Raw genomic sequence first — 55,461 nt, 5'->3', positions numbered from 1 at the left:
ATGAATGCAGAGACCGATTCATATCCGAGATCGCTCGAAACCTGCTGCACCGTAGCGCCGGCGGCAAGGCTGCGGAGCGCGAAAATCAATTGTAGCTGCTGTCGCCAGCGGCCGAACGTCAGGCCGGTTTCTTTTTGAACGAGCCGGGCGAGCGAATTCTCGCTTAATGCCATGCGTTTCGCCCATTGACCCATCGTGGCTCGATCGGACGGGTCGTCAACCAGCGCGGATGCGATCCGTCCGAGACGCGGCTCATCGGTCAAAGGTAGATGCAGGTCCTGCACCGGCATGCGCGACAAGGCCGATAACAGCAGCGTGGTGATCAATTCGGTGTCGGCGGCTGCGCCAGCAGTCTGATCCGCCATCTCGATGATGAGTTCCCTCACCAGCGGAGAGAGGGAAAGGGTGCAGCATCGGTCGGGCAGATCGGCAGCTCCCGGCTCGACGAAGAGAAAGAAAAGCCGGGCATTGGCAGTTGCAACATTGCTGTGCGTCATGCCTCCGGGAACCCAGACGCCGCAATGTGGCGGAACCATCCACAAGCCGCTGGGGACTCGGCATGTGACGCCTCCTCGCAAAGCCATGACGAGTTGGCCCTTGCGGTGGCGATGCTCAGGCGCCTCTCGCCCGTTCTGCGACACGTCGATCCGCGCTGCAATCGCGGCTGCCGTGGACTTGTCGAGGTCATTGTCGACCAGAGCCCAGGAAAGGGACTTTGGCATTTGGTGGGATTTCGTCATCATATGGCAGAATATCTAAATTCATCCGGTTGTTTTGTCGATAGGCTTCGAACGAAATACGACGTTCGGAGACGACAATGGAAATTCACGAGGACGATTCTCGGCGCGCCGCGGTCTCGCGGGCTATGGGCTCGATGCATGTTGGAGAGGGTGGCGCGCCGCATCGAGATTATCTTTCCTTCGCGCTGAGGCGCGTGGGCGTGTTCGTTCGCAGGCTGCGGCGCGCGTTCACCTCTCCGGCAACCAGCATTCCGGCTGTTTCATGCGCTGATCCGGAAGAAGCTTACATGTATGCGTGCCTGGCCTCCCCCTTCTTCTGCTATGTCTCACCGGCAATCTACGGTCTCACAAGCACCAGGGAGCCGCGCTCAAGCCGGAATTCCCATCCGGGAGAAGAGGCTTGAGCAATCGCCCAATCGTCACAACGCAAGTCGTTGTGTTTTCATTGAAGACTTTTCTGTCCGCGATGCTCGCTTACTTCGTTGCCATCAGCTTCGATCTTCCGCGGCCATTTTGGGCGGTGGCCACCGTGTACATCGTTGCCAATCCTCTCTCGGGCGCCATTGCATCGAAGTCGGCCTATCGGCTCCTCGGGACAATCATTGGCGCGGCTGCGGCGGTTGTCCTCATTCCGAACCTGGTAAATGAGCCGATATTGCTCTCCGCCGCGATCATTGTGTGGGTCTCGACGTGCACTTTCGTCAGTCTTCTCGACCGCACACCTCGAAGCTACGTTTGCCTGCTTGCCGGTTACACCGTACTTCTCGCGGGGTTGCCACTGGTGACCGCGCCTTCGAATACGTTTGACACGGTCGTGTCGCGCGTCGAGGAGATCGGCCTTGCAATCATCTGCGCCTCGCTCGTCAGCCATATCGTCCTTCCCGTCCACGTCGGCACGGTGATCCTGCGCCGCATCGATGGATGGATGGCGAGAGCAGGCACGCTCTTCGCGTCAGCCGCGTCCGGGCCGCTGGACGACGTTCGGGGGCGCAACGAAAGGCACGGCCTGGCTGCGGATGCGACGGATCTGAGGTCGATGACGATGCATCTTCAATATGACGGCTCCCGCCACCGAAGCGCGGTCTCCCTGGTGCGACGTCTGCAGCGCCGCATGCTGTCGCTGCTCCCGCTAGAGGCGGAATTCGAGGATTTGCGGCAGTCGCTGCTGAGGCTGGGCACTCCACGCTCGGAAGGCGTCTTCGTGCTGATGGCGAACGTCGGATCGGCGGTCGGCCCTAGCTCGATGAATGACGCAGGAGACATGAAGGCGAAGATCGATGCGCTTGGCCCTTTGAAAACGCTTCCGTCCTGGGAAGACCTTCTTATTGCGAATGCCGCCCGGAATCTGCGGGATATTCTTTGCGTCCGGGACGATTGCATCGCCCTTCGCGCATCCATCGAAGGGGGACGTTCTGCTCGGGCCGCTCCGCGGAGCGCTGCTGTCGACAGGACGCCAGCAGCGCATCGTGACTTTGGCATGGCGCTGCTCTCGGCGCTGGCTGTAGCGGTCTGCCTGTCGTCATCGACGTTTTTCTGGATCGCTGCCGGGTGGTCAGACGGGATGACATTCGCTCAGGTCTCCGGTGTCCTATGCTGCCTGCTCGCAACGATGGACGATCCTGTGCCGGCGATGCGCAAATTTGTCGGCGTGACCTTCGTTACGGTGGTCGTCGCGTTCGTCTACGCCTTTGCGGTGCTGCCGATGATAGACGATTTCGTGCCGCTCGTTGCGGCACTCGCGCTGTTCTTTGTTCCGGCGGGCATTTGCCTCGCCATACCCTCCCTTGCGCTTGTCGGCATGGGTCTCTGCATCAATTTTCCTCTGCTTCTGACGCTCCAGGCCCAGCAAGGCAGCGACTTTGCGGCATTTGCGAATGGAGGCGTGGCAACCATTTTTGCGATGATCTGGACGATTGTCGTCTGCGGCCTTTTCCGCTCCGTCGGAGCGGAAACGAATGCCAGGAGGCTTATTTCGGTAACGAGGAAGCAGGTGGCGACTATCGCGGCCGACAAACATTCCGACGCCGATGCCATGCGCCATCGTCTGATCGATATCGCCGGTCTGTTCGCGCCCAGAGCGGCGAAGCTTTCCCCAGGCTCCGAGATGGTGGACGCGGACTTGATAAGGAATTTGCGGATCGGACTTCACCTTGCGGCGATGCGTGACCTTATTGATGGCGCATCCGAACCGGTTCGTCTCAAGTCGGCGGCAATTTTCGAAGCCCTGCAGGGATTTTCCGATCCGGCGGCTGATGGGCGCCGGGCGTCTTCGATGGCCGCTATCGTGTTTCTGGACGATCTCATTGGATTCCCACAGGGGAATGCCTTGTCCCGCGCCGAGCACGAGTTGCTGGTGAGTGCGGCCGCGCTTCGCCTGTGCCTCGCACCTGACGCTGATCCGCCGGTTTCGTCGATGCTGTTGCCAACAGGAAGGACGGCAGCATGAGCGGGCAGTTCGATCTCTACGGCATTTTCCTGCCGTCGTTCTCTGCATTGGCATTATTGGCTTATGTCGTGTTCTGCTTTTTTGCGTCAGTTCTCGCCAAGGTCGGCTTCTATCGGTTGGTTTGGCATCGCTCCCTGTTCAACGTCGCACTCTACGTCATCGCACTGGGTGGACTATCCCTCGCAATTCAATGGTATCAAAGATGACGAATGCATTCATGCTCTCCGGACGCGTTCTGGTGACACTTTCGATGGTGGGCTGCGCGGCACTGTTAGGTTGGCACCTCTGGTCCTTCTACATGGACGCGCCATGGACGTGGGATGCGCACATCCGTGCGGATGTCGTAAGGCTGGCGCCCGATGTTTCAGGACCCGTTGCCGAAGTCTTCGTATCCGACAACCAGGAGGTGGAGAAGGGGGCACCGCTGTTTCGTGTTGAAACGGACCGCTTCGAGCTTGCGCTTCGCGAAGCGGAGGCCAAGGTAGAAAGCACAAAGGCTGCGGCGGAATTGGCAAGAACCGACTTCGACAGATATCAACGGCTGGCGTCCAAAGATGCGGTCAGCCTGCAGCAACGCCAACAGGCGGAAAGCCAAATGCATCAGGCAGATGCAGCCTACCAATCGGCACTTGCCGCCAGAGATCTTGCCCAGTTGAACCTCGATCGGACAGACGTAAAGGCGCCGGCATCAGGCATGGTCACCAATTTCGCGCTCCGAAGGGGGAATTATGTGTCGGCCGGCAGCGCGATTGGCGTGCTCGTCGAGAAGGAATCCCTCTATGTCGCGGGATATTTCGAAGAAACAAAACTGCCCAGGATCCACCTCAACGACCCGGTGAGGATCGACATCATGGGCGAGTCGAAGTCGGTCAGAGGCCACGTCGCGAGTGTTGCGGCAGGTGTTGAAGACAGAGAACGAAGCGATTCCGCCGGCTCCCTCGCAAGCGTGACGCCGACCTTTGCCTGGATTCGCCTTGCGCAGAGAATTCCTGTGCGGATCGCGATAGACGATGCTCCGGACGCGGTTCAACTGATCGCGGGCCGAACAGCTACCGTCTCGGTGACGAGCGCACCGGCTAATACACGTCCGATCCAAGAAAGTTACCTGGGGCCTGAACGAAACCGCCCATGATCGGCGCGATCCGAGCGAGATGAGATAAATCATCGCTTTTTCGAGCGTGATGGGACTATTCCTCCGGACTTGATTTGTGTTTGGGAACTGCGCGATAGTCTTGATGGGAGGCCGGGAGATTGACGCATGAAAAACGCCGCCATGGGAGCGCTCGTGTACGAGTTGCTGTTCGAGGTTTATCGAAAGATGGAGTACGACCGAAAGGGCGGCTTTATCCAATCTTTCCCCGATGAAAATGATGTTCTCCGAGAAGCATTTTATCATGAGTTCACGGGTCGCTGGGAGTGGTCGGCCGGAACGCTTGAGGAGGTTGGTGTTCTCAAACCCTTCAAATCAAATTCGCGCATGTGGGGACCGTATTTCTACCCAGTCATGACCTTGGACGAATGCGCAGAGGCCGATTTTTCCGAATACGAGACATTCGACAACTACTGCGTTGCAATGTTCTCCTTTCAACATCTGCTCTATGGTTTTGCACTTCATGGGCGCGTTGACCTCAGCTTCCGATCATCACGCTTTCCGGATGCTGTTGCATCCAAGGATGATATTTTTGTGGATGCTGATCCGGGCATCATCTTTGACGACGCGCGATTCGAAGAGAAAGTCCTGCAACGTTGGAGGACGTTAGAGGTCCGGTGTATCTATCGCAAAGGTGATGCTGCAAGCGCCAGCTAGGTTTGCCGCGAAAAGCTGGTCGATTGACGGCTGCAAATGACCGCATCTGGCGCGTTTGGTCATGGCAGCCTTCAGCCACGAGAGCTACTTTTGGCGGGGCTTAATCAACCATATCTCGCAATCGGTATCGCGCCGCGTCAGGCTGATATCCTGCATGACGTAGCGAGAAACCCTGCGATAAAATCGATCGCGTCGTCACCATCTCTTAGGCCGAGATGGATGCTTTTGCGGATGCCGTTCTGACCGATGCGGATGGGACGGACACCCAGCGCTGCCGCCTCCCGACGCACAAGCCAGTCGGGAATAGCGCTGACTCCGCGCCCCGCCGCCACGAGCTGAAGCATCATTTCCGTCGTCTCGACATTGCGGTGATGGCGCGGCCGGCAGTTGGCGGGCACCAGAAATTGCGTGAACACATCCAATCGCTCCGGCGGCACCGGATAGGTGAACAGTGTCTCATTCAGTAGATCCACAGGTTCTGCATGGCTTTTCGGCGCCAACGGATGATCGACCGGCACGGCAAGCACCAGCTCATAATCGAACACCGGAACATAGTGGATACCGGGCGCCTCGATCGGGTCCGGTGTTATCAGGATATCGATTTCGTACCCCGTAAGAGCCGCCACCCCGCCGAAGGCAAATGATGTCGTCAGTTCCAGCCCCACATCCGGCCATTCCACGAGATATGGCTTTGTGACACCCATCAGCCACTGGTGGCATGGATGGCATTCCATGCCAATCTTGAGCGAGCCCCTTTGGCCGTGGCGATAATCCGACAGGACGTCCTCAGCCCTCTCGATTTGGGGCAGAACACGCTGCGCCACCGTTACAATGTAGCGACCGGCCTCAGTGAGACGAAGGTTGCGACCGTCCTTCTCCCACATCGGTACGCCATAGCGTTCTTCAAGCTTCCGGATCGTGTGGCTGAGAGCGGATTGAGAAACGTTCAGTCGCTCAGCCGCAGCCGTCAGGCTGCCCAACCGGTCGACTTCATGCAGGATCGATAGATGTTGCCTGTCCAGCATGTCTATGCCCGCCCATGATTTCGGTGCGCCACCTCTATAGGCGAGCTATCGCGGACGGGAACCGGCCGGTGGTCCATGTCGACGGCGACCATGGTGAAGTGACCTGTCGCCGTAATATGTCGCTCGCCCGTCAGCAGGTTCTCGGACCAAAGTTTCGTCTCGATGGACATCGAGCTGTTGCCGACCCGCTCGACGCGCGCCTCTGCCTCAACGATTTCGCCAATCTCTATCGCTCTAGCGAAGTCGATGCGCTCAGACGAAGCCAGAACCACAAGCTTGCCCGAGTAGCGCGTCGCCGCAACGAATGCCGCTTTGGTCATGTAGGCGATCGCCTCACCCCCGAACATCCGTCCGACACTGTTTGCCTGATCCGGAAACACGATGTCGACCATCGCGACGGTGTCCGTGGTTTCCGGGATTTCCGCTGGAACGAGTGCTGGCAAAGCATAGCTCGCGGCGTTCGCGCCCTCAGGCGTGGCGACCATATGGAAGATGCCGCGGGTACAGATGTGCCGCTGACGACCGACAATGGTTTCCGCCACCATTTCGACCTCTACCTTCAGGGAGCGGCGGCCGGCCTTGACGGGCCTGGCCGTGAACTCGACAATATGGCCGATGCGAGCCGGCTGCCGGAAATCAATGCGCTCACATGAGGCGGTAACGAAAGGCGCCCGCCCGAAGCGGGTCGCTGCGATGAAGGCAACGCGATCCATGAGCGCAAGGCCGGTGCCCCCGAAGAGGGTGCCGTGGTGGTTTGTATCTCCGGGAAAGACGATATCGATAAGACTGGTTACAGGCTTTTCCATTGTCGCGGTCTCTGCCATCGGCACTGCCTTCAGGTTGCGGAAGGGCAATGGCATGACGCAGAGACGACGGCACGGGACTGCCGATCGCAAAAGCGGCACTCCGGGACACCCCGCCCGTGGACGTTATCTATCGCGGCAGGTCTCCTGGCTTGCGGGTCGTTGCTTCCGTCCGTCTTCCCGAGGCGCGCCTCAGTGACATGAATGGACTTGCGCTCGCCGCTTACAGTTGCGGGGGCAGCTCCGGCTTCAGGCTGTGATCATCGCCCTCACCGAATTCCCTCTTAGCTCCGGCGCATTCACGCACCGTAGAACCACGATGACGAACCAATGTCGCATGTCGCCGAATGGGTCAAGACGTCCGACGCGGGAATGTAACCGATCATGTCCAATCATGAACGTCACTCATGCTTCAATGAGATAATACCATTTTTAGCCGATCGCTGCTTCAGCTACTTAGCAAGCACCTCCGTTACCTGCAGACAGTATGCAGGTTTCCGACTGAGGAAACCGAAAAATACAATCAGGCAAGTGAGCAAGACATGCAGGTTTCAGCTCGGAAATTAGCGCCCCGGATCACCATGAATAACGAATTTACGTTTTCCATTAAGAGCCTTTCCTTCGACGAGGATTATCACCCGTCAGACAATACGCGTATCACCACCAACTTTGCCAATTTGGCCAGAGGTGAGAGCCGTCAGGAGAATCTGCGCAACGCTCTGCGGATGATCGACAATCGCTTCAATGCTTTGGCGCATTGGGACAACCCGAAAGGGGATCGCTATTCCGTCGAGCTCGATATTATCTCCGTCGAGATGAACATTGATGCCAAAGGCAACAATGATGCTTTCCCTCTGATTGAAATATTGAAGACGAACATCGTTGACCGAAAAACCAACGAGCGCATTGAAGGAATTGTTGGGAACAATTTCTCCTCATACGTCAGAGATTACGACTTCAGCGTCGTGCTGCCGGAGTACAACAAGGACCGCCTCGCATTTGGAACGCCGGCAAATTTCGGCGAGCTGCATGGAAACCTGTTCAAATGTTTCCTGAACTCGGATGCCTACAGGGCAAATTTCCATAAGGCGCCCGTCATATGCCTGAGTGCCTCCAGCAGCAAAACATATCGTCGAACCGGAAATCAGCATCCTGTCCTGGGCATTGAATACGAACAGGACGAATTGTCCTCGACGGATCATTATTTCCAGAAAATGGGCCTGCAGGTTCGCTTTTTCATGCCGCCGAATAGCGTTGCGCCTTTCGCCTTCTATTTTCTCGGCGACCTCCTCGATGATTATACCAATCTGGAGCTCATCAGCACCATCAGCACGATGGAGACTTTCCAGAAAATCTATCGGCCCGAGATCTACAACGCCAATTCCGCTGCAGGCGCCTGCTACCAGCCAAGCCTGAAGCATCAGGATTATTCCCTGACCCGAATTGTCTACGATCGCGAAGAGCGTAGCCGGCTGGCGGTTGAGCAGGGACGGTTTGCCGAGGAGCACTTCATCAAACCGTACAAGACCATTCTCGAGCAATGGTCTTCCAATCACGTTCGCTGACGAACCAGAAATACAAGGTTGCCTATCATGAAAACACTGTTGCCCACGTCAACCGCCGGCAGCTTGCCAAAACCCTCGTGGCTTGCAGAGCCTGAGAAACTCTGGTCGCCCTGGAAATTGCAGGATGAGGAACTGATCCAGGGCAAACAGGACGCCTTGCGTTTGTCCTTGGACGATCAGCGGCAGGCCGGTATCGATATTGTCAGCGATGGCGAGCAGACGCGCCAACATTTCGTTACGACGTTCATCGAGCACCTCGACGGGGTTGATTTTGAGAAACGCGAGACCGTCAGAATCCGCGATCGCTATGATGCGAGCGTTCCAACGGTCGTCGGCGCCGTGTCTCGCAAAAAGGCGGTTTTTGTCGAAGACGCCAAATTCCTGCGTCAGCAGACCAGGCAGCCCATCAAATGGGCTCTGCCGGGTCCGATGACGATGATCGATACGCTCTTTGACAGCCACTATAAGAGCCGTGAAAAGCTGGCCTGGGAATTTGCCAAGATCCTCAATGAGGAAGCGAGGGAACTGGAGGCTGCCGGTGTCGATATCATTCAGTTCGACGAACCCGCTTTCAACGTCTTCTTTGATGACGTGAATGACTGGGGAGTTGCGACCCTCGAAAAAGCAATCGAGGGCCTCAAATGCGAGACAGCCGTCCATATCTGCTATGGTTACGGCATCAAGGCCAATACGGATTGGAAAAAGACCCTGGGGTCGGAATGGCGTCAATACGAGGAAACGCTGCCCAAGCTGCAGAAATCCAGCATCGGCATGATCTCGCTTGAATGCCACAACTCGCACGTCCCGATGGATCTCATCGAACTCGTGAGGGGCAAGAAAGTGATGGTCGGAGCCATCGACGTGGCAAGCGATACCATCGAGACGCCAGAGGAAGTGGCCGCTACTCTCAGAAAGGCACTTCAATTTGTCGATGCCGACAAACTTTGCCCCTGCACCAATTGCGGCATGGCACCTCTTTCTCGCCGAGTAGCGAGAGGGAAGCTGAACGCTTTGGCTGCAGGCGCGGAGATCGTGCGAAAAGAACTCACGGCCTAAAGCTGGCCAAATAGCAGGAGGCCGACATGACTATGGTAGATCACCGCTTCGACATTGTGGACAAAGCCACGTTTCGCAACGGCATGTCGCGCCTCGGCTCTGCGGTCAGCGTCGTCACGACCAGGTACGGCGGCACGCGTTATGGCTTCACGGCATCGGCGGTCTGCAGCGTTAGCGACACGCCGGCAACGCTTCTCGTCTCGATCAATCGTGCGAGTTCGTGTTTTCATGCTTTTGAGAACGCCCGGCACTTCTGCGTCAACACGCTGATGCCGGGCCATGAAGACATCTCGAACATCTTCGGTGGAAAGACGCCGGCGGAGGACCGATTTACATTTGGCGATTGGAGTGAAGGCCTTACAGGCGCGCCAGTCCTCACCGATGCCTCGGTCAGCTTCGAATGCGAGCTCACCAATGCCGTTGACGAGGCGACGCACCGCATCTTCTTCGGACGTGTGATCGACATTCGTGAAAACAAGGAACAGGCGACGCTACTCTATTGCATGCGTCGCTACCTCAACGGCTAGTCTGATAGGAAGAATAACTCCATCGTCAGAACTGCGCCCTGCTTGCCCAAAAATCTGCTGTTGTCCGTCCGCTCACCGATTGGCCCAGCACAAAGCACGAAGACTTCTCTGTGCCGCATCGCTTGCTTGTCGTGAATGGACAAGTCTTCGAACGCCTCACCGTTTGCGAGGAGCGTATGACCGCTTGTGGCGCGCAGCTGCCACTTGGAGTTATCGATCCGTCTCCGGCTTCATCGGCATGTGCTTGTGACGTTTGACCGCCGCCTGAGGACCTTCTCGGCCACAAGAAAAAGCGGATCCGTCTGCTAATCGAGATTTCACCTTGATCTTCGCCATTCGTTGCTTGATCATTTGGGATACTTGACTGAACGGGACTTGCAAATTTCGGCGACTTGCAATGACGCGCCATGAGAAAAGACTGATTAGAAGCGCTACCGTGCGCGGTTACGCGGAGGCTGCATCGTCGGTGGGGCTCGATCCGTTGGAGATGTTGTCGAGGGTTGGCCTGAGCCACAACGTGCTTGACGAACCGGACAAGATGATTTCGTTCGACACGTGGCTCGAGCTTCTCGCTCAGTCTGCTGCCGTCAGCGGATACCAGGATTTCGGGATGCGAGCGGCAATTGCAAGGGGCGTCCCGGACTACGGGCAGGTTACTCTGTTAATGCGAGAGGCGGAAACTGTCGAAGCTGCGATCCAGCTCTATAGCTCGCATCTGAGCCTTCATGCCGACGGAACCTTTATCCAGCTCGACAAGCGCTTCGAGAGCCCGTTTATCGTGATGGAGGTGGTTGGCCGGACGCGGGAGCAATCGATCCAAGGCACACAATATTGCGTCGTCGGCGTCACGATACAGATCCGCTGGTTGACAGGCGAAGACTTTCATCCCGAACTGGTGTCCTTCTCGCATTCGAAGGCCTCTAGCGGAACGAGCATTGCGCCGCGCTTTTTCGGCTGCCCGGTCAGTTACAATCAGGTGCTCTCCGGGATGGTCATTCCTCGATCCATTCTGGCAAAGCCGCTCGTCACATCGCAGCCGTTCTTGCGAAAACTCGCCTTGCAGCACCTTGAACCGATCTTGAGATCGCCCGCCAATAGCTTTGCGACGCGCGTCAGATTTGTCGTCAAGCAGATGCTGGAAGACGGACGCTGTTCCGCCGAGGCGATTGCGACACATTTTGGCATAGACCGGCGCACGCTCAATCGCCGGCTCGCCAACGAAGGAGAGAACTTCTCGTCCGTTGTCCAGGCGGTCCGGCTGGAAATAACACGGGCTGCGATCGACCGCCCGAATTACTCGCTTGCCGAACTGGCGGACGCGCTCGGTTTTCAGAGCCTGAGCGCATTCAGCCGCTGGTTTCAGGAAACTTACGGATGTTCTGCGAGCCAATGGCGCAAGCAGTCGGGCTCCGGCTGATGGAGGTTGTCCCGACCGAGATAATGCATAAATGCTGACGGCAAATCGCAGGGTTCCGCGCTGTTGCACGGAAAACCATCTCCTCGATAAGGCGATCAATGTGATTGAACCCCTGCTATCGACTGGTTGGGTTAGTAGTCATAGCCCCAGCCGGGCCAGACGCCGGGAGCGGCGCGATCGTAAGGCTTCGGATATTCGATCTTTTGGCCCATTTGCTGCGCCGCTTGCCAAACCCAGCGCGGGTTGACGAGCGCAGCGCGAGCGATTGCGATCTGGTCGGCCTTTTCGCTTACGATGATGTCGTTAGCCTGGGTCGGTGATGTTATCAGGCCGACGGCTCTTACCGGGATACCGGCCCCATGTTTTACGGCCTCCGCAAACCCGACCTGATAATCGCGACCAACCGAAATCTTTTGTCGTTGCGGGTCGAGCGCACCGCTGCTGACATCGACGTAGTGACACCCGAGGTCTTTCAGCCTTGCTGCGAAGATAATCGCCTCTTCGGTCGTTATGCCGCCATCGATCCAATCGGAACCGGTAAGCCGTACGCCCAAGGTGACGCTCGCAGGGCAGCTTTTGGAAACCGCGTCGAAAACCTCCAGCGCAAATCGCATCCGATTTTCCAAAGGGCCGCCATATCGATCCGTGCGCTTGTTTGATATTGGCGAAAGGAATTGATGCAGCAGGTAACCATGCGCAGCCTGCAGCTCGATAACGTCAAAGCCGACACGGCTGGATCTTAGCGCAGCGTCCACAAACGCCTTTTTCACCCGTTCGATATCGGCGATGTCCATCTCGCGGGGCACTTGCCAGCCATCTCGGTAGGGGATCGCGGAAGGCGCCATCGTTTGCCAGCCGCCTTCACTGGGCAAGAGTTCGCCGCCTCCGTCCCAGTGGACACGGGTGGAGCCCTTTCGCCCTCCGTGAATGAGTTGAATTCCGAGCTTCGCTGCGCCGAAACCTCGAACTGCAGAAATGACCTGCCGCAACGCGCTTTCGGTCATGTCGTTGTAGATTCCGACGTCGCCGAGCGTCGGACGGCCGTTAGCCTCGACGCCCGTTGCTTCGATCACGACCAGACCGGCGCCGCCGGTCACCAAACTGCCCCAATGCATGAGATGCCAATCGCCGGCAGCGCCATCGACGGCGCTATACTGGGCCATTGGCGCAATGGCGATCCGGTTGCTGAAGGTATTGGGGCCGAGTGTCAACGGCGAGAAGAGTGTGTTTGGCATAGGGCGAACCCTTTCGAAATCATTCGGCTGTGTGATGGTCCGGGCAAGCGACCCTGCGGACAGACGGGCCGTCCCGCGCTGTGGCAGCGCCCGGGAGGGGGGTGCTGAAGCGGCTCAGTTTTTCACCAAAGCTCCGAACTGCTCCATCTCTCTGTTTTCTGGCAGTTGCGGTCGGAAGGCTGCGACACGCTTTCCTGGAATTAACCTAGCCGTCGACAAATTGCAGCATGATGTCCGCCAGCTCATCGGCAGCGTCGATCATCAAATCATGCCCGCCATCCAGAGAATGGACCTCGCATCCATCAGCGGTGCGGAGCGCTTCATACTGGGCTGGTATGGCGCTTGGCAGGCCGATATCTTTTGCGCTGTAGACCATGAGGCGGCGGGCCACGTCTCGATAGCGGCCACTGAGGTTGATCTTTTGGGTAAAGCAGGCGATCGGGTGCGGCGTGAGTTTCGAATCGACCCAGTCCCGATATTCCAGAACGACGCCGAAAACTGCAGCCGGCGGTGGGGCAACGAGAAGGCCGCCAAGACTAGCGCTCAATTGTAGAAACGGTGCCACAAGATTTGGAAGCAATCCGAAGAGTGTGTCGCCGTCTTGCGGAATAATGGCGTCGATATAGACCAGAGAAGCGATGCGCTCCGGAATGTTGTCGGCAACGCCGGTAGAGACGAAAGCGCCATAAGAATGAGCGCAGAGCACGACGTCCGAGAGATCGTTCCAGGTGATGAAATTCACGATGTCGAGAATGTGCGTATCGAGATTGATGCTGGCTTGCGCCGCAAGATGGGCTTTTTCGCCAACTCCCGACAATGTCGGCGTCAGCACCATATGACCGCTTTCTTCCAGTTTCGGGCGAATGAGATCAAAACACCATCCACCATGAAAAGCGCCCGGTACAAACAGGAAAGTCGTCATAATACGCACCATGATTTACGTTTCGGAAGCCAGAATAAAGCAGAGCAAAATCGCAGGACTTTGCAGAATGGGGCGCGCACTTAACCAAACAGGGCGGTTGAGGCTCAACAAGCGGGTAAGTTTGGGACCATGGTCGCCGCAAGCTGAACGGGCGTTGCAGCAAATGGGTCTATACGACCGTAGCCAGACCAACGGACGCCATTATCGCAGGATCGGGGGGCTTGGAAGATCACGGGGTGCCTGGTCCTTCAGGGGTTTTGTGTGTTGAGACGGCTCTGATAAGCGGAGCGAACATGGGCTGCTGCGGCCGCGTGCTCTGCTTGCGATGGTGCTCGTCTTAATCTCACTTCCAGAAGCGGCAAGGGCTGCAATTGCTCTCGGAGGCGTATGATCGGCTTGCGATGAGGAAAGGACGCATTCTCGTTTGTCGACGTCAAAATCGCGACAGCCAAATCAACCACCCATTGGTAATGAGGGTCAGTCGCTCGGGCGGCAAGTACGGGAGCAAGGTAGGAGCTATCGCCTGATAACGCCCCCAGAAAAGCAGCCCAGAAAATTCCGTGTCCTGCATGATACTGGAGCAGGTCGGCCATCAAATCGTTTGTGAGCACGGAAAGGCTTTGTTGACAGACGTAGTGAAAATCGAGGGGTTCGCATCGCAGCCGCGGATATTCAGCCAGGAAGTGGCTGAGTTCATCACCGGCCTCCACTCGGCTCATCAGAAAGTGCAGGGCTGATTTCGGTTTTGCCAACACCGTGAAGGGAACACCGGACATCAGGCGATGGATGTCTGCAAACAAGTAGTGCATGTTCACCTTCAGAAGCAATTTCGTTTGCTTTCACAAATCGCGCAGCCTGCTGGCGGCGATCATGGAAGCAAGGCCATGACTTAGGTCAGGGTTTGTCGGTCGTCGAAGCCCCGGCGGTATCGAAATTCGCCGCCATTTCCTTCGGGATCGAACCCGAGATGAGCCCATAGTTTCCGTTCACCGAACGCCACACAGCATGGGTCTCCTCGGTCCGATCCCATGCGGTCTGGCGATAGGTCATCCGGAGTTCATCGGGCGACGGCTGATCCTTGTCGATCATGCCAATGATAAAGATCTGCTGCTTGTCGTCATCCGTCGCTTGCACATTATCCCAGTTGGTTGGCACTGTGCCGAGCGAGACAATGCCACGGTTGTTGACATCATAAAGTGATAGAGAACTGAAGGTAAGCTCCTGATTTTCCATGCCACCGCTGACGGTCAATACATCGCGGTTACCGATGCGCTCTGCGTCTATGACGACCGTGCCACCTGGGGCCGGTTTACTGGCGCCGAAGTCACGATAAACGGCATTGCGCTCGTAGGCTGTCCCTGCTTTGCGCAGTACATAGGCTGAAAGGGATTCTGTTGCGCCAATGGCAGCAGCGCCCGCTTTGTAATGGGTGGTCACTAAGACATCGCTATGATCCAAATGAACAAATCCGGAGAAGGCTTCACACAACGGTGAATTCTCGATTGCGCCGGTTTGCGGCAGGAATTGCGGTGATTTGCCGAAGGCGGCAAGTTCGGCGGCTTTCAGATCGGCATCCTTCATCGCCATCTCATTGAGATCGGCACAAAGCGGCAGCCCGGTTGCCGTATCGCCAGCAAAGGCAGTCGGACCAACGGCCACGACAACGATTCCGAAAAGGGATGTGAATATCGTTCGCTTGTGCATGAGGGCCGACCCGATCGAACAACGTGCGATGGTCATCAAATGACGCGTTCCTCTCAGCCGTAGCTTTCCGCTGGCGCGGTCATGACGGATTCCGTTCCGCCTCGTTGGTCAGGAAATTCCAGACGCCGGTCATTATATGGATCTGCCGTGTCAGGTTCCAAGGCTGAGGATGGCCATGCGGCATTTCGCGTGATACCCATTCGCCGAAAGAGGGAATCCGATGAGACTGAAGCTCGTGGCGGTCGCTGTTGCAGCGCTCGCCCCTGTCGTTGCCATGCTTGGGTATAATGAGTATGCGATGCGTCAGCAGCGTGGCGATGAGGTGCGCGCCGAAGCAGCGCAGGCCGCGCGGCAGGCCTCTTCCGAGGTCGAGCGCATCGTCGAAGGGTTGCGTTCGCTCCTTATCGCCGTCACTTCGATGCCTTCGGTCCGCCATCTCGATATCCCCGTCTGCAATGAAGCGTTGAAATCGCTCGCCGCCAATGTCCCGAACATCAAGACGATTTTCATCCTGTCGCCGGATGGCAGGCCGATTTGCGGCAGCGTGGCCATTCCCGCCAGCACAAGCTTCGCCGATAGGCCCTATTTCCGCAAAGCAATCGAAACGAGAGGCTTCGTCGTCGGCGAGCACACGAAGAGCCGGGTTTCCGATAGCGCCGTTCTTCCGCTTGCAATGCCGGCTCTCGAAGACGGGAAAGTCAGCGTCGTCGTCGTCAGCGGCATCCGTCTTGACTGGCTTCAGAACCGCATCGTCGAGCGCGGTGTCGCTCCGGGAAACACTGTCACGCTTGCCGATGGTGATGGCACCATCGTTGCGCGCGTGCCCTCGCCGGATCGATTTGTCGGCACCGTGATCCCGGATGAATTTCAGCCACTGGTCCATGCGGACGCGCCAGGAATCATCGAAGTCAAAAGTCAGGACGGTACGGACCGCATTCTCGGTTACAGGCCGATCGCCCTGCCTGTCAGCCCGCTCTATGTGAGTGCAGGCTTGTCGACCTCCGACGCCTTCGCTCCGATCAACCGAACGACGTGGACCAACACGATTGCGATTGCCGTCGGCGCGCTCATATCCCTCGCCCTTTCGATATTCATCGGTGACCGCTTTCTGCTTGCGCCCATCTCGCGCATTGCGGAGGTTATGGAGAGATGGCGAGCTGGTGACACCGACATCCGGACCAAATTGACGGGCGATGGCGAGCTTCACGCGGTCGGTGCGACGCTTGACAGCCTTCTCGACGAACTGGAGCGTCGGCGGTTCGAAAGCGAGCGTGCGGAAGAGGAACGCTCTCTTTTGGTCCATGAGCTTGCCCATCGTGTGAAGAACGGATTCGCCCTTGTGCAGGCCATGGCCCAGCGCACGTTCATGCGATCCGATCCGGAGCGCTACAAATCCTTTTCAGAGAGGCTTGCAAGCCTTTCACGCACCTATGATCTCATCCTCTCGGGCGAGGGGGTCGCATCGCCTCTCGACGAGACTGTTGCAGTGGCGATGCGGGCGCATTCTTCCGGTGACGATCGTGTCAAACTCACCGGCCCCGAGGTCATGCTGACGCCCGATCTCACCCTTCCATTGTCTCTGGTAATCCATGAACTCGCGACAAACGCCATCAAATATGGCAGCCTCTCGAGCGAGCACGGCACGGTTGCCATCGAATGGAGGTTCGAGAGCAACCGCGTATTCCTGAGCTGGAAGGAAGGCGGTGGCCCTCCCGTCTCGGCGCCTTCGCGCAAAGGCTTTGGAAGTGTCCTGATCGAACGCGCGTTTCCGGGTGTCGCGCAAGCGCGAAGCCGCACTGCTTTTGAGCCGGACGGCATTCTGTTCGAACTGGAGTTCGCTCTACCGGCGCATTCGGCATAATTGTCAGTGCTGGGTCAAACCACCGATTATCGCCGGTCGTCCAGGAGCCGTAAAAGCAGGTTGTGTTTTTTCTTGTGATGAACGAGGTCGATGTCGCTCACGAGCTTCGCTCCCCCTTCGTGCCGCTCCAGGGTAATCTTGCGGCTATGGAAGGCTTCCAGTTCGGCCCGGTGTGCAACGCTGATGATCGTGACTTTCGGCAGTTCCTGGATCACCATCTCCATCATCTTGTCCTGGCTTTTCTCGTCGAGAGCCGACGTCGCTTCGTCCAGGACGATGATGTCGGGATCGTGCAGAAGAAGACGCGCAAAGGCGAGCCGTTGTTTTTCGCCGCCGGAAAGCGTCTGGTCCCATGGCGCCTCTTCTTCGATCTTTTCGTTCAGATAGCCAAGCCCAACCTTGTCGACTGCCGCCTTGATCTCATCCAGCGACCAGTCGTCGGCCGCGCGGGGATAGGCGACGGCGCGGCGCAGGGTGCCGGCTGGAATGTAAGGTCTCTGCGGCAACATGAACAATCGGCTATCGGGTCGCAAGTCGACGCTGCCGTGACCCCATGGCCAAAGACCGGAAATCGCTCGAATGAGCGTGCTTTTTCCTGAACCGGATTCGCCGGCAACGAGAACTCGTTCGCCCGGCTCGATCTTGACTTCCGTTTCCTTGACCACCGACTTGCCATCATTGAGCGTAACGGACAGATCGTTCAGACACAGCATCGCATCACCGTCTGTTTCGCCATGCTTGATGCGGCCGAGGGAGTCGCTCTTCTCGGCGCGCTCAAGTCCGTCGAGAGAGACCATGAGCGAGGCGACGCGGTGTGCGAAGGCATTCCAGTCGGCAAGACGTGGGTAATTGTCGACCAGCCATCCGAAAGCAGTTTGAACAATGGCAAAAGCGGAGGCGGCCTGCATCACCTCGCCGAGCGTCATGCTGCCCTCGAGAAATTTCGGTGCGCAAAGCAAGACAGGCACGACGGGGGCAATCAACATGGAGCCCTGGGAGATCAATGTCGTGCGCATATATTGATGCGCAAGCAAGGCCCATTGCTTCAAGACATTGCCGAAGGTCCTCTGAAGATCGCTTCTTTCTTCCTCCTCCCCGCCCAGCAGCGCGATGCTTTCGCCGTTTTCGCGAATATGAGTCAGCGTGTAGCGAAATTCGGCTTCCACCTGGTTCTTGACCTCGGAGACCTCGACGAAATGGCGGCCGATGATCGTCATCGACGTGGAGGTGATGACGGCGTAAAGGACCGCCGTTACGACGAGAAAGCCGGGAATCGTGATGGTCGAACCGGCAATCTGGAACGTCAGCGCGCCGCCGATCGTCCATAGAACGACAATAAAGGTCGAAGCCGACAGGAATGCGGAGATCACGCCGGCCAGGAAATCGACCGGAGATTCGGTCGCGATCCGCATGTCTTCGGATAGGCGTGCCTCAGGATTTTTGTGATCGTCGCCGCCGATCAGGTTCAGCTGATAGTATCGGCCGTTTGCCAGCCAGCGGGCGATGAGCGCGTTGGTGAGCCAGGATCGCCACCGTCTCTGGATCATCATGCGCACATAAACCTGTCCGGTCACGAGAGCGACGCTGGCGAGTACGAGCGGCAGGAATACGGCGCTCAGGATGTAAACGGTGTGGGCTTCCCGTTGCTCGATGGCGTCGAAGATCCAGCGATTCCAGAGATTGATACCGTATTGGACGCAGACGTTGAGGCCTATCAAGGCAAGCAATCCGATGGTGCATGGCCAGGCAAAGCCATCGCCGCGGCGGCTCCAGTATCCGCGCGCGCTGATCCAGAACCGCGTCAGCAAGTACCTCTTGCGCACTTTTGCCGCTTCTTCCGGCGTCAATTCCGGTCCAGGTTCGACGATATCGGGTGGGGGCTCAGCCTCGGGGGGCGATGCTTTTTGGGCGCGCGATGTCTTGGCATCGTCTGGTGCGGTGCCGTCGACCGATTTCGGGTGAGCTTTAGCGTCGGCCATATCAGCAAAAACGGCCTTGGGGCAAAAAAGTTTCACGACATTTTCCTGCGTGATAAACTCATGCGCATTGACGTTGCGGGCGCTTAGAAGCCACGAAATGGCATTGCGAAATTTCACCGCTGATAACCACCTCTCAATCAGTCTTGGCTAGGCTTCGATGATAAAGAGACCAGGACGAGCTCGGTGACGACGCGTATCAATCAATTCAAGCTGCTGGGGCCAGCCATGTTCCTGACCGCGATACTGATCGCGGGGCTGGCTGCTATCCCCTATTACGGCGTGGCCCGTCTGGATGCCGAAAGCCGTTCCCGGCAGGAAACACTGGTCGAACGCAACATTTCTATCTGGATTTCCGACGTTGAGTTTGCCTTGACGGCATGGACGATCTGGGATGAGTCCATCGCCAAGATCGACAATGCCTTCGATGCGGAGTGGGCAGATCGTAACATCGGCAGCTCGCTGATCGGCACTTCCCGGACGCGCTTTGCGGCGATACTCGACCGTGATGATCACTTGATCTATTCGAAAATGGCCGATGAAGTGCGCGAACGCCCGTTCTTTCATCGCAGCACCGAGGTCATCGTCGCGGACGCGCGCGGATTGGTCGACCAGGTCCGATCGAAGGAGGCGTTGCCGAAGCCGGCCGGCATTCCAAGCCCGATTGCGTTCAGCAAGATCGAGGTTTTCGGCAGCGACGCCGTTCTGTTGACGGCGAGCCTTTTCCAGCCGGACTTCAAAACCGTCACACCGCGCGGCAACCACGCTCCGGTGCTCGTTTCCGCCGTTCCGATTGCCGGTAGCCTGCAGGAGTTTCTGGGAAACAGGTTCCTTCTGGATGATGCGACCTTCGGGCCGCTAGCGACGGTTTCGTCCGATCGTGCACGGGTGGAAATCGCCACGGGTGCCGCTGGCGAAAAGCAGGTTCTGTCCTGGCGCCCCCCGACACCCGCCAAAGACCTTCTTCATCAATCGCTGCCGTTGATCGCAGCAGTCACCTTTGTCCTGATTGCCGGCGGCCTTTTCTCGGTTCGGCTGTCGAGACAGGCAATGGCATCCTTGATGTCGTCCGAACAACAGATGCGTCATGCTGCCACGCATGATTTCCTGACCGGACTTGCAAACAGATCGCTGATCGCCTCGGAATTCCTCAGGCTTTCGGCTGCCGGAGACATGGCCGTGGCCTGTCTCGACCTCGATGGCTTCAAGGGTGTCAATGACAAGCATGGTCATGCCGCCGGGGATGAGTTGCTGAGGCAAGTGGCTGCCCGCCTTCAAAAATGGTGCCGTCACAATGATGTGGTCTTCCGCTTGGGCGGTGACGAGTTTGCCGTCTTGATGCCTCTGATGCCTGCCGGGGAAGCCGAATGGCGTTGCCGCCAGCTTTCTTCCGCCTTGTCGAAACCCTATCTGCTAGATGGGTCGGAAGCGGTCGTCGGCGCATCCTGCGGGCTGATCCAGGTTGCGGCCGGCGCTTGCGATAGCTGCGACGCGGCACTTCGCCGGGCGGATGAGGCTCTTTACGAGGCAAAGGCAAGAGGCCGTGGCCAAGTGGTGAGCTACGAGCAAGAACCGGTTCGCGTGGTGGGTTAGATCACTGCCGGGCTTCATGCTCGCGTCGAGCCTCGTTCAGCTGAAAGTCGGTGGCCTCACATTCGATAATGCAGCCGCACGCAACCCTTATCCATCGCCTTGGCGCTGATTAGGGTCGGGCTCGCGCGATGTCCAGTCAAGGGAAAGAGCGGTTGGCCCGCCCCGAGGATTTCCGGGATGACATAGATCTCGATCTCATCCAGAGCATTTCGCTCGATGAAGGCCATTTGCAGCTGGCCCCCGCCTAGCATCCAAACGTCGCCATCGTCGAGAGAGCGCAGTTCCGCGATGAGATCGTCGAGATTGCTGCGAACTTCCAACGGCCCCTTGGGGGTGTCGAGCGGCCGCGACGTGACGACGATGACGCGTTGATGTTCATAGGACCAAGGCGATGGATCCGCGGCAATGAAATCATAGGTCGCGCGTCCCATGACGATGGTTCGAATGCCTTTGGTGAAGGTGCGATAGTCGTGTTCTCCAAGATCCATGTCATCATATTTGAACAGCCAGTCCAACGTATCGTCTCCATCGACGATAAGTCCGTCCAGGCTTGCTGCAATGTATCCGACGATTTTCGCCATGTCTGTCCTCTTGCAATATAAATAAACGTACGTTTATATTCAGTCATGCCGAGACACAAGACGATTTCCGACGAGCAGGTGCTCGACACGCTTTTGGGCGTGATAATGAAAACCGGTCCCGAAGGGCTGACTTTTGCCCTGAGCGCGAAAGCCTGTGGGCTGTCGTCAGCGACGCTGGTGCAGCGCTATGGCAATCGCGAAGCTCTTGTCGAGGCGATCCTGCTGCGCGCATGGGATCAATTGCAGGCCGAGACGGATGCCGCCGATGCGGAGGAAACCGTCACGCCGGCGGGTGCGATAGAGCTATTGATGCGACTGATGCCGCCGGACGCCGCCGAACTTCATGCAACGGACGGCCTCCTGCTTCTAAGAGAGGATATTCGCAATCCAAAACTGCGTTCTCGCGGTGCTGCCTGGGGTCGGAGCCTGGCAGCAGCGCTGGGGCGTCGCCTTTCGCAAGATCCCCGGCAAGCCCATCAGCTTGGCTGGCAGATGGCTGCCCTTTGGCAGGGAGCGCACACTTGGTGGGCGTTTACGCGTGATGCTCCCGCCGAAGAGGCAATTCGGCAAAGTTTGCAAGAGTGGGTCGATCGTCTGTGATCTTGGGGGAGAGTTGATGCCGGCGTTTCCATCGATCCATATGCGCATTGCCACCGGCCGTATCGAGTTAACGATACTCGGCGGGGGCGGTCGGCGGGCTTTGCAGCAACGCTGCGGCATCTTGGGAAAGCCAGCGGTGCGCGGCAATCGATGCACGCAGCTCGGGTAACGTGCGATTGCCTTCTCGAAACAGGGTGACGATCGTGGCTGCGGCGAGCTCGTATTCGGGAGTGTTTCGGCTCGCGCCCAAGGATGCCCGCCATTCTTCCAGAGCCTGGCTGATAATCTCGAGTTCGACCGAGCCGAATGTAGCATTTACGAAGTCGCGCATAAGATCTCCCATATCAACGGCACGAATATGGGGTGGGCCGGCGTATTTCAAAGAGGCCACAAAGGTGGCTTCGGTGAGATATTTTGGCGCGGCCTTGGCTGAAGCTTACTGCTTCGATCCACTCGGCGCGGGGAAAGACTTGTCCTTCAGGCAAGCATTCATCCAATCCGCATCCTCGATGGATATCGAAGATTCCGGATCAAGTTTCAGCTTTTCCGCGCCGGCGGTCGAGTTCTTGGCTTGATCTGCGCTGGCGGTCATATCCCAGCCGCCGTCGGTAGCTTTGGGGTCGATCGCGTTGTCGGGGCAAGCCTTGATACCATCATAGCCGATGCCGCAGGTCGCGCGCAGATGTTGAGCGCCTCCGCTGATGTCGATCACGGTTCGCGTCGTCTCGGCCGAATAGGAGGCGAAATCGTTGGTCTCGGTGCACACACGGTCATCCTGCTGCCGGCTCATGCTGCCGAAGCAATTATAGGTATAGCTGTTTGGATCTTGTCGGTCTGGGATAAACATGCATTCCGTAGAGTAGCCTGCAAAGGGGCCTTTTCCGCTCGGCCCGAGCGCCTTGCGCTGGTTCAGAGCGCTGTTGACAAACGCCGAGCCGCCGGCGGTCTGCTTGCGCAAGTAATTTGTCCGATCCTGCGTGACCTTGGTCAGAACATCGGCCCAACTTGCCTTGGCGCCATCGTCGTCTGCGGTATCGGCTGACGCGGGGTCGTTGATCCCTTCCTCGCGCGCCTTGATCCAGCGGCGCTGGCTTTCTATGAGGGCTGCGTGGATTTCGGGATCACTGATGCTGCGCAGCAGTTTGGAATAGGTCGTGCTCATCTCCTGATCCGCTTTCAGCAAGGTCTTGCTGCTACAGATCTGATGTTCGACCTGTGTGGATGCGCGGGTGCAATCCATGGAATAGGCCTGAGCAGCAAGGATGCAAAGCGAAGCACCGGCGAAGGCAAGCAATTTCATGGAAGGTCCTGTCGTCAAATAAGGGGCAGTCGATATCTCGTGCATCAACGAGAAATTGCAAGCGCCTGGCGGAATTTTTGTGCGATGTTTTCAGATCCTGACACTGCGGTGACGCGCTGCCGTCATTCTAATGCCCTCGAATAATTTGCATTTTATTAAGTTTGTTCGCAAACACTTCTCTTCGGACGCGAACCTCCAGCTCGAAGGCACGTTCTCTGATCACTGAATGCAGGAGACGAGAGATGGCTTTAGACATGCCCGCGGTACTTGTCGCCGAAGACGAAGCTCTGATCCGGATGATGCTTTGCGACGCGCTTGAAGAAGAAGGCTATCGGGTTTTCGAGGCGTCCTGTGTGCTCGAAGCGGTGGCGATCCTCGGAAAACATGCGATTGACGCTCTGATCACCGACATCGATATGCCGGGTGGTCTTTCCGGTATCGATCTGGCGTGGCTGGTGGAGAGAACGTGCAAGAACACCGCAATCATCGTGGTGTCCGGTGGCGACGCCCACGCGAGCGAAAAACTTCCCGCGCGTGCCCGCTTTCTGCCGAAGCCCTATAACCTCGAGGACATTACGTCCATCCTGGCAAATACGGCGCGGCGTACTGATGCCTCGACGCTCGGCATCGCCGTTTGACGGAACTCAGCCGACTAAAGGGCCATAACCGGGTAGATTCTGCCTGGATCCTTCGCTTCCACCGCGTTTAGACGTCGCTTACGTCGAACGAACTTTATTCCCAGGCGTTCTTCCAAAAGTGCTGTCGCGGAAGGATCGTCATCATGAGCACGAACGACACCAATGCCACTCCGGAGCAACGCCGACCCAGGGATGTTGCTCCTGTACCGGAGAAAGCCGAGCCCGCCGATAGAGAGTCCAAGGCTCCGCCGGCGGTACAGCCGGCGGGCGAGAAGGACGAAAGCGAACGGCCCATCGTCAATCCGGTTACAGGTGCGCCTCTCTAAAATCGCGGCCTGCGGTGTGAGAGCCATTGGTGAGCTGCTCAGGCGTTCAATTTGCGCAACGCCAAGGGAAGACATCTTGTCGTTGCGTCTTGCCGACACCATCTCAGCTCTACCCCCAAGGAGCCACAGATGAAAGACCGGCCGAACGACGCACTTTCCAATCAATTGATAGAGATCTTGCCACCCGAACGCGATGAGTGTCACGGAGCAGGAGTAAGAACCTGTATCTGCTGTGAACGATCACGACCTGCATCCACAATGGACGAAGATGGCTGCGGTATCTGCGAGGAATGTTTGCGACCATGAGAATGGATCTCACGCTTGTAGATCGCATGAGATAAAGCGCTGGAAATTTATAGCAAAGTCATTTGTGCTAAAATAAACTAAATGACCACCGAAGATATCAGATAGGATGTATCGGCACTTCATATACGTTGTAGATATGAACGGCCACCTCAACTATCTCGTATAAAAGATACAAACAGACCGAAGTTAAGCAAGCCGGCGGCACTTCATTTGCCAGCGCTATCAAACATCTCACGGATATCGCGAATCTGGTAGCTCATCCCAGCAATATCAATTCATTCGAGACAGCCAACACTCGTCTTGAGCGGAAAGCCGGCTTCCGAAAACCTTATGCGTAACGGATGACGCGGCACGTGCATCTCCCTCAAATGGGCGATGAAAAAATATCCCGCAGGCTCAAGATTGCGACGTGGTTCGGCAGAAGCCGCAGTGGCACCGGCATATGCGGTGAAACATCGGCCGAATGCATGCGCCCAGCCCATCATATTTTCTCCGTGCTCCATTCGGCAGGTCTCGTCCAGCGGGGCCGATTTATCAGAAGCGGTTACTCCTCATGGATATTATTGAACAACGAGCCGCCAGCCTGTTGCTGAGCGCTATCGATACTCTTGGACCTGATCCGGCAGAATATTCCGCCATATCGGATGCATTGGATCATCTGCATAGAAGCGCATTTGCCGTAGAAGGCGGCATCTCGCGGCGGATCGCGCCGATGGAGGCCTTTGATCGGGCGCTCGACACAAACCGCGAAATCTTTCGCGAGCCGGTGACCATGCAAGGCTTCGCCTATAGCAGACCCCACGGATATTCGGGAGATTTCGAAATCATCGAGCGAATTTATTCGACGCATATTTCGCGAGATCCGAAATTGTCGAAATGGGATCAGTTTTTCCATGCGAGCCATGCGACCCAGGCGGTTCGCAACCGCGGCAGGATCCTCGCGGATCTGCTTGAGCGCAATCGTCCTGAATCACTTCTTTCTGTTGGCGCAGGACCGGCACTCGACATCGCAAGGAGTCTCCACTCTGACAGCTATCCGGCGCGCATCGAGCTGCTGGATAATGATCTCAAGGCGCTTCGAAGAGCCGAGGAAAATCTGCAGGCATTTTCTGCAGACAGGCAGATTGCCTACCACCACAAGAATGCCTTGCGGTTTCGAACGGAGAAGAAATTCGATCTGATATGGTCGTCCGGCCTGTTCGATTATCTCAACGACAAGACGGCGAAACTATTGATCCGGCGCCTCTTTCCCATGCTGACCGAGAGAGGAATGCTTGTTATCGGCAATTTCGGTGCGGACAATCCGTCGCGGCCATACATGGAAATCATTGGCCAGTGGTTTCTCATACACAGGGACGCGGAGAATCTTAGATCCCTATGCGCGGACATTCATCCCGACGCGGGTACAGTCTCTGTGTTCTCTGACGAAACCGGAGTGAATCTGTTTCTCTGCCTGTCGAAGTCAAAGGACGCATCAAACGCGTTTTCTAACCTTTGATGATGTCTGTGAGAATTCCGCGAGACTCCAGCACCCGAGTCGACTTGGGTATTGCGTGGTGCCATGGCGATTGTCCCTCTCGCCCTGGCGCTTCTCTGTTGCTCCGGCGATACAAATCGTCCCTTTCGATGCATCTTTCGGCTTTTAATCGAATTGCTCGTTGAAAAACTTTGATGCTAGCGCGAAAGTCGCAATCGGGTTGTCGTGGCTGAGACTTAAGGAGGAAACGATGCGTCTCTTGGTCGTTGAGGACGATCCGTATTGGCAGCAGGCTATCGAGGCCATCATTCGACACCAGCCCGAATATGAAGTCGTCGCCATGTGCGCAAACCTGCGTCAGGCACTCGGTAGCATCCAGACCGAGGCGTTCGATCTGATGATCGTCGATCTTGGCCTTCCGGACGGATCCGGCATCGATGCCATTCGCACCGCCCGTCAATATCAGCCCGACGCCGATATTCTGGTTGCAACGGTGTTTGCGGATGAGGGCAACGTCGTTGCCGCAATTTTTGCCGGCGCCACCGGCTACCTTCTGAAGGAAAGCACGCCCAACCAATGGAGTGTTGCGATCGAGGATCTTCGAGCCGGCAATTCGCCGATCGATCCGAAAATCGCGCGCCACATACTCGGGGCGGTTCAACAGCATGGTTGGACGACGCAGTCGGCTCCGAAAGGCGATACGCCGTCATCGCGTTCGAGCGCCGAAGCAAGCGCATCTCAGGATCCGAAACTCTCCCCACGCGAAATGGAGGTGCTTCAACTCGTTGCCAAGGGATTTACCCTTGTGGAGGTTGCGCGTTTTCTGAAGCTTTCGCCTCACACGACGCGCTCGCATGCCAAGGCCATCTATCGAAAGCTGGAAGTCAACACGCGCGGTGAAGCGGTGTTCGAAGCTTCTCTTCTCGGGCTCATCTGAACAGGCTGGAGATGGAATTGGTAGCGAACGGACGTCTTGGGAAGCTCGCCAGTCGGCATATAGCCCTGGTGGTGGGCATCATTCTTGTCGTCGCCATGATTCCGTTGGTGGTCATTCGGATCATCCCCTCCGATGCTCTGGACAAATGGCAGCTGAAAGAAGCGAGCCTCGCCTTGCTGTCCAATGATGCCGGCGTCGACCATCCGTCCAACGTCACAATCGTCTCGCTTCCAGACGCCTGGAACAAGACGCATCCCGGCTTCGGTGGCGTGGGGGAGTACCGTTTCAACATATCCCTGACGTCGGACACGCTGGCAGACAGGGTGCTTTACATTCCGCGCGTCAGCAATCGCTGCACGATCATGGTCAATGGTGTGCCGCTTGCGGATGTCGCAAGCGGTGACAGCGCATCATGGCGCTGGAACCGCCCGCTTTATCTAAGGATCCCTCCGGAGAAGCTGCATCCCGGCGATAACGAGATCACGATATCGGTCACCGGCGTCGCAAACAGCAGGGCCGGGCTTTCAGAGACGTTCTTCGGGCCACAGGACTCGCTTTACCACGCCTATCGCTTCCGCTGGTTTCTCCAGGTCGATTTGCTTTGGATTGCCAATCTCACCGTCATTGTTCTTGCGATTCCGCTGCTATTCAGCTGGTTGCGCGATCCCGCCGGCTCGGTGCATTACGGCTTGTTCGGCGCGGGATCGATCTTGTTCGGTCTGCGCAATTTCCATGGATTCTTCGATTTTCTGCCACTGCCGGTGGAGTATTGGTGGCCGCTCGTCAGTGCCAGTCTCGGCTGGTCCCTCGGCTTTATCTACGTCTTTCTCCTACGGTTTTCCGATTGCCGCTGGCATAGGTTCGAGGCTGCGCTCGCGATATTCAACATTGTCGGATCGATCGCGCTATTTGTCGTTCCGACGCGCCAGTTCATGGCCTTTTCACCCTGGGTCTGGTATGTGCCGCAGCTGTTGATCGGTCTCTTTTGCGTTGGTGTCTTTACGCATCGCACCATCTCGAAGCCGACGCTTCACCGCGTCATCCTTCTCATCGGGGTGCTGGGGCAGCTCGGACCGGCCGTGCACGACGTGCTCTGGATTGGCGGCGTTGGATCATTCTCGAGTGTTCTGTGGATGGCTCTGAGCTTTCCGGTCACTCTTATCCTGACGAGCGTCCTGCTCGCCGACGATATGGCAAGAACGAGGGCTGCCTTGAGCAGCATGAACAAGGTTCTGGAAGCGCGGGTTGCCGCTGCGCGGCAGGATCTTGAAATGGTCTATGAAAGCCGGCGGGTCGCGGAGCGTGAAGCGATTGGTGTCGAGGAGCGGCTCCAGCTGATGCGGGACATGCATGACGGCGTCGGCACGCGGCTATCCTTGCTCTTGAGCGGTCTGACGCGCGGCGAGATTTCGGCCAATGAGGTCGAGCATGCGGTGCGCGCGTCGCTGGAAGAACTACATCTGCTTCTCGATGCGCGCGGCCCAAGCACCACGACGCTCATCGATGCCTTGGCCAATTTCCGCTATCGGCTGGGTCCGCGCCTGACTGCGGTCGGCGTGGAAACGCGTTGGGACATTGGTTCCGGCGCGGAATATCTGACGCTTTCGGCCGAGGCAACGCTGCATGTTCTGCGCATCATCCAGGAGTGTATCACCAACGCCGTGCGGCATGGACAGGCAAGGGTGGTGACGCTGAAGCTCGTGTGCCCCGACAAAACCAAACAGGATGACAAGCAGGAGACCAGCAAGTCCTCCTGCGTCATCATGGTTGTTGATGATGGGGTCGGTCTCGAGAATGCAACGGCAGCGACAAAGGGCAGCGGTCGCGGCCTGCAGAATATCAAGGCGCGCGCCGATGCGCTTGGGGGCACCTTCTCGCTCTACTCGAATGCAGCCGGGACCGTCGCCCGCCTAACCCTCTAGCGCGCAATGCCACGATCGCGAAGCACGCGCGTTTTTCTTCGCTGATCGATTTCTAAGGGACTATGTCACTCTTGGAAAAGCGCCGGGATCCCGTCATTTCCCTGCTGGCGTTCAGATCGTTTTCGTCGAACGCATGCCGCCGCAACAACGCCAGAACGGCTTCGCTCATATGAGCACCGTCCAGCAGCTCCGGCTTATCACAGAGCACATCGATGGTCCGTTGCACGATACGGTTGGCCGTGACATCGGATTGCACCATTTTCCTCGCCAATCCCTGAAGGATGGAGCGAAAGTGTGGGTCTAGCTGCACTTCTGCGGATTTGTGAAGGCGCATGATGCTCCTCCTTTGTCCTGGCAGGCGGGAGCACGTATAAACCCTCAGTCGCCACCGCCTACGGGTTCTGATGGTAGCAATAAGGTAGACTACGCCGTTAGGGATCAGAGTCCACCCCGATTCGTTGTCCGCCAGCGTACGAAAGCCTCGCAATTCCGAGAGGCTTCCATGAATGTACGATGACGTACAGAAGGCCAAAAAGCCGGAGACAGGCCTTTAAGTCGCATCTGAATGCCTTAGATTATCAATGTCGATTCCCACAACCCCGGCCATGGCTGGGGTTCTTTTTGACGGCATTATCCCCCTTTAGCCCCCGGATTCGGGGGCTTCTTTTCAAGAACCGCCCAAGTCGTCGCTGACCTCGCAAGTGTGAGAGTGCAAGAATGAGATATCCAAGAGATATCGCGGATTTGGTCTTTATCATTGTAATCGCGTTTATACCGGTTATCGTCGCAGTGGCTGCGCTCCTGCGATATCTCGGATGGATCAGTTAATGCGGGCAAAGGAGATCAGCATGCGATCTTCACGACATAAGCTGCCGCAACTCCGGGCAGGATGCATGGCATGAGCTCGGTCAACGATTTTATTGCGGAGCTTGTGCGGGCGGCGAACGAGGTCCATCGGAGCAATCGCTTTGAAACGATGCGCATGCTTGATCGCGCGGTAATCAGGATCTGGGAGTTGCGAGAGGCCGCTGGCATCCCCCTGAGCAGATCAGGGACTGACTCGGTTGTCGATCTCCAGACCGTTGCATCCCTGATCGAGGCCGGGCAGGCAAGTGAAGCTTCCATCAAGGCGGCGTTGCTGGAAGCAGCAGCCATGCTTCGGGATCTGCACATCGTCATCGACACGCATACCGAAATCCAGTTCGGGGATCGAAACTAGGTTATTCAGGCCTTGATGGCTAAAGCGGTAAAATCCGAAGAATGAACATGGGCGCCATATTCACAAAACTGTCACACAATGTTAGGTTGCTCTGCGCGAGAGTAAATGGGCTTCAATCCACCCCGGCTCGCACTCAAGACAGATCATCTGTCTCGCCCTGCCTGGCCCCACCTGGCAGGGCTTTTCAATTTGGCTCCCGGTCTGCCGAGAACTTTGGCGGTTATCTGCACGAGATCGAATGCCGCCGCAGTGCTGCGAAGCCGGGAACCTTTTCAAGGCAGGCTCGTTAATGCCGCGGGAGACAGTATTCCCTCCCGGTAGCTCGTTCCCACAGCTTGGCCCGGTCGTCAGATCTGGGCCTTTCTTTTTTAAGCGATGAGGCCTATCCGGCTAATTAAGAGGTTGAACGATGAATATTGCGACGTCTGCCAGGACAATTGTGCGATATGCAGCCTATACGACGGTTCTATGCGGCTTGATGGCGAGTGCCGCAGAGGCAGCCGGAACCATCTATTACGGTTCGCGCGCCGGGATGGAGGTGACCATTGTCGGCATGTCCGGCCTGGATACCACCCATGCCAAAATCCGGACGAAGCACACAAGGGCGAACGCCGTCGCATTTTGCCGCGAGTATGTTCAGAAGGTCACGCCCGACTGTATTAAGGAGGAACTCGCGACGCCGCTCAAGGATGTGATCACGGCAGACTGCAAATCAGGGATCTTCTCGGATTTTAACGGTAACAAATATCAGTTTCATGGGCGTAATCCTGCCGCGGACAGCATGGCTAAATATCGCGTCGTGGACATGAAAACCGGTGAGGATGCCGACGGTTCCTCTGCATCCGGCTATCCGACGAATATGGGTATATTTCGCGCCCTATGCCCGGGAACGGCGCCAAGCGACTATTGAGAAGCGACATTCAGCGGGACTGATCCAGTCTAATTAAAAGATGTCTGGACCTGCCAAGTTATGTCGCCTCCGCCGATGGCATCATCGCCATTGGCAGTCATTGGTTGGCAATATGCTGCGCGCGCGTCAGCTCGTAACAGACTTCGCCGTGTTCCGTGCCGGGAAAGTATCGTCAGGCGTCACCGCAAGTTCGCGAAGCGCATCCAATTTCCTATTCGACAAGTCGCCTGGAAGTCGGGTGCGCTTCGAAGATACCATTATCCGGATCACAGCTCCACGATGGCAGGCTCTCCGGCTTCGCCCGCCAGCGTTACCGCCGTGATGGCAGCAAATCTGTCCTGCGAGCCGACGGGAACCATGGCGGCATGGGCGAGCAGCGCCGGATAAACTTGCCTGAACGGGCCGTCTTTCTGCTCCGAGACAGAAATCTTGAATGAGACAGCCGAAGACGGTGCCGACCATCGCAGCAATCTCTCGGTGCCCCCCGCCGGCGTCGTATACGTCTCGCTGGACCGTACGATCGGAGCATCCGGCGTTTTCTCCTTTCGTCTTTCAATCAGCACAAGCTGCGCGGAAGGAAGAGAAATCGAAAGATCGAGCGTCAGGTCGCCGTTCAGCATTCCCGACCGGATGGGAGCGGGTTCGGCGGCCGCCCGCATTTGTGCCAGCTGCTCATCGGTCGGTATCGCCGGCGCGCCCAGACCCTCCCAGATAGCGAAGGCCGCATCGCCTGCGAGCTGGTAGACGGCGTAGTCGTGCTGACTATCCGCCTTTCCGAGGCTTAACGTGACGGGCGTTTCACCGGAGCGCCTGATTGCGTCGACGCTGTTGTAGATCAGCACAGCCAGTCGCCCGTCGTCATGACGCGTCGCGATGACGCCCAGGCCATTCTCGTCGGGCTGAAGTGCCGGTTCTGCGTCGACTGCAAGTCGCTCGTGCCCGAGGAGGCCCAACAGTTCCATGATCGCCAGCGAAGGCTTCTTGACGAAGGCCAGCGGCGCGTTCTGAGCCGCATCGACGCCGGACAGGTCGGTGACCCATTCGGACTGGGCCTTGGTGTAGGCTTTTGGGCCGAAATAGGTAAGCTGCGTACGGTGTCCCCACGTGCCGAGAAAGCCGTTGTCGTTGGCCAGAAGATCGTAGGACACCTGCTCCTTGTCGATCAGCAGGCGTTGGTGCTGGTCGATGATCTTGGCCATCAAAGCCGGCGTGTAGGAGGTTGCATTCCAGCTGTGCGTGTCATGCCAGCCCACCTGTGGGTCGCATTCATTGTTGACGATCGGCACATTACGTAGCCTCGGATGATGCTGGCGAATATAGTCGACAGCCATCATTTCCCGTCGGCAAATGCCGACGCTGTCGGGCGTCAGATCTTCCAGATGCATCCGCACGCCCTTCTCGTGAATCGAGATGAAGTCGACGCGCGGCGGTCCGTCTTTTGTCAGGCAGCTGGTTCCAGTATCGCAATGCGCGACGAACACCTTGAACATTTTCGACAATGTTCTGGCCGTTCCGGGGCCGCCGATGCGAAGCGTCCGATCGACCGCGTCGACGCCGGCGACGCAAGCGTCGTAATAATTCGTAAAGCCGTCCTCGCCATGCTTCCACCAGGCGAGATCGGGCTCATTCCAGGTCTCGAAGTACCATTTATGCACCTCGTCGCTGCCGTACCGCTCGACGAAGCGCCGAACGAGATCGCTGACGAAATCGCGCCAGAGGAGGATGTCGTTGCGATCGGTAAAGCCTGCAAAGACGCCGGACGGATTACCCATCAATTCGAAGAAGGGACGAAAACCGAACTCCACCATGGTATCGACTGCGCGATCGAGCAAAGACCAGTCATAGGAAAGATTGTGGCCCGAGCGCGTAGCGCGAACGAGATCGAGCATATAATGCGGACGCAGGAATTCGACGCCATGGCCGGGTGTGGCGCCGACCAGGGCCAGCGTCACGCGCATTTCCGGCTCCAGGAGAAGCTGAGCCGGCGAAAAGCCGCTGGCTCGCCAAAAATGGTTGAAACGTCCGATGGAGCGGTTCGGATCGATCGAGATCTTGGTCATGACGATATCCTCAGAGTGAGGCCAGGATGCCGCCATCGACGTACAGCACCTGACCATTGACAAAGTTCGAAGCGGGGGATGACAGAAAGACGGCGGTGCCGGCCAGTTCGTCCGGCTGAGCCCAGCGGGCTGCGGGCGTCCGGTTGCGTACGAAAGCATCGAATTCGGCGTCGTTCAGCAAGGCGCCGTTCATCTCGGTGGCGAAATAGCCGGGGCCGATGGCGTTGACCTGAATGTTGTGACGGCCAAGCTCGGTTGCGAGGCCGCGCGTCAGCATCTTCAAGGCGCCTTTCATCGTCGTATAGGGTACGATGGTCTTGCGACCGACCTCGCTCATCAGCGAGCAGATATTGATGATCTTCCCGCCGCCGCGAGCAATCATGCCGGGCACAACGACACGGGTCGGCAATACCGCGCCCATCACATGCGTTTCGAACATCAGCCGCCAAGTTTCAGCGCTATGCTCGACGAAGGGCGCGCGGATCTGGATGCCGGCATTGTTGACGAGAATGTCGATCGGATCGAGTGCGTTGAAGCTGCGTTCGACATCGTCGGCTCGTGTGACGTCGCAGACGACGCCGTCGGCTTCGAAGCCTTCGGCGCGCAGGGCGTCGACAGCCTTTGCGAGAGCCTCTTCGTTTCGCCCGTTCAGGCTCACGCGTGCGCCGGCGCTTGCCAGTCCCCTTGCCATTGCGAAGCCGAGGCCGCGGCTGGCGCCGGTCAGCAGGGCATGTTTGCCGCTCAGATCGAAAAGAGGGTGCATGGCGATCACCGGAACTTGTCGCGCATGGCCTGGATGCCCGGAAAGGCATCCATCAAATAATCGTGGCGTGGATCGAAACTCTGAATGAGTCCGCGCCGGTGCCGACCGACAAGGATCGTGAAGATATAGCCGCGATGGCCCGGCGATGTGGAAGTTGGATGATAACCCTTGTCGAGCAGGAACGTGTCGCCGCTGCGGGTCATCAGGCTCTGGGGCGTTTCGCCGGCATTATAGATGCCTTGTCCGCCAAAGCCTGCATCCGGCAAGAAACGGTAGTGATAGAGCTCTTCGTGATCGGTTTCCCGATCACCGTCCTCGGTATCGTGCTTGTGGGGCGGATAGCCCGACCAGCAACCGGGATCTGCATAAAGCTCGCTGACCAGCAGCCGTCCGACCTGATCCGTCTGGCGCTGGCCGAGAATGTGGAAGATCTGTCGATGCGTGTGCGTCTCCACCGAACCGACATCGACCATGTCGACTTCTTCGGGTGTAACGCGGAAGGCGCTCAAACGTTGATCCGTGCGGCCGCCGGCGATCGCGAGTTGGGTCTTCGTGCGGGCCGTGACGGTCGCAGTCGCGCCGAGAGGGACATAGACGGAATCGGCATTGCCGGACCATATGTCCTTGCGCCTGCCGACGCCTTCGAAGCGGAGCCCCTCCGTTTCGACATCGACCGTTCCCTGCATGACAACCACGAGAGATTCATGGGCGGGCAGGGTATAGGTATGGCGTTCGCCAGCCTCGATGGAGACAAGGTTGAAATAGATGAGGTCGAGCGTATCGCTCTCCTCGCTCACGATGGGAGCATTTGCGTTATCGTAGCTGCGGATCAGTTTGGCCATATGAGTGACGATTCTTATTGGAGGTCGAAGGCACCGCGCAGCTCAAGGCTGTCGGCGTAGTGACAAGCGGATTGATGGTCGGGGCTGGCGGTTGGGTTCAGCGTCGGCACCTCCGTCCGGCAGCGATCCGTCGCGAAACGGCAGCGCGGATGAAATGCACAGCCTGTCGGCACATTGGCGGGATCGGCAACGTCGCCGGGCAGGCGAATGCGGCGCGAGCGGCCTTTGACTGCCGGATCGGCGATCGGCACCGCCGAAAGCAGGGCCTCGGTATAGGGATGACGCGGCCGCTCGAAGAGACTGTCGACCGGTGCGGTCTCGACGATCCGGCCGACATACATGACGGCAACACGATCGCAGATATGGCGTACGACGCTGAGATCGTGGGAGACGAAAAGGTAGGTCAGCCCCAGTTCGCTCTGCAGATCCTGCAGCAGATTGATGATCTGAGCCCGGACGCTGACGTCGAGAGCGGAAACAGCCTCGTCGGCGATGACGAAGCGTGGATTGGGTGCGAGTGCCCGCGCGATGCTGACGCGCTGGCGTTCACCGCCGGAAAAGGCATGCGGAAAGCGCCACATCGCCTCCGGCCTCAGGCCGACTTTCTGCAGCAGTTCGGCAACGCGCTCCTCGAGAGCCGCACCCGACGTCATGATATGGTTGACGCGCAGGACTTCGCCGATGATGTCGATGACCCGCATGCGCGGGTTCAGCGATGCCTGCGGGTCCTGGAAGACGACGCGCATGTCCCGGTAGATCGGGATCATGTCATCATCGCTTGCCTTGATCAGATCTATGATTGCACCGTTCGGCTGGCGATAATTGATGGTGCCGCCACTCGGCTCGCTCACCCGCAAGAGGGCGCGCGTCGTGGTGGATTTGCCGCAGCCGCTTTCGCCGACAAGGCCAAGGGTCTCGCCGGCATTGATATGGAAGCTGACGCCGTCGACGGCCTTGACGTGGCCGACTGTCCGGTTGAGCAGCCCGGCTCGAATGGGGAAATGCACCTTGAGATCATCGACCTCGAGCAGGCGTACCTTGGTTTGACTGGATGGCTGCAGCATCAGGCACGACCTCCCAGAGCGCGATCGATCTCGGCGCGATCGGCATGCAGGTGACAGCGCACGACGCGACCTGGCTGCGGTTCGACAGGCCAGGGCACCAGCCGATCGCAAATGCCCGGCATGAAAGCGTCGCAGCGTGGGTGAAAGGTGCAGCCCGAAGGGCGCTGAAAGGGGGAGGGCACCATGCCCTTGATGGTCTGCAACCGGCCACCGCGCTCGCGGGTAAAGGTTGGGATCGAGCGTAGCAGTGCCTTGGTGTAGGGGTGCTTGGGGTCCCGGAATATGGACAGGCTGTCGCCCTGCTCGACGATCTTGCCGAGATACATCACGGCGATTTCGTCGGCGATTTCCGCCACGACCCCGAGATCGTGGGTGATGAACATGATGGAAATACCGAGCTCTTCCTGAAGGCCGAGCAGCAGGTCGACGATATTGGCCTGTGTGGTCACATCGAGGGCGGTCGTTGGCTCGTCGGCAATCAGCAGGCGTGGCGAGGCCGAGAGGGCAAGCGCGATGCAGATGCGCTGCCGCATGCCGCCGGAGAATTCGAAGGAATAGTTGTTGAGCCGTTCGGCGGGACGGGGAATGCCGACCTTCGCCAGCATTTCGATGGCATGTGCATCGGCTGCCTTCTTGCCGAGCCTGGTGTGCAGCCGGATTGCCTCGCGCATCTGGTTGCCGATCGTATGGACCGGCGAAAGCGCGGCCATCGGCTCTTGCGAGATCAGTCCGATTTCTCCGCCGCGAATGGCCCGCATCTGTGCTCCGCGGGGGTCGAGGCCGGTAATGTCGACCGGCTTGGCACCGGCCGTGCGGTAATAGCGGATGCTGCCATCAGTAATTTTGCCGGGACGCGGCACCTGGTTGAGGATCGCCCGTCCGGTGATCGACTTGCCGGAGCCGCTTTCCCCGACGATGCAGAGCGTCTTGCCTTGAGGGATCGTCAGCGACACACCTTCCAGGGCATCGATGCTGCCGTCGTGGGTGAAAAAACGCACCTTGAGGTCGTCGATCTCGATCAAGGGCGGCGCGGCAGGCGCCGGCGCGGCGGCTTTTGAACCGATATCAGCGGGAGTAAGGGTCGACTGCATCACGCAAACCATCTCCAAGAAAGTTCAGGGCGAGCACGGCGATCACGACCGCCAGGCCGGGCAGGAAAAGCCAGGGCGCGCTCGATACGGCGAGAATGTTCTGGGCATCCTTCAGGAGAACGCCCCAGCTGACGACCGGCGGGCGAAGGCCGATGCCGAGATAGGACAGCGAGGTTTCCGCCAGGATCATGCCGGGAATGGCAAGGGTCGCGGAAGCGATGATGTGACTCATGAAGCTCGGCACCATATGGCGCCAGATGATGCGCCGGCGCCGACAGCCATCGAGCCTTGCGGCGATGACGAAGTCCTCCGTGCGCAGCGACAGGAAGCGGCCTCGGACCACGCGGGCGATGTCGGTCCAGCCGAGCAGCGACAGGATGACGGTGATCCAGAGATAGACCAGTAGCGGATCGATGTTCGGCGGTATGGCAGCCGCAAGCCCCATCCACAACGGAATGGTGGGGATCGATTTCAAGAACTCGATGACACGCTGGATGACGTCATCGATCCAACCGCCATAATAGCCGGAGATGCCGCCAAGCGAGATCCCGAGCAAAAGCGATATGGTGACGCCGACGAGTCCGATCGACATCGAGACGCGCGCTCCATAGACCGTGCGGCTGAAGACATCCTGGCCGAGGCGATCGGCGCCGAAGAGATAGAAGGCTTTCCCCTTTTGCACCGGGCCGATCAGATGCGTCGACATCGGGATGAGCCCCCACAGGCGGTAGGGCTCGCCCTGGACGAAGAGGCCAATAGGGATGACCTTGTTGGGGTCGGTCGTGAATTTACGTGACAGCGAGATCGGATCGACCTTGACCGTATAGTCGTTGACATAGAGCAGGTGGGTCTCGCCGTCGGGACCTTTGCCCCAGAGCTTGATCATCTGCGGTGGCGCGTAGGTGTAGGAGGCTGAATAGGTGAGTGGCGAAACGGGCGCCACGAATTCGGCAAACAGCGCGACGAGATAGATCATGACGACGATAATGCCGCTGACGAGGGCGGCCTTATGCGCCTTGAAGCGCCGCCAGGTCAGCGTCCAGGGGCCGGCAGAGCCGGGACCTTTCGACGACTTGATCTCCAAAGCGGCGGTGAGGGCGGTTTCGGCCACGAGCTGTCTCCTAGCGATAACGGATGCGTGGGTCGAGAACGGCAAGCAGGATGTCGGAAAGCAACGTTCCGACAAGCGTCAGGCCGGAAAGCAGCAGGATGAGGCCCCCGGCGAGATACATATCCTGCGCGAAAAGCGCCTTCAGCAGCAGCGGCCCGGCCGTGGGCAGATTAAGAACGATCGAGGTGATCGTCTCTCCCGATATCAGCGCCGGCAGGACCCAGCCGATCGTCGAAACGAACGGATTGAGTGCGACACGGACAGGATATTTCATCAGCAGCTTCATCTCATGCACACCGCGAGAGCGGGCCATTTCGACATAAGGCTTGTTGAGTTCGTCGAGCAGATTGGCGCGCATGATGCGGATGAGGGCTGCCATGCCGGAGGAACCGAGCACGATGACCGGCAGCCATAAATGCTTGACGAGATCGAGGACCCGCCCCCAGCTCCACTCGGCATTGGAATAGGCGGGTGAAAACAGGCCGCCGACGCCCGCTCCGAAATAGCGTGAGGCGATGTACATCAAGATCAGCGCCAGCAGGAAGTTGGGGATCGCAAGGCCGAGAAAGCCGAAGAAGGTGGCGACGAGGTCGCCGACGGAATGCTGCCGCGCAGCGGAGTAAACGCCGATCGGGAAGGAGAGCAGCCAGACGAAAATCAGGGTCGTCACCGAGACGATCAAGGTCAGGCCGAGACGAGCCCAGATGAGCCCGGAGACCGGCATGTTCCATTGGAAGGACTGACCGAAATCGCCGCGCAGGACAATGCCGCTGATCCAGTACCAATATTGCATGTACCATGGCTGATCGAGACCGTACTGGGCACGCAGCGCCAGCACCACGGAGTTGTCCAGCACCTCGTTCTGGGCCGCTTTCTCAGCCGTCAACGCTGTCAGGAAGTCGCCTGGCGGCAGCTGGATGACGATGAATGCCACCAGGGAGATGACGATCATGGTCGGGATCATGAACAGGATTCGTCTGATGATGAAAGACAGCATTGCTCGCGCTCCGCATTGTTGCAGCCGCAGGTTTTCGATTGAGCGTAGGGCCAGCCGTTCAAACCGGCTGGCGGATCTCCCGGATCAGTTCTGGGAGAAGTAGTATTGTTCCGGATTGGTCGGCCCGGGGGTCATGTAAAAGAACGTGTTCGGCATCGACCCCGGCACATTGTGCATGTTGTTTCTGACCACGCCGACCTTGTCGGGATCCATGTTGGTTCCGATGATGTAGAACTGGTCCTTGGTGATGGCCAGAACCTGTTTCATCAGTTCCATCTGCTCCTTGAGCGTGCTGGCAGTCTGGACCTGGCGATAGAGATCCTGCTGCTTCTTGATGATCGGCGGCGGTTCCTCGCCGTGCGGATCGGAGGGGTCTTGGTAGTAAAGTCCCCAGGCGGTGGCGTAGCTCGATTCCTTGCTGAAGGGCACATACCATTTCGGGTCGAGAAGCCCGAGGAGGTCGTATCCGCCGCCGCCGATCCAGACCAGCGCGTCCTCGTCGTTCGACTGTAGGCGCGCGAAGGCGAGCGATTGCTCGACCGGCCGCACCTGCATGTCGATGCCGACGGCGGCCCAGTAGACCTTGATGCGTTCCAGCGCATCGATCTGCAGCGGCATGGTGGTCAGCACGTCGATCGGGAAAGAGATGCGATGACCATCAGCGTCGAGACGGAAACCTTGCGCGTCTTTTTTCGTGAGGCCTGCGGCATCGAGATGCTCGTTGGCTTTCTCGACGCTGTATTCGGTATATTGATGCGCCATGCCGTCGTCATAGAGCTGTGTATCGGGTCGTGGGGCGCCCTGATACGGCTCGGCGACGCCGGCATAGATCAGCTGATTGAGCTCGTCGCGATTGATGGCATAGGAGAGGCCGATGCGAAAATCCTTGCTGCCGAAAGCCCGGCGCAGCGTCGGGTTCTTGTCCGTCTGATTGAGATTGATCAGCATGGCGTTCGACCAGGCCGGCTGCGAGATGAACAGCTTGTAGTCGCCCTGCTGCTGGTTCTGGACGATGACGGGGCGCACGTCGACCGAATCGAGATATTGCGTCTGCATGTCGATCTGGCCGTTGATGGCTTTCAGAACGACCGCCTGCGGATCCTGGACGACGTCCAGCGTCACCTTGTCGATATAGGGCAGCTGGTGGCCGGCCGGATCGACCTTGTAATAATAGGGATTGCGCTCGGCCACGACCTGTGACGTCCCGGAATAGGGGGTCACGAGCTTCCAGGGGTCGAGCACCGGACGGCTCGCGTCGCGCCAGCGATTAGGCTGAATGATCTTGTTGGTGATCATCTGCACCCAATCCGCCGCACCCTGCGCCTTGGCAAGGGCTGCTACGCCATCGGGATTATATTTCTTGTGAAACTGCTTGAGATACTGTTCGGCCGACCCGGCGATGATATCGGAGCCGGCGACGGTCGCCATCGATGGCAGGAACAGGCCGTTCGGGGCTGCGAAAACGAAGGCAACTTCCGTGTCCGATCGCTTCTCGACTTTGACCGGTTTGCCTCCGGCAACGAGCCAGCTGGGCACGGCCGGGGTGATATCCTTGTTCATCAGGATATCGTTGTACCAGAAGAGGATATTGTCGGCCGTAAACGGCGTGCCGTCGGACCATTTCGTGCCTTCGCGAAGCTTGAAGACGAATTCCGTGGCGTTGTCGTTTTCCGAGACGCTTTCGGCAAGATCCGGAACGATCTTCGTCCAAGCCGGGTCCCAGCGGACCAGCCTTGTATATCCGATGGTCCGATCAAGCAGGGTGTCGGAGCTGCCGATCATAGCCATGCGCCAGTTTCCGCCATACTGACCGACGGATTCTGTCGGCTGCACAACGAGCGGCGTCTTCGGCAGCCGGTCCTGAAGGGCGGGCAGCGATCCGGCCTTGACCTGAGCGTCAAGGGCCGGCGCTTCGGAAAACTGTTGGGCTGCTGTGCCTGTGGGCGTCAGTACGCTGCACGCCAACATCAGCGCAAGCCCGCCCACATAGGGACCGAGCCGTCTAGCTCTCACCATGATGTCCTCCCAAGTACCACTCCCATAGTACGTTAACGATAACGTAGAAGAGCAAAATTTGTTTGTCAATCAACCGAGCGAAAATATCGCGATAATCGGCGTATCCCCCAGTAAATCATTGGATCTCCGCAGGACGATAGCACCATGGATTGCATTTCTCCTGCGATAACGTTAACTGAAGAAAATGGCTCCGGGTGGATATGATGGGCAAAACGAAGCTATCAGATGTTGCTCGCGCGGCGGGCGTTTCGCCGATGACGGTGTCGCGAGTTTTAAACGGGCGCGGCGGGGCAAGCCCGGACACGTGCGAGCGCATTCGCCAAATCGCCGACGAGCTGAACTATCGTCCGAACGCCTTGGCACGGGGACTGAAGTCGGACAAATCCCGGATTGTTGGGGTGCTGGTGCCGGATATATCCAATCCGTTTTTTCCCGAGATCATCAGGGGCATCGAGAGCGTCGCGATGCAGAATGGCTACAATCTTTTGCTCTGCAACGTCGATGAGAGCGCAAAGCGTGAAATCGATCTGATGCAAATTCTGGAAAGTCAGCGTGTCGATGGCATCGTCTGGTGTAGCGCAAGACTGCCGGAACAACCTCTCATTAAAGCGTTGCAGGCCTATAAAGCGGCAGTCCTTGTCAACCGCAGCGTTGCCCCGGCAATTGCAGGCAGCATCATGATCGATTATCGGACCGGTGCTGCCGATGCGGCACGACATCTATGGCAAACGGATCGGCGCCGCATTGCCATACTGGCCGGTCCTACCACGTCGCGCGGGGCTGCCGAGCGGCTTGAAGGCGTAAAGACAGCGTTTGAAGCCTTGGGGGCCGAGCCTGTGGCCGTCGTTCATTGCAATCCCGATGTGGCGGGCGGGGCGGCCGCCAGCAAGGGCATTCTGACCAGTTCTCCCGATATCGACGGCATCATCTGCTACAACGATCTGAATGCGGTCGGTGCTCTGCAAACATGCGAAGAGCTTGGGCTGTCGGTGCCCCACGATGTCAGCATCATCGGCTTTGACGGCATCTCGCTCGGCGAATTGGTGCGGCCCAAGCTTTCGACGCTGCATGTCGACAAATACAGCATAGGTCAGCTCAGCATGCGGATGCTGCTGGACCGCATCGATGGCAAGTTCATACAGCATAGCATCGTCATCAGGCCCGAATTGACCTTGCGGGGATCCACCGCCTAAAGCGCGGTGGATCTGCTTGGCGCAGAGAGGCTGCGCTCGCGAGCGCCTCACCTCAAACCGTGGGAATTGTGCCGCCATCGATGACGAATTCAGTTCCGGTTATCGCGCCGGCGCGCGGTGACACGATAAAGCCGATCAGGTCGGCCACTTCGGATGGCTTGGCCGGTCGTCCAAGGGGGATCCCGCCCAGGGCATCCATGATGATCTTCTTTCCACCGTCGTAATCTGTTCGTGCCTGCTCCGCCAAACGTTCTGCAAGCGCGACCGCAGCGTCGGTCTCGATCCAGCCGGGCGCGACCCGGACCACCCGAATTCCCTTCGGTGAGACTTCCTTCGACAGGCTCTTGCTGTAGGTCGAAAGAGCAGCCTTTGCCGCCGCATAGGCCGTGGTGGCCTCCGGGAGGGGTAGGGCACGTTGGATGGATGTGACGTGAACGATCACGCCTGAACCTTGCGCAATCATGCCAGGCAAAAGCGCGCGGTCGAGACGAACGGCCGGCATCAAGTTGAGATTGAGTTCCCTGAGCCAGATTTCGTCGTTCAGTGCGGCGAAACCTCCCCCTGGTGCAGAGGAGCCGCCAACGACGTGTACAATGATATCGACGCCGCCGAAGGCGGCAAGCACACCGTCGGCGACGGCAGCGCAACCTTCCGATGTCGCCACGTCGGCGGCAATAAAATGAACGCCTTTCCTTGCATCAGCGGGAATTGAGCGCGCTGTTGCGATCACCTGTGCACCGGCGTTTGCCAGAGCATCGACGATTGCAGCGCCGGTTCCTTTCGTGCCTCCTGTCACCAGAGCACGGGTGTTCTGCAGTCCAAGATCGAAACTCATGGGGTCATCTCCATTGGGAATTTGAGGGTGTTCAAGGGGAGGAGCGTCTTGCTGAGGATTGTGCACTCGGCAAACGCCAACTCGCTCCCGGCTCGCATCGTTTGACGGGATCAGCGCTTGCCGCAGACAAGCTTATTGACATCGAAGGCTCCTGCTCTTGTTGTGTCGAGGAGGAGATCGTGACAGCGAGGCCAGATGACAAGAACTGACAAAAATGTAAGGGACTTACCTGAAAGTAAGCCCTCTCACGATTATACACGCGATACGGCTGCCGAAGGTGTTCAACGGGCAATTCAACTGATCGAGGGTCGGTGGAAACTGACGATCCTGTTTCACCTCTTCGGTGGAAACACGTTGCGATTTTCGGATCTCGAGCGGGCAATCCCCGCAGTCTCGCAGAAAATGTTGATCCAGCAGCTCCGCCAGATGGAGGCGGATGGAATGGTTCACCGTACCGTTTATCCGGAAGTGCCGCCCAAGGTCGAATATTCGCTGACCGAATGGGGGCAATCCCTGTGCCCGGCGCTCGACGCGCTGCTGTCATGGCAGTCAAGCCGTGTCGGGGTTGCTCCGGACGCTTCCTAGAGGACCTCAATTGGCTGGCGCTTGATGCCCGCTGACGGCACTCGATGTTTCGCCATACACGAAGATTTGTAGCAACCGTTCATTGTTCCGTGCGCCCGAATTGGTAGAAGCCATTCGTTTCGAACCATGGGGAGATTTCTGGTGAAATTGTACTACAAGGCTGGCGCGTGCTCGCTTGCGCCGCACATCATGTTGAGTGAAGCCGGGCTGACCTATCAGCTCGAGGCGGTCGATCTGAAGACGAAAAAGACCGAACATGATACGGACTATCTGGCTATCAATCCGCGTGGTGCCGTTCCGGCCCTCGAAGTTGCGCCGGGCGTCGTCATCACCCAGAACGCTGCGATCCTGCAATATATCGGCGACCACTGCGATGTCGCGGCTTTCAAGCCGGCCTATGGCTCGGTTGAGCGCGCTCGACTGCAGGAAGCACTTGGCTTTTGCAACGACCTGCATGTTGCGTTCAGCGGCCTGTTTGCGCCGAGCCTGACCGAAGAGGCGAAGGCCGGCGTCATTGCCAACATCAATCGCCGCATGAAGCAGCTCGAAGCCATGTTGCCCGAAGGGCAGCCATATTGGCTCGGCGAAGATTTCACCCAGCCCGACGCCTATGCGGCAGTCATCATCGGTTGGGGCGTGGGGCTGAAGATCGATCTCAGCGCCTATCCGAAGGCTCTCAAGCTTCGCGACAATGTCATGGCACGCTCAAAGGTTCAGACCGCGCTCAAGGAAGAAAATCTCCTCTGATCTCAGTAATCCGCCGCCGCCGTTTGGTTTCATAAACGGCGGCGTCCGACGAGCTTCAAAAGTCGGCAACTCCGCAACTTGGTATCTTCGTGACCGTGATCATGATGAGCCGGTCCTGACAGCTCAAAACACTGCCCTTTGATCTGGGCGTAATGTTCCCTCAATCTCCCCAGTGGCACAGTCGGCCTCGCCGGTGAATGGCCGGATTTGACCGCATTGGTGCGGCAGACAGCGGATGTGTGACGCACGATCGATAGATTCGGCAGACCAGCGTCTTTTCGAACGGGAGTGCCTTTGATGTCGAATTGCAATCCCGCAATGCTGGGCTTTGGCGGTCGTTCCGCTCATTGGCTAAGGCGCCCAAGATGTGCCCTTGCGGGCCGATCCGGAAAAGTCGCAAACAACGCATCGAGGGATTTCTTTGGTCTTATCAGCCTTGCCTTTCTGTCGAAGGCTCTAACCTACTCTGGTGACATGGCGCGTGTCGCATGCTGTCTCAACCATTCGCGGGATGGTTTGGCAGCGGTTGTCGCACGAAAGCCTGCAGCGTCTGAGCGGCGACTGCGCAGGGAGAAGACCCGCCCATATAGGAGATGATTTTGAAAAATTTCTTGCTCGCATGTGCGATGTTTTTCTCTTTTGCCTGTGTTGCGATGGCGCAGCAAACCTCGGCCGTATCAAACGCTGGAGCCAGCGCCGAAAAGCCTGCCGCTCCCGATCCGCTTGCGGCACTCGTCGAGGTGATGAAGGACGACAAGCTTCGCAATCAGCTCATCGAACAGATCGAGCAGACCAAGAAACTGCGGGTAGAGAGCGCCGCGACGCCAGCCTCGCAGAACGGTTCAGCGAAAGCGGCGGGAACTGCTGACAAGGGCACGACAGACGAAGAGCCCGGTCAGGGCCAAGGCCTCGTTGCAGCCCTCGTCGCCTCCTTTCGCGAACTCGGGGAGCGCGTGCCTACGGCTGCGCTGGGCGCTCCGGTCGATGTCAAGATCGGCCAGGCTCAAGCGCAGATCGAGACACGGCTGTCGGCGCCAGACGCCGAAAGCAACCTGCGCTCCTTCAGTATCAAGTCGGTCGCCGGATGGGCCTTGATCACGGCCGCTGCTCTATTCGTTCTCATGCGGGTTCGTCGGCGCATCCGCTCGAGATTGGCGAAAAGCGTCAGCTCCGCCTCCCTCGTGCGCGAAGCAACCTTTCGTGCGCTGCTGGGCTTGCTGCCACTGCTGCTGTGCTTCATCGTCGCGGCGGCGTGGTTCGTCCTTCTGGACTACGGCTCGCAGGCGCGTGCCATATTCGTGCTTTTGACGTCTCCCTTCGCCTTTGCGCTCGCAAGCTCCGAGCTGACGGCATGCCTCCTGTTGTTCCTCGTGCGGTCCAAGGGCTGGCGGGTCGTCGCTTACGCCCAGAGAAGGCTCGCCCCACTGGTCGGCCTATTGTCGGGGATCGCGGTTGCCAGCTCGCTTGCCAATGTTCCGGAAATCAGAATCGCCATCGGCCCGGCCACCGCCGATCTCGCCTCGCTGATCCTTGATCTCGCGGTGCCGCTCTTTGCGCTCTACATCATTCTTCGCCATCGACGCACCGTTCGAACGCTGATTGTCAGAGGGCGGCATATCGACGAGTATTCGACATCGTTGAACCGCGCGACGGTCTGGCTGGCCGCGCATTGGCATCAGCTCGGTATCGCTTTCGTCGTCCTCAACGTGTTCGCACGGCTGTTCGGCGCCCGCAACGGAAGCTTCCTCAGCCAATCCTTCGTATCGGTGGCCGTCATCGTCATCGCTCTTATTGCGTCTGCCGCCCTCGGGCGCTTCCTCAACACGCGGATGAACAGGCGCAAGCGGCCCCTTCGCACCAGAATGCGAGAGGTCGTCATCGATCGCTTCGGCTCCCTGCTCTTTCGGCTTGTCAGGCTCGCGATCGCGGCGGGTGCCGTCATCGCCTGCCTTGGTCTTTGGGGTTTCGATATCATCGGTTGGGCGAGCCACGACGGAGCGTCGGTCTTTCAGTCCGTATTCTCGATCGCGTCGGTGATCTTCGTCACGTGGGCTCTTTGGGTGATCCTGGACGCCTGGATATCTGATGCCTTGTCCCCTTCGACGGACCGTCAGAGATCGGCCCGGGTCATGACGCTGCTGCCGTTGCTGCGCAATGTCGCCTTCGTCGCTCTCTCGGCTTTGACGATCATCGGGGTATTGTCGAATATCGGCATCAATGTCGCTCCGCTCATCGCGGGCGCCGGCGTCGTCGGTCTTGCGGTCGGCTTCGGCTCCCAGCAGCTTGTCCAAGATGTCATTACCGGTCTTTTCATGCTGCTGGAGGATACGATCGCCATCGGTGACGTCGTGGACACCGGCGACCGGGCCGGCACCGTCGAAGGCATGACGATCCGAACGGTCAAGATCCGCGATGGTGACGGTGCGCTTCATTCCATCCCGTTCTCGACGATCAAGGCGATCAAGAACCGTTCACGAGGCTTCGGTGTCTATACGGTCAGCGTCACGCTCGACGTGCAGGCCGATATCGAAGAGGCCATAAGGATATTCAAGGTGGTTGGCGAGGAGATCCGGACCGATTCCAGCTTCGCTTCCAAGATCGTTGCACCCTTCGATGTCTGGGGAGTGGACCAGGTCGGGCTCGATGGCGTCGTGCTGAAGGGCGCGGTCAAGACGCTTCCATTGCAGCAATGGGGTGTCGGCCGCGAGATAAACCGTCGATACAAGGAGAGACTTCAGGCTGCAGGCATAAACCTCGCAAGCAGATCGATCACGCCGCTTCTCGCTCCCACGACGTAATGCCGTTCAAAGCTTTCGCTTTCGGAAGCTTTGTCCTAGTTGTTGAAAGCCTTAGGCTTCGGGAGGAGAAGAGATATGCAGTTTGCCGGTAAATCCGTCATCGTCACTGGCGCAGGCAAGGGAATCGGTCGTGCCTGTGCGAAGATCATGGCGGAGCGGGGAGCCGAAGTGATCGCCCTCAGCCGGACCGCGTCGGATCTGGAGGGCTTGCGCGCCAAGATTGGTGGTCGTTCGATCGTCGTCGACCTCGCCGATGTGGCCGCGACGCGCGCCGCGATGAAAGAAGCGGGAACAGCCGATTTCCTGATCAACAGCGCCGGGATCAACGTGCTGGAATCGAGCCTTGATATGACGGAGGATGGCTATGAAGCCGTGATGGGCATCAACCTGCGTGCAGCCCTCATCACCTGCCAGGAATTCGCACGTGCTCGCGTGGCGGCCGGCGGCGGCGGCGCAATCGTCAACATCACCTCGATTGCCGGCCATCGCGGCTTTCCTGAGCATCTTTGCTACGCGGCCTCAAAGGCCGGGTTGGAAGGGGCAACCCGTGTTCTCGCCAAGGAATTGGGGCCGCATCGCATCCGTGTGAATGCAGTGGCGCCTACCATTACATTGACCGAACTTGCATTCAGAGCCTGGAGCGATCCGGCCAAATCCGAACCGATGATGGCGCGCCATCCCATCGGCCGTTTTGCCGAGGTCGATGACGTCGCGAAGGTGGTTATCATGCTGTTGTCGTCGGATACCGACATGATGACCGGAGCCGTCTTGAACGTCGACGGCGGATTTCTCGCAACGTAGGTGTTGTTGCCGGCATTCCGCCTTTTTCCACCGCAGCGATCAGCCTTCGATCGGATCCCCATAGGCTCCGATCATCCGGCATTCGCCAGCATAGCCTGGTAGGCTGCGCCAAAACCGTCCAGCGAGACGGGTAAGTCGGCTGTATTTCCCTGCATCATCCGGATCGTGACTTTCCCCGTTTTCTCTTTCAGCAAAGCTTCGAGCATTCCGGGTGGGCATACACCTTCGACGAGGCACCCCTGTGTCGTGCACCGGGATATCTTTGCCATCGTCGAATACTTCGCGCCAAATCCGATCTTCACACCGCCTTGAACCGAAAAACCAAGCGGGAGAGCCATTTGCATCCCAACTTTGCTATCAGCGGAGCGCGCCATGCTGATCACCATATACACCTGCTTGTCATCCGGTGACGCCAGCCGGTACACGATCTGGCACGGCGGCTTCAATGCCTTGTCGCTACTGCATTGCAGTGTCCATGAAGCAAATTTCTGCTCTTTGATCTGAGCCCCGGCAGGGAGAGCATTTGGTGCCGTGCTCGACCCGCTAACCGCAGGGGCCTCGTTGTTTGGTTCGGTTTTGTTTGGTTCGGTTTTGTTTGGCTCTGTCGCCACTTTGGGAGGATCGGATTGCGGCTTGGTGGTCTCATTATCCGCCCCGAACACCAGTGTCACAGCGGCCTGCGAAAGCAGAATAACTGCGCCGCATGTCGCCAATTTCCAAGATAAACGCATACATCCCTCCACAATTTAGTTTGCAATTTTACAATGAATGAACAATAATGTCGAATAGAGTTACGGAGAATTTAAAACTATAAGAAGATTATATCTGTAATAATCTGCGTTTTCACGCGGAAATTGTAGATAATATTGTTCATTGTTATTTGTGAAAACTGGGAAAATTCTGATGTCATCATTGATTCTCGCAGGATATTCGCTCGCTACCATGCTTTCGTTCAGCGGCGGCGCGGTGTTTGGTGAAAGCTATATGCAGCAAACTCCTCCGACGGGAACGAATCCGGCATTTATCGAGCAACTTCCCGAAACCGCTGTGATGGGAGCGCCTGAACGGCCGACGCAGCGACGCGGAAACCTGCAAAGACCAAAGCATTTGGTGCGTGATCGCGCGCCGGGGCCTTTGGTAACCAGTATCTTTCCCAATGTCGGCAGCGGCGTCACCGAGCGGGCGGCTCCAGCGCCTGCAGACAACCAGCTGCCAACCGTCGGCCAGGGAACGGTCGGGCGCTGAATAGCGTTAGCAACCACAGTCAAGCCACGCTTTCGTATGAGTTTGAAGCTTCGCGACATACGGAACCATGGCTGAATATCAGTTCACTCTCATGATCTTTGAGGACAACATCGAAATGGCACATCGCAATCAAATCCTCACAGTCATCCTTGTCACGCTGGCGACTACGCTCGTCTCCGTTGAGGCCTTTGCTATCGATCAGCCCGCGATCCGTCGCGCCGGCTTTTCGGAGACCACCATCCCGCAGGTGAAGGGACGTCTCCCGATTGGAAGGAAAGACAACCTTGGGAAGGCGCCGACCGCCAAGTCCCTGCCCAAGGCAAACGCCAGCGACAGCACGCAAAACAGAGCTGTCAGCTGCGGACCGGAAAACGCCCAGTCCGATATCTGCCGGAAGATGATCCAACATCGATAGCGTTTTCATGAGCTCTTCGATTTGTCGACGACTGCTACAGGTTTAGGCGCGGTATCAACGACGGGTGTGGTGGAGCTGACCTGCTGGGGGTCGACGGCCGGCGCGATCGGCCTGCCGTTGGCATCCAGCTTGTACGTCATGGCCCTTTGATGCTCCTGAAGGTAGCGCATGAACGTGGCGCCGGCGCTCGGATCTCTAAACTCCCACAGGCCGTTCTTCACGCCCTCGAAGATAAGGGAATAGACCGCGAGCTGTATGCCTTCCTGGACGCCAAGCGTCGTCGGAGCGTTCCGGGTGATGCCTCCTTCGATCTGCAGCAGCTGGTCGACACCGACGAAGCGGAATGCCGAACCCTGCAGTTGAACGGAGTAGATGGTCTTGGTTGTCGTCACCGAGGCCAGAACGCGGCCGGTGCTGACGCTGACGGCGCGCAGGGATACGGTGACGATATCCTTGCGATACTGGGTGTTCCCGCCGATGCCAAGATAGTTCGCACCCAGGCCGCCGGTGGTTTCGTTTGAATCGTAACCTATGATGCCGCCGTCGAGCAGAACGCCTGCAAAGCGCAGCGGCGGCATGCCTCCGGATTTTGCGCCATAAACTGCGGCGCGCGTGTTCTGGATGATCTGCCGCTCCTGCAAGAGCGACTGCAGATCGGTGCGCTCGACGACATTGAACCAATCGCCGTTGCCGGCCTTGGTCAGAACGTCGGTCAGCATCTGCGCGCCGCCCTGGGTCAGAGCACGGGAAAATTCAGCGAAGTTTTCGTTCGGCTTATTTTGCCCGGTCAGATCTGGAAATGAGTAAACCGCCACATCAAGCTTTTGCCTTGGCTGCGGCAGACTCTCCAATGCAACACCCGTTTTTGTGGCGGGCATAAGCGTAGCCGGTGTGCTCATGGGATCGAGACTACTGCCCGCGGCAGCACAGCCCCCGAGACCCAGTCCGCACAAGACGGCTGCGACAGGAAAACCAATTCGTGACATCAACATCCCCCCGAAATTACAATAGTGACGCAAACAATCCGGCTTAGGGTGTAGTGGGTACCTGACCGCTCTGGATCACAATCACCGGCGCTGCTCCGCCCGAGCCGGCGCCTTGATTTGTGTTTCCGAGATTGCTGAGAGCGTTGTCGAGACCGGAAAGATCCGGAGTCTGCTGCTGGCCGGATTTCACGCCGGCACCCTGTGTCTGTGCCGTAGACAGCAGGAACGAGCCATTCAGCGCATTGCCGCCAAATGTCGGGTTCGTCGGCTGATAGACCAATTGCCCTGCTATCGCCGACATCGCCGTCATGGCAGCCATACCGGCTGCGATCATTGTCACACGTACGATCATTACAATTCTTCTCCCTCTCTGTTTCAGACGCCGCAGCGTCTACTCAACGCTTGATAAGCAACGCACCATTCGGCAATCGCGCGATCAAGACATTGACCGGTGCCGATCCTGCTGGCTGAAGAACACTGACGTTCAATCCCGCTCCATTCAGCAACAGGACGTTTGATCTGAGATTATTGCCGGACTGGAGGACATTCACATTGCCGTAATTGCCGATCACGCCCGCGGTCGAAATATTGTTGCCGCCGGACTGAAGGTGATACACGCTGTTGCGCATGCCGATTTCCATCGTCTGTGACAGATTGTTTCCGCGGACCATTGCCGATGCTTCCGGCAGGCCGGCAATATTAACCGGCATGGAATGCGATGAAGGGCGATATTGATCCGGCTGCTGCTGCGTCATGCCGTTGCCGAATGTCAGCGTAGTGGTGACCGTAACTGGGACCTGCGCGATGTAAGCGCTCTCGGCGTAGCATTCGCTTGCCATCGGCAAAGTCATTACCGCGATCGCAATGGCGGCGCTTGCAGCCAACTTCGATTGGATCATCCGTTTCATTTTGGTAATCCGCATTGTGACGTACCTCGATCCGTTTCGATCAATAGCGTTGCACTTACTTGTGTCTTATTCGCCAGATTGACGATTGTTGTGCTGAGTAGCCCGTCGGACCCTGGTTGATAGTCGAATTTGCCCTGCTGAATGCTTTGGCTCATACCGCCGGCTCCCTGTCTTACGAGCATCAGCCTGTATGTTCCCGACATTGCCGTAGGTGACATCGCAATTGCCTTCACGACAAGAAACTGTTCCCGCATGCTCGTTGAGATCACGCACTCCACCTGCGCTCGAGATGCTGCCGGCAGGACGCACGAGAAGAAAAAGCTCAGAAGGGCTAGAGATTTCGACAGGCTGACGAATGCGCGTATCTTGCGACGATCTCTCGGTGACTTGAGACGCTCGGCCGCAATGAAGGAGGAGGCGGACATTTCAGTTCGCCTCCTCGTCTCGCTTAGTGCTGGATTGCAATGGCGGTGTTTCTGTAGCCGAACTGTGCGGTCACCGACGTATTCGACAGCCCGCTGGAACTGGTCTGCGAGGTGAGAGCATAGTTTCCGCTGCCGATCTGAATGGTTCGCTGAAGGTTGGAACCACCAACTGGCCACGAGGTCTGGACGCCGGACTGCGACGCGATCGCCGTATTTTGATAGCCGGCCTGAACGATCAGAGAATCGTTGGAGCCGAGCGGGTTGGCGATCTGGGCCGTCATGGCCGTATTGCCGATACCGAATTGCGCGGTACTGGATTCGTTCGAACCGATGAACGAGAGCTGGCGTGTGGTGGCGAAGTTACGTCCGCCCGCCTGGAACGTATCCTGAGAGTTGTTGCCGCCGGCCTGACGGGCAAAGGACATGTTTCCCCACCCGAATTGGGTCGTAGAGGAGTCATTGCCATTGTGCCCGATGACGTCGGACTGCGAGGTAGAGGCGAAATTACCCCTGCCGACCTGCAGCGTCGTCTGGTCGTTGCGGCCGCCGTCCTGGTTCACGAAGGCATCGTTGCCCCAACCAAACTGCATGGTGCTCGAGGTGTTGGAGCCGTGCGAGCCATCGGTCTGGTTGATCGATGCGAAGTTCAGGCCGCCAACCTGCAGCGTATCCTGCGAGTTGTCGCCCTTGGACTGATCGACCATCGCGCCGTTGCCGAAGCCGAACTGGCTGATCGTCGACGCGTTCTTCGCGCCATCACGCTGCATGGTCGTAGCGGTGTTGAAAGCACCGACCTGCAGGGTGCTCTGATCGTTGGTCTTGCCCTTCTGATTGGCAGTCGCGAAGTTGCCGGTGCCAAACTGCAAGATGTCAGAGGTGTTGGACTTTGCCTTGTCCTGACGGGTAACGGCAAAATTGCCGACGCCGCCCTGAAGGGTCAGTGCTTCGTTGTTGCCAGTGGCCTGGCTGACGAATGCGTTATTAAACGCGCCCATCTGACCGATGAACGAGTCATTTTCCACCGGGCCTGCAAGCGTCAAAGACGTGCTTGCGAGCAAAAAGGCGAGCGCTCCGATCGTCCTCATGTGATTCTCCTTAGTTCTCCATCGCGGGGCAAGCGACTATTCACCGCCCTCAAGCATTTTGATAAGCTCTCGACGGGCGGCCGAACAAGAGAACCGTTCGGACGAAAACAACGATACGGGAGTAATCGATCTAAAGGGCAATTACCTCAAAATGAGTAGCAAGTTATCGATGTAATCGCGCGGGAAAGGGAGAGTACTCAGCTTGGATAGGTTCAAATCAATACAAACAACTCTTGCCACAATTCATGCTACTCTTGGGGGAGCCCAGTCGAAGGCTTGCTACATGAGAATGGATTAGTTGACAGTCATGGGTCCGTTTGACAGTCTCGTAGCGTCCGAAGCAATCGTTAAAGTTGAGATTCAGCTTGGAAGAAAGGAGTCGTCCAAACGGCTGCTTTTTGCCACGCCGAGCTTTGTCAACTGGTTGAACGAACGCGTCAGCAAAGATGAACCGTCATCGCTTGGCGCCGTGCTCAGCCCAGTCGAACAGTTGGATTTTCTTTTTTATACATTTGTGTCGGGCAAGCCGCTCATACATTCAAAGCAATTTAGAGCAATCCGGGTCGAGCGAAATGCGGTGTGGGAGCTGAAGACCGTCGATCTGCGCATATTTGGCTGGTTTCCAATGCGCGACTGCTTTGTCGCGGTTTTTGGAGATTGGGCCGATCATGTGAAGGATCACGATCTTTACCGCGGCTATCGGCTGGAGGTGCGCCGCCTGAGGCGTGAGCTTGGCGTAGGGGATGCGTTATGCGTAGAGGGAGTAAATCCGGACGATGTCATTTCGGTTTGAGATAGGCGCGCGTGCACGTGCAGCCAGCCGCTTTGTCGCGAACGTTCGCAGCGACCTGGTTGCCGCAATCCTGGAAAGACGAACGGAGAAAGGCGTTACACAGCAGCAGCTCGCAGAATTGGTCGGCGTCAGCCGGAAGGATTTGAACAGTTATCTCTGCGGGCAAAGGGAGCTTCCGCTAAGGTCGATCGCAGATCTGGCCTGGGCGCTTGACAAGGAAATCCATGTCGAGCTTCGCGACCCCAGCTCGGGGGAGGAGAAAACCCCTCCCGATCCGGAAACACGAGCGTTCGTCTCTCCAGTTTGCTCCGGCGATACCGCCTCTCGCAGTTCCGCGCGTGCAATCCGCACGATTATTGTCCGCACCAAAAACGATCGGGACGAATGAAACAGATGCGCTATGGATATTGTATTTTTTGCGACGATGTTCGCACCGAGATTGGCGAAAAGCTGAGTTTCATCGGCGTCTATAGCGGCGTGCTGACGTTGCCCGATTTTCCCGTTTCCCTGCCGAAGTTCTGCGCCCACGTGAATTTGATCACCTTGGCGACGGAGCCATACCGCTCGATTGTTCTGCGTTGCGTCGGCCCGGGAGATCGGCAGCCGCTTCTCGAGGAACGACTTGAATCGTCCCAGCTCGAAGAGCAGCGAGACCTGTCATCCGACGTGGAGAGGGGTGGCGTTCCGATCAATATCGTTATCGGTGCCAGTCTTATCTTTTCTCCGCTCAGATTGCGTCAGCCCGGCCTGTTGACCATCAGCGCCATCATCGATGACAGGCCCGCGGAAATTGCTTCCCTGCGCGTTGTCCAACGCTGATTGGCTCCGCGTCGATCTCCAATCATCTAAAATCAAGGGCTTCCGGCTCGATGTCAACTGGCTGAAGCGAAGGCAAATCGCTCGGCCATCGAGCGTGCGTACGCCTACCAGCGAAGGACACGTCGACCCAGGAGAAAACCCGCGGCTGTGGCTGCCAGGATTCCGATCGAATACCAGGTCGCCAGAAAGAGCGGGCTGTCGTCCGGGCAATGCCAGGCATAGATTGCAGCGGCAATGCCGCCGGCGGCGAGCCCTGCAATTGCGCCGGCCTTGCCGGGATTTTCGGGAGCGCCCTGGCGGATGGAATAGAGTATGGCAGCCAGGGGCGCGATCGATAGGGCCGGGACGAAAATCAGGCAGAAGACGGAGAAGTGTCCCTTCATACTGGTTGCCCAGGCATCTTCAGGCACGACCATGAGCTCGATAGCAAGCCCGGCGATCAGGATGGCCAAGGGCAGGATCAGCGTCAGCGCCGCTGCGTGAAGCGATATGCCGGGCTTGCCGACCCTGAATGCCAGCCGGGTTGCCGTGATGGCGAGCAGTAACGTCAAGCCGAGCTTGAAGACGACGCGCGGTGTTTCGATCATCTCCGCCATGTTCTTGCGGATACCGATAGTGGAAAGAAGGAATGCCGCGGAAAGCACGACGCCGATCGCAAGCGCGATGGCGAATACGCGGCCGAAGCGGACCTTCACGCGGGAGTCGTTTGTCAGCAGATTGATAAAGTCATCCGTCTTCACGTCTGTCGCTCCGATAAAGGGCCGCCAATCCCTTGAGTGCCCTGTGTAGCGCCACCCGCACGGCGCCTTCCGTCATATTCAGTCTTTCGGCCGTTTCGCGGACGCCGGCGCCACCGAGCGAGATCGACCGCACGATTTCGCGTTGCGGATCGCGCAGTCCCTCCAGCATCCGATCCACATCGATGCGATCGGCGCCGTCATCCTGCTGGTCGACCTCCAGCGTCTCCATGACATCCTCGATCGGTACGT

General features: G+C 57.9%; 57 protein-coding genes and 1 riboswitch (2 of these 58 running past the window's edge). Of the genes, 28 read left to right on the top strand and 29 right to left on the bottom strand.

Going from position 1 to position 55,461, the window contains the following annotated elements; genetic code table 11:
- A protein-coding gene (locus HGP17_RS28725; RefSeq protein WP_205926172.1) for a helix-turn-helix transcriptional regulator crosses the window boundary here: on the bottom strand, positions 1-743 show its 5' portion. Its footprint begins 64 nt before the window's first position; only the first 743 of its 807 coding nucleotides appear in the window; the start codon lies at positions 741-743; the stop codon falls past the left edge of the window.
- A 74-nt stretch (positions 744-817) separates the two neighbouring features.
- Here HGP17_RS28725 and HGP17_RS28720 point away from each other — a divergent pair, with 74 nt between their 5' ends.
- From HGP17_RS28720 to HGP17_RS28700, 5 genes are all read left to right on the top strand, one after another.
- Positions 818-1,144: a hypothetical protein gene (locus HGP17_RS28720; RefSeq protein WP_168814112.1), complete on the top strand. Its 327-nt coding sequence runs from the start codon at positions 818-820 to the stop codon at positions 1,142-1,144.
- Positions 1,141-3,186 carry an FUSC family protein gene (locus HGP17_RS28715; protein WP_168814442.1) on the top strand — a complete coding sequence of 682 codons (2,046 nt, stop codon included), beginning with the start codon at positions 1,141-1,143 and terminating at the stop codon, positions 3,184-3,186. The genes HGP17_RS28720 and HGP17_RS28715 overlap by 4 nt, the downstream gene beginning before the upstream one ends.
- On the top strand, positions 3,183-3,392 hold the full coding sequence (locus tag HGP17_RS28710; RefSeq protein WP_168814441.1) for a DUF1656 domain-containing protein: 210 nt from the start codon (positions 3,183-3,185) through the stop codon (positions 3,390-3,392). The genes HGP17_RS28715 and HGP17_RS28710 overlap by 4 nt, the downstream gene beginning before the upstream one ends.
- Positions 3,389-4,318 carry an HlyD family secretion protein gene (locus tag HGP17_RS28705; protein WP_168814440.1) on the top strand — a complete coding sequence of 310 codons (930 nt, stop codon included), beginning with the start codon at positions 3,389-3,391 and terminating at the stop codon, positions 4,316-4,318. The genes HGP17_RS28710 and HGP17_RS28705 overlap by 4 nt, the downstream gene beginning before the upstream one ends.
- Positions 4,319-4,444: 126 nt before the next feature.
- Positions 4,445-4,993, top strand: a complete 549-nt coding sequence (locus tag HGP17_RS28700; protein ID WP_168814439.1) for a hypothetical protein — start codon at positions 4,445-4,447, stop codon at positions 4,991-4,993.
- Between the two features lie 137 nt (positions 4,994-5,130).
- On the opposite strand, the gene HGP17_RS28695 is transcribed toward HGP17_RS28700, so the two are convergent.
- Both HGP17_RS28695 and HGP17_RS28690 read right to left on the bottom strand, forming a co-directional pair.
- Positions 5,131-6,018 (bottom strand): LysR family transcriptional regulator, encoded by an 888-nt coding sequence (locus HGP17_RS28695; RefSeq protein WP_168814438.1) that lies wholly within the window; start codon positions 6,016-6,018, stop codon positions 5,131-5,133.
- A gap of 2 nt (positions 6,019-6,020) precedes the next feature.
- Positions 6,021-6,824: an acyl-CoA thioesterase gene (locus HGP17_RS28690; RefSeq protein ID WP_246704268.1), complete on the bottom strand. Its 804-nt coding sequence runs from the start codon at positions 6,822-6,824 to the stop codon at positions 6,021-6,023.
- A 116-nt stretch (positions 6,825-6,940) separates the two neighbouring features.
- Positions 6,941-7,155: riboswitch (cobalamin riboswitch) on the bottom strand.
- Between the two features lie 247 nt (positions 7,156-7,402).
- On the opposite strand from HGP17_RS28690, the gene HGP17_RS28685 reads away from it, so the two are divergent.
- From HGP17_RS28685 to HGP17_RS28670, 4 genes are all read left to right on the top strand, one after another.
- Positions 7,403-8,386, top strand: coding sequence for a DUF1852 domain-containing protein (locus HGP17_RS28685; protein WP_168814435.1), 984 nt, complete (start codon positions 7,403-7,405; stop codon positions 8,384-8,386).
- 27 nt (positions 8,387-8,413) lie between these two features.
- The gene (locus HGP17_RS28680) at positions 8,414-9,442 is read left to right on the top strand and encodes a methionine synthase (protein ID WP_168814433.1); all 1,029 of its coding nucleotides are present in this window, start codon (positions 8,414-8,416) and stop codon (positions 9,440-9,442) included.
- Between the two features lie 26 nt (positions 9,443-9,468).
- On the top strand, positions 9,469-9,969 hold the full coding sequence (locus HGP17_RS28675; RefSeq protein WP_168814431.1) for a flavin reductase: 501 nt from the start codon (positions 9,469-9,471) through the stop codon (positions 9,967-9,969).
- A 436-nt stretch (positions 9,970-10,405) separates the two neighbouring features.
- A complete protein-coding gene (locus HGP17_RS28670; RefSeq protein WP_168814429.1) occupies positions 10,406-11,386 on the top strand; it encodes an AraC family transcriptional regulator in 981 nt (326 codons plus the stop codon).
- A 131-nt stretch (positions 11,387-11,517) separates the two neighbouring features.
- On the opposite strand, the gene HGP17_RS28665 is transcribed toward HGP17_RS28670, so the two are convergent.
- The 4 genes from HGP17_RS28665 to HGP17_RS28650 all read right to left on the bottom strand — a co-directional run bounded on the left by HGP17_RS28665 (position 11,518) and on the right by HGP17_RS28650 (position 15,283).
- Entirely contained in the window at positions 11,518-12,621 is a 1,104-nt protein-coding gene (locus HGP17_RS28665; protein WP_168814427.1) for an NADH:flavin oxidoreductase/NADH oxidase, read from the bottom strand.
- Positions 12,622-12,826: 205 nt separating this feature from the next.
- Positions 12,827-13,555, bottom strand: coding sequence for an alpha/beta hydrolase (locus tag HGP17_RS28660; RefSeq protein WP_168814425.1), 729 nt, complete (start codon positions 13,553-13,555; stop codon positions 12,827-12,829).
- Positions 13,556-13,791: 236 nt separating this feature from the next.
- Positions 13,792-14,352 (bottom strand): hypothetical protein, encoded by a 561-nt coding sequence (locus HGP17_RS28655; RefSeq protein WP_168814423.1) that lies wholly within the window; start codon positions 14,350-14,352, stop codon positions 13,792-13,794.
- Positions 14,353-14,437: 85 nt separating this feature from the next.
- Positions 14,438-15,283: a hypothetical protein gene (locus HGP17_RS28650; protein ID WP_168814421.1), complete on the bottom strand. Its 846-nt coding sequence runs from the start codon at positions 15,281-15,283 to the stop codon at positions 14,438-14,440.
- A gap of 184 nt (positions 15,284-15,467) precedes the next feature.
- Here HGP17_RS28650 and HGP17_RS28645 point away from each other — a divergent pair, with 184 nt between their 5' ends.
- Positions 15,468-17,108 (top strand): cache domain-containing protein, encoded by a 1,641-nt coding sequence (locus HGP17_RS28645; RefSeq protein WP_168814419.1) that lies wholly within the window; start codon positions 15,468-15,470, stop codon positions 17,106-17,108.
- Between the two features lie 26 nt (positions 17,109-17,134).
- Here the strand turns inward: HGP17_RS28645 and HGP17_RS28640 are convergent, their stop codons facing one another.
- Entirely contained in the window at positions 17,135-19,087 is a 1,953-nt protein-coding gene (locus HGP17_RS28640) for an ABC transporter ATP-binding protein/permease (RefSeq protein ID WP_168814457.1), read from the bottom strand.
- Positions 19,088-19,270: 183 nt separating this feature from the next.
- Between HGP17_RS28640 and HGP17_RS28635 the strand changes: the two genes are divergently transcribed.
- The gene (locus HGP17_RS28635; RefSeq protein ID WP_168814417.1) at positions 19,271-20,677 is read left to right on the top strand and encodes a diguanylate cyclase; all 1,407 of its coding nucleotides are present in this window, start codon (positions 19,271-19,273) and stop codon (positions 20,675-20,677) included.
- A 56-nt stretch (positions 20,678-20,733) separates the two neighbouring features.
- Here HGP17_RS28635 and HGP17_RS28630 read toward each other — a convergent pair whose 3' ends face one another.
- Positions 20,734-21,258, bottom strand: coding sequence for a dihydrofolate reductase family protein (locus tag HGP17_RS28630; protein WP_168814404.1), 525 nt, complete (start codon positions 21,256-21,258; stop codon positions 20,734-20,736).
- 45 nt (positions 21,259-21,303) lie between these two features.
- Between HGP17_RS28630 and HGP17_RS28625 the strand changes: the two genes are divergently transcribed.
- Entirely contained in the window at positions 21,304-21,858 is a 555-nt protein-coding gene (locus HGP17_RS28625; RefSeq protein ID WP_168814402.1) for a TetR/AcrR family transcriptional regulator, read from the top strand.
- 67 nt (positions 21,859-21,925) lie between these two features.
- Here the strand turns inward: HGP17_RS28625 and HGP17_RS28620 are convergent, their stop codons facing one another.
- Positions 21,926-22,189, bottom strand: coding sequence for a hypothetical protein (locus HGP17_RS28620; RefSeq protein ID WP_168814400.1), 264 nt, complete (start codon positions 22,187-22,189; stop codon positions 21,926-21,928).
- 105 nt (positions 22,190-22,294) lie between these two features.
- A complete protein-coding gene (locus HGP17_RS28615; protein WP_168814398.1) occupies positions 22,295-23,158 on the bottom strand; it encodes a lysozyme inhibitor LprI family protein in 864 nt (287 codons plus the stop codon).
- Between the two features lie 242 nt (positions 23,159-23,400).
- Between HGP17_RS28615 and HGP17_RS28610 the strand changes: the two genes are divergently transcribed.
- From HGP17_RS28610 to HGP17_RS28590, 5 genes are all read left to right on the top strand, one after another.
- Positions 23,401-23,796, top strand: coding sequence for a response regulator (locus HGP17_RS28610; RefSeq protein ID WP_168814396.1), 396 nt, complete (start codon positions 23,401-23,403; stop codon positions 23,794-23,796).
- Positions 23,797-23,939: 143 nt separating this feature from the next.
- On the top strand, positions 23,940-24,122 hold the full coding sequence (locus tag HGP17_RS28605; RefSeq protein ID WP_168814394.1) for a hypothetical protein: 183 nt from the start codon (positions 23,940-23,942) through the stop codon (positions 24,120-24,122).
- 769 nt (positions 24,123-24,891) lie between these two features.
- Positions 24,892-25,926 carry a methyltransferase domain-containing protein gene (locus tag HGP17_RS28600; RefSeq protein WP_168814392.1) on the top strand — a complete coding sequence of 345 codons (1,035 nt, stop codon included), beginning with the start codon at positions 24,892-24,894 and terminating at the stop codon, positions 25,924-25,926.
- Between the two features lie 229 nt (positions 25,927-26,155).
- Complete coding sequence (locus HGP17_RS28595) at positions 26,156-26,842, top strand: response regulator transcription factor (RefSeq protein WP_168814390.1); 687 nt, start codon at positions 26,156-26,158, stop codon at positions 26,840-26,842.
- Positions 26,843-26,859: 17 nt separating this feature from the next.
- Complete coding sequence (locus HGP17_RS28590; RefSeq protein ID WP_168814388.1) at positions 26,860-28,764, top strand: ATP-binding protein; 1,905 nt, start codon at positions 26,860-26,862, stop codon at positions 28,762-28,764.
- A gap of 52 nt (positions 28,765-28,816) precedes the next feature.
- Here the strand turns inward: HGP17_RS28590 and HGP17_RS28585 are convergent, their stop codons facing one another.
- On the bottom strand, positions 28,817-29,098 hold the full coding sequence (locus tag HGP17_RS28585; RefSeq protein WP_168814386.1) for a hypothetical protein: 282 nt from the start codon (positions 29,096-29,098) through the stop codon (positions 28,817-28,819).
- 564 nt (positions 29,099-29,662) lie between these two features.
- Here HGP17_RS28585 and HGP17_RS28580 point away from each other — a divergent pair.
- The gene (locus HGP17_RS28580; protein WP_168814384.1) at positions 29,663-29,983 is read left to right on the top strand and encodes a hypothetical protein; all 321 of its coding nucleotides are present in this window, start codon (positions 29,663-29,665) and stop codon (positions 29,981-29,983) included.
- Positions 29,984-30,392: 409 nt separating this feature from the next.
- A complete protein-coding gene (locus HGP17_RS28575; protein WP_246704267.1) occupies positions 30,393-30,893 on the top strand; it encodes a hypothetical protein in 501 nt (166 codons plus the stop codon).
- Positions 30,894-31,159: 266 nt separating this feature from the next.
- On the opposite strand, the gene HGP17_RS28570 is transcribed toward HGP17_RS28575, so the two are convergent.
- From HGP17_RS28570 to HGP17_RS28535, 8 genes are all read right to left on the bottom strand, one after another.
- Positions 31,160-32,953: a glycosyl hydrolase gene (locus HGP17_RS28570; RefSeq protein ID WP_168814382.1), complete on the bottom strand. Its 1,794-nt coding sequence runs from the start codon at positions 32,951-32,953 to the stop codon at positions 31,160-31,162.
- Between the two features lie 10 nt (positions 32,954-32,963).
- On the bottom strand, positions 32,964-33,716 hold the full coding sequence (locus HGP17_RS28565; protein ID WP_168814380.1) for an SDR family oxidoreductase: 753 nt from the start codon (positions 33,714-33,716) through the stop codon (positions 32,964-32,966).
- 5 nt (positions 33,717-33,721) lie between these two features.
- Positions 33,722-34,558: a 5-deoxy-glucuronate isomerase gene (locus HGP17_RS28560; protein WP_168814378.1), complete on the bottom strand. Its 837-nt coding sequence runs from the start codon at positions 34,556-34,558 to the stop codon at positions 33,722-33,724.
- A 14-nt stretch (positions 34,559-34,572) separates the two neighbouring features.
- Positions 34,573-35,622 carry an oligopeptide/dipeptide ABC transporter ATP-binding protein gene (locus HGP17_RS28555; protein WP_168814376.1) on the bottom strand — a complete coding sequence of 350 codons (1,050 nt, stop codon included), beginning with the start codon at positions 35,620-35,622 and terminating at the stop codon, positions 34,573-34,575.
- Positions 35,622-36,716, bottom strand: coding sequence for an ABC transporter ATP-binding protein (locus HGP17_RS28550; RefSeq protein WP_348649001.1), 1,095 nt, complete (start codon positions 36,714-36,716; stop codon positions 35,622-35,624). Before HGP17_RS28550 ends, HGP17_RS28555 begins: the two co-directional genes overlap by 1 nt.
- Positions 36,688-37,797, bottom strand: a complete 1,110-nt coding sequence (locus HGP17_RS28545; RefSeq protein ID WP_246704272.1) for an ABC transporter permease — start codon at positions 37,795-37,797, stop codon at positions 36,688-36,690. Before HGP17_RS28545 ends, HGP17_RS28550 begins: the two co-directional genes overlap by 29 nt.
- Before the next feature lie 37 nt (positions 37,798-37,834).
- Positions 37,835-38,821 carry an ABC transporter permease gene (locus HGP17_RS28540; protein WP_168814367.1) on the bottom strand — a complete coding sequence of 329 codons (987 nt, stop codon included), beginning with the start codon at positions 38,819-38,821 and terminating at the stop codon, positions 37,835-37,837.
- A gap of 84 nt (positions 38,822-38,905) precedes the next feature.
- Complete coding sequence (locus HGP17_RS28535) at positions 38,906-40,789, bottom strand: ABC transporter substrate-binding protein (RefSeq protein ID WP_168814453.1); 1,884 nt, start codon at positions 40,787-40,789, stop codon at positions 38,906-38,908.
- Between the two features lie 248 nt (positions 40,790-41,037).
- Between HGP17_RS28535 and HGP17_RS28530 the strand changes: the two genes are divergently transcribed.
- Entirely contained in the window at positions 41,038-42,030 is a 993-nt protein-coding gene (locus HGP17_RS28530; RefSeq protein ID WP_281412799.1) for a LacI family DNA-binding transcriptional regulator, read from the top strand.
- Positions 42,031-42,082: 52 nt separating this feature from the next.
- On the opposite strand, the gene HGP17_RS28525 is transcribed toward HGP17_RS28530, so the two are convergent.
- Positions 42,083-42,865, bottom strand: coding sequence for an SDR family oxidoreductase (locus tag HGP17_RS28525; RefSeq protein ID WP_168814363.1), 783 nt, complete (start codon positions 42,863-42,865; stop codon positions 42,083-42,085).
- Positions 42,866-43,060: 195 nt separating this feature from the next.
- On the opposite strand from HGP17_RS28525, the gene HGP17_RS28520 reads away from it, so the two are divergent.
- The 4 genes from HGP17_RS28520 to HGP17_RS28505 all read left to right on the top strand — a co-directional run bounded on the left by HGP17_RS28520 (position 43,061) and on the right by HGP17_RS28505 (position 47,796).
- A complete protein-coding gene (locus HGP17_RS28520) occupies positions 43,061-43,450 on the top strand; it encodes a helix-turn-helix domain-containing protein (RefSeq protein WP_168814361.1) in 390 nt (129 codons plus the stop codon).
- 141 nt (positions 43,451-43,591) lie between these two features.
- Entirely contained in the window at positions 43,592-44,197 is a 606-nt protein-coding gene (gene gst, locus HGP17_RS28515; RefSeq protein WP_168814359.1) for a glutathione transferase, read from the top strand.
- 599 nt (positions 44,198-44,796) lie between these two features.
- Complete coding sequence (locus HGP17_RS28510) at positions 44,797-46,995, top strand: mechanosensitive ion channel domain-containing protein (RefSeq protein WP_168814357.1); 2,199 nt, start codon at positions 44,797-44,799, stop codon at positions 46,993-46,995.
- Between the two features lie 75 nt (positions 46,996-47,070).
- Entirely contained in the window at positions 47,071-47,796 is a 726-nt protein-coding gene (locus HGP17_RS28505) for an SDR family oxidoreductase (protein ID WP_168814355.1), read from the top strand.
- A gap of 71 nt (positions 47,797-47,867) precedes the next feature.
- Here the strand turns inward: HGP17_RS28505 and HGP17_RS28500 are convergent, their stop codons facing one another.
- The gene (locus tag HGP17_RS28500; protein ID WP_168814353.1) at positions 47,868-48,527 is read right to left on the bottom strand and encodes an invasion associated locus B family protein; all 660 of its coding nucleotides are present in this window, start codon (positions 48,525-48,527) and stop codon (positions 47,868-47,870) included.
- A gap of 142 nt (positions 48,528-48,669) precedes the next feature.
- On the opposite strand from HGP17_RS28500, the gene HGP17_RS28495 reads away from it, so the two are divergent.
- Positions 48,670-49,041 (top strand): hypothetical protein, encoded by a 372-nt coding sequence (locus HGP17_RS28495; protein ID WP_168814351.1) that lies wholly within the window; start codon positions 48,670-48,672, stop codon positions 49,039-49,041.
- 67 nt (positions 49,042-49,108) lie between these two features.
- On the top strand, positions 49,109-49,456 hold the full coding sequence (locus tag HGP17_RS28490; RefSeq protein WP_168814349.1) for a hypothetical protein: 348 nt from the start codon (positions 49,109-49,111) through the stop codon (positions 49,454-49,456).
- Positions 49,457-49,461: 5 nt separating this feature from the next.
- Here the strand turns inward: HGP17_RS28490 and HGP17_RS28485 are convergent, their stop codons facing one another.
- The 5 genes from HGP17_RS28485 to HGP17_RS28465 all read right to left on the bottom strand — a co-directional run bounded on the left by HGP17_RS28485 (position 49,462) and on the right by HGP17_RS28465 (position 52,860).
- Positions 49,462-50,334: a CsgG/HfaB family protein gene (locus tag HGP17_RS28485; RefSeq protein ID WP_246704265.1), complete on the bottom strand. Its 873-nt coding sequence runs from the start codon at positions 50,332-50,334 to the stop codon at positions 49,462-49,464.
- A gap of 151 nt (positions 50,335-50,485) precedes the next feature.
- Positions 50,486-50,794: a curli assembly protein CsgF gene (locus tag HGP17_RS28480; protein WP_168814346.1), complete on the bottom strand. Its 309-nt coding sequence runs from the start codon at positions 50,792-50,794 to the stop codon at positions 50,486-50,488.
- 43 nt (positions 50,795-50,837) lie between these two features.
- Positions 50,838-51,350: a hypothetical protein gene (locus HGP17_RS28475; protein ID WP_168814344.1), complete on the bottom strand. Its 513-nt coding sequence runs from the start codon at positions 51,348-51,350 to the stop codon at positions 50,838-50,840.
- Entirely contained in the window at positions 51,347-51,775 is a 429-nt protein-coding gene (gene csgH / locus HGP17_RS28470; RefSeq protein ID WP_168814342.1) for a curli-like amyloid fiber formation chaperone CsgH, read from the bottom strand. Before csgH ends, HGP17_RS28475 begins: the two co-directional genes overlap by 4 nt.
- A gap of 23 nt (positions 51,776-51,798) precedes the next feature.
- Positions 51,799-52,860: a hypothetical protein gene (locus HGP17_RS28465; protein ID WP_168814340.1), complete on the bottom strand. Its 1,062-nt coding sequence runs from the start codon at positions 52,858-52,860 to the stop codon at positions 51,799-51,801.
- 307 nt (positions 52,861-53,167) lie between these two features.
- Here HGP17_RS28465 and HGP17_RS28460 point away from each other — a divergent pair, with 307 nt between their 5' ends.
- Together HGP17_RS28460 and HGP17_RS28450 are read left to right on the top strand one after the other, a co-directional pair.
- Positions 53,168-53,653 (top strand): hypothetical protein, encoded by a 486-nt coding sequence (locus HGP17_RS28460; protein WP_168814452.1) that lies wholly within the window; start codon positions 53,168-53,170, stop codon positions 53,651-53,653.
- Positions 53,654-54,037: 384 nt separating this feature from the next.
- Positions 54,038-54,472, top strand: a complete 435-nt coding sequence (locus HGP17_RS28450) for a hypothetical protein (protein WP_168814336.1) — start codon at positions 54,038-54,040, stop codon at positions 54,470-54,472.
- A 104-nt stretch (positions 54,473-54,576) separates the two neighbouring features.
- Here HGP17_RS28450 and HGP17_RS28445 read toward each other — a convergent pair whose 3' ends face one another.
- Together HGP17_RS28445 and HGP17_RS28440 are read right to left on the bottom strand one after the other, a co-directional pair.
- The gene (locus HGP17_RS28445; RefSeq protein ID WP_168814334.1) at positions 54,577-55,212 is read right to left on the bottom strand and encodes a DUF1109 domain-containing protein; all 636 of its coding nucleotides are present in this window, start codon (positions 55,210-55,212) and stop codon (positions 54,577-54,579) included.
- Positions 55,199-55,461, bottom strand: partial view of a sigma-70 family RNA polymerase sigma factor gene (locus HGP17_RS28440; RefSeq protein ID WP_168814332.1) — the 3' portion only. It continues 304 nt past the right edge of the window; the window shows 263 of its 567 coding nt (coding positions 305-567); the start codon falls outside the window, past its right edge — the gene reads right to left on this strand; its stop codon occupies positions 55,199-55,201. Before HGP17_RS28440 ends, HGP17_RS28445 begins: the two co-directional genes overlap by 14 nt.

Source organism: Rhizobium sp. P38BS-XIX (genome assembly GCF_012641435.1).
GTDB lineage: Bacteria > Pseudomonadota > Alphaproteobacteria > Rhizobiales > Rhizobiaceae > Rhizobium.
The sequence above is the reverse complement of the archived record's forward strand: the minus strand, read 5'-3'. Positions and strand labels throughout refer to the sequence as shown.

What these genes read in the sequence shown, in the direction of transcription:
- HGP17_RS28570 (WP_168814382.1), bottom strand. Translation starts at nt 32,953, where the DNA reads ATGACCAAGATCTCGATCGATCCGAACCGCTCCATCGGACGTTTCAAC.
- HGP17_RS28645 (WP_168814419.1), top strand. Translation starts at nt 15,468, where the DNA reads ATGAGACTGAAGCTCGTGGCGGTCGCTGTTGCAGCGCTCGCCCCTGTC.
- HGP17_RS28490 (WP_168814349.1), top strand. Translation starts at nt 49,109, where the DNA reads ATGGCTGAATATCAGTTCACTCTCATGATCTTTGAGGACAACATCGAA.
- HGP17_RS28620 (WP_168814400.1), bottom strand. Translation starts at nt 22,189, where the DNA reads ATGCGCGACTTCGTAAATGCTACATTCGGCTCGGTCGAACTCGAGATT.
- HGP17_RS28650 (WP_168814421.1), bottom strand. Translation starts at nt 15,283, where the DNA reads ATGACCATCGCACGTTGTTCGATCGGGTCGGCCCTCATGCACAAGCGA.
- HGP17_RS28520 (WP_168814361.1), top strand. Translation starts at nt 43,061, where the DNA reads ATGACAAGAACTGACAAAAATGTAAGGGACTTACCTGAAAGTAAGCCC.
- HGP17_RS28460 (WP_168814452.1), top strand. Translation starts at nt 53,168, where the DNA reads ATGGGTCCGTTTGACAGTCTCGTAGCGTCCGAAGCAATCGTTAAAGTT.
- HGP17_RS28540 (WP_168814367.1), bottom strand. Translation starts at nt 38,821, where the DNA reads ATGCTGTCTTTCATCATCAGACGAATCCTGTTCATGATCCCGACCATG.
- HGP17_RS28585 (WP_168814386.1), bottom strand. Translation starts at nt 29,098, where the DNA reads ATGCGCCTTCACAAATCCGCAGAAGTGCAGCTAGACCCACACTTTCGC.
- HGP17_RS28600 (WP_168814392.1), top strand. Translation starts at nt 24,892, where the DNA reads ATGCATGCGCCCAGCCCATCATATTTTCTCCGTGCTCCATTCGGCAGG.
- HGP17_RS28475 (WP_168814344.1), bottom strand. Translation starts at nt 51,350, where the DNA reads ATGAAACGGATGATCCAATCGAAGTTGGCTGCAAGCGCCGCCATTGCG.
- HGP17_RS28665 (WP_168814427.1), bottom strand. Translation starts at nt 12,621, where the DNA reads ATGCCAAACACACTCTTCTCGCCGTTGACACTCGGCCCCAATACCTTC.
- HGP17_RS28465 (WP_168814340.1), bottom strand. Translation starts at nt 52,860, where the DNA reads ATGAGGACGATCGGAGCGCTCGCCTTTTTGCTCGCAAGCACGTCTTTG.
- HGP17_RS28575 (WP_246704267.1), top strand. Translation starts at nt 30,393, where the DNA reads ATGAATATTGCGACGTCTGCCAGGACAATTGTGCGATATGCAGCCTAT.
- HGP17_RS28710 (WP_168814441.1), top strand. Translation starts at nt 3,183, where the DNA reads ATGAGCGGGCAGTTCGATCTCTACGGCATTTTCCTGCCGTCGTTCTCT.
- csgH (WP_168814342.1), bottom strand. Translation starts at nt 51,775, where the DNA reads ATGTCCGCCTCCTCCTTCATTGCGGCCGAGCGTCTCAAGTCACCGAGA.
- HGP17_RS28605 (WP_168814394.1), top strand. Translation starts at nt 23,940, where the DNA reads ATGAGCACGAACGACACCAATGCCACTCCGGAGCAACGCCGACCCAGG.
- HGP17_RS28595 (WP_168814390.1), top strand. Translation starts at nt 26,156, where the DNA reads ATGCGTCTCTTGGTCGTTGAGGACGATCCGTATTGGCAGCAGGCTATC.
- HGP17_RS28685 (WP_168814435.1), top strand. Translation starts at nt 7,403, where the DNA reads ATGAATAACGAATTTACGTTTTCCATTAAGAGCCTTTCCTTCGACGAG.
- HGP17_RS28675 (WP_168814431.1), top strand. Translation starts at nt 9,469, where the DNA reads ATGACTATGGTAGATCACCGCTTCGACATTGTGGACAAAGCCACGTTT.
- HGP17_RS28630 (WP_168814404.1), bottom strand. Translation starts at nt 21,258, where the DNA reads ATGGCGAAAATCGTCGGATACATTGCAGCAAGCCTGGACGGACTTATC.
- HGP17_RS28625 (WP_168814402.1), top strand. Translation starts at nt 21,304, where the DNA reads ATGCCGAGACACAAGACGATTTCCGACGAGCAGGTGCTCGACACGCTT.
- HGP17_RS28560 (WP_168814378.1), bottom strand. Translation starts at nt 34,558, where the DNA reads ATGGCCAAACTGATCCGCAGCTACGATAACGCAAATGCTCCCATCGTG.
- HGP17_RS28485 (WP_246704265.1), bottom strand. Translation starts at nt 50,334, where the DNA reads ATGCCCGCCACAAAAACGGGTGTTGCATTGGAGAGTCTGCCGCAGCCA.
- HGP17_RS28555 (WP_168814376.1), bottom strand. Translation starts at nt 35,622, where the DNA reads ATGCTGCAGCCATCCAGTCAAACCAAGGTACGCCTGCTCGAGGTCGAT.
- HGP17_RS28615 (WP_168814398.1), bottom strand. Translation starts at nt 23,158, where the DNA reads ATGAAATTGCTTGCCTTCGCCGGTGCTTCGCTTTGCATCCTTGCTGCT.
- HGP17_RS28505 (WP_168814355.1), top strand. Translation starts at nt 47,071, where the DNA reads ATGCAGTTTGCCGGTAAATCCGTCATCGTCACTGGCGCAGGCAAGGGA.
- HGP17_RS28610 (WP_168814396.1), top strand. Translation starts at nt 23,401, where the DNA reads ATGGCTTTAGACATGCCCGCGGTACTTGTCGCCGAAGACGAAGCTCTG.
- HGP17_RS28525 (WP_168814363.1), bottom strand. Translation starts at nt 42,865, where the DNA reads ATGAGTTTCGATCTTGGACTGCAGAACACCCGTGCTCTGGTGACAGGA.
- HGP17_RS28565 (WP_168814380.1), bottom strand. Translation starts at nt 33,716, where the DNA reads ATGCACCCTCTTTTCGATCTGAGCGGCAAACATGCCCTGCTGACCGGC.
- HGP17_RS28580 (WP_168814384.1), top strand. Translation starts at nt 29,663, where the DNA reads ATGAGCTCGGTCAACGATTTTATTGCGGAGCTTGTGCGGGCGGCGAAC.
- HGP17_RS28660 (WP_168814425.1), bottom strand. Translation starts at nt 13,555, where the DNA reads ATGGTGCGTATTATGACGACTTTCCTGTTTGTACCGGGCGCTTTTCAT.
- HGP17_RS28695 (WP_168814438.1), bottom strand. Translation starts at nt 6,018, where the DNA reads ATGCTGGACAGGCAACATCTATCGATCCTGCATGAAGTCGACCGGTTG.
- HGP17_RS28700 (WP_168814439.1), top strand. Translation starts at nt 4,445, where the DNA reads ATGAAAAACGCCGCCATGGGAGCGCTCGTGTACGAGTTGCTGTTCGAG.
- HGP17_RS28690 (WP_246704268.1), bottom strand. Translation starts at nt 6,824, where the DNA reads ATGGAAAAGCCTGTAACCAGTCTTATCGATATCGTCTTTCCCGGAGAT.
- HGP17_RS28655 (WP_168814423.1), bottom strand. Translation starts at nt 14,352, where the DNA reads ATGCACTACTTGTTTGCAGACATCCATCGCCTGATGTCCGGTGTTCCC.
- HGP17_RS28705 (WP_168814440.1), top strand. Translation starts at nt 3,389, where the DNA reads ATGACGAATGCATTCATGCTCTCCGGACGCGTTCTGGTGACACTTTCG.
- HGP17_RS28530 (WP_281412799.1), top strand. Translation starts at nt 41,038, where the DNA reads ATGATGGGCAAAACGAAGCTATCAGATGTTGCTCGCGCGGCGGGCGTT.
- HGP17_RS28680 (WP_168814433.1), top strand. Translation starts at nt 8,414, where the DNA reads ATGAAAACACTGTTGCCCACGTCAACCGCCGGCAGCTTGCCAAAACCC.
- HGP17_RS28480 (WP_168814346.1), bottom strand. Translation starts at nt 50,794, where the DNA reads ATGATCGTACGTGTGACAATGATCGCAGCCGGTATGGCTGCCATGACG.
- HGP17_RS28535 (WP_168814453.1), bottom strand. Translation starts at nt 40,789, where the DNA reads ATGTTGGCGTGCAGCGTACTGACGCCCACAGGCACAGCAGCCCAACAG.
- HGP17_RS28640 (WP_168814457.1), bottom strand. Translation starts at nt 19,087, where the DNA reads ATGGCCGACGCTAAAGCTCACCCGAAATCGGTCGACGGCACCGCACCA.
- HGP17_RS28500 (WP_168814353.1), bottom strand. Translation starts at nt 48,527, where the DNA reads ATGCGTTTATCTTGGAAATTGGCGACATGCGGCGCAGTTATTCTGCTT.
- HGP17_RS28450 (WP_168814336.1), top strand. Translation starts at nt 54,038, where the DNA reads ATGAAACAGATGCGCTATGGATATTGTATTTTTTGCGACGATGTTCGC.
- HGP17_RS28720 (WP_168814112.1), top strand. Translation starts at nt 818, where the DNA reads ATGGAAATTCACGAGGACGATTCTCGGCGCGCCGCGGTCTCGCGGGCT.